Source organism: Pseudomonas sp. NPDC077408, assembly GCF_050269105.1.
GTDB lineage: Bacteria > Pseudomonadota > Gammaproteobacteria > Pseudomonadales > Pseudomonadaceae > Stutzerimonas.
Map to the genome: position 1 here is coordinate 1 of NZ_JBNNHS010000003.1, position 55,040 is coordinate 55,040.

Here is a 55,040-nt window from a genome sequence, read left to right on the forward strand (position 1 = left end):
AGCGCAGAGGCTGTCGCTGAGCTGTACCTGGAGCGCTGGGAGATCGAGTTGGGCTTTCGAGACATCAAAAGCTCGATGCAACAAAACGCAGTGACACTACGCAGCAAGAAGATTGACCTGATTTATCAGGAGGTTTGGGGCCTGCTACTGGCTTACAACATCATTCGCAGGGAAGCGAGCCAGGCCGCAGTAGCCTTCGGTCGGGAGCCTTCAGATATAAGGTTCAAATCCGCCTGCCAGTACATCGCGGTGCAATTGATCGTCATGGCGGCGGCCAATCCGGTTTCGGTAACGGGAAGAAGGCTGGCTGAATTGCGGGGAGGTGTCGCAGGGCTGTTTCTGGATCACCGCCCAAGGCCTGGGAGGCCAAGGACGGTGAAGATTTCCAAAACCCGGTATCCGGTGGATCGTAAGGCTGCTCCGCTTAAGTGAACAGCATTACGGCCTAGCGCCGGGGTTTCTTTTTTTCATGCAGCAGTACCACCAACGAAGATCAAGCCAGGGCGGCGAGCGCGGCGTTGAATGTTGCGCTAGGACGCATCGCTTTGCTGGTCAGCTCAGGATTGGAGCGGTAGTAGCCGCCAATCTCCACGGGTTTGCCCTGAACCTCGGCCAGTTCAGCGAGAATGGCTTGCTCGTTGTCCTGCAGCTGCTTCGCCAGGGGCGCGAAATGGGCCTGCAGTTGAGCATCTTCGGTTTGTGCTGCAAGCTCCTGCGCCCAGTACAGCGCCAGGTAGAAGTGGCTGCCGCGGTTGTCCAGCTCACCGGTACGACGAGAGGGCGACTTGTTGTTGTCGAGCAGCTTGCCAGTGGCAGCATCCAGCGTTCTACCCAGCAGTTTGGCTTTGACGTTGTCGGTCTTGATGCCCGTCTCTTCCAGCGACACGGCCAACGCCAGGAACTCACCGAGCGAGTCCCAGCGGAGGTGGTTTTCTTCGATCAACTGCTGGACATGCTTGGGTGCGGACCCACCCGCGCCGGTCTCGTACATGCCACCGCCTGCCATCAAGGGAACGATCGACAGCATTTTTGCCGAGGTGCCGAGTTCCATGATCGGGAACAGGTCGGTCAGGTAATCGCGCAGCACGTTACCGGTCACGGAAATGGTGTCCTGGCCACGAATCAGGCGTTCCATGCTCACGCGGATGGCTTCGTTGTAGCCCATGATGCGAATGTCTAGCCCGCTCAGGTCATGCTCCTGCAGATAGGCTTCAACCTTCTTCTGCAGTTCACGATCGTGCGCGCGCTCTGGGTCAAGCCAGAAGATGGCCGGCGTGCCCGATTGGCGCGCGCGGGTAACGGCCAGCTTGACCCAGTCGCGAATCGGCGCATCCTTGGTTTGGCATGCGCGCCAGATGTCACCTTTCTCCACTTCGTGCTGCATCAGCACGGTGCCATCGGCCAGCACGACGCGCATGGTGCCGTCAGCTTGCATTTCGAAGGTCTTGTCATGGGAGCCGTACTCTTCGGCCTTCTGCGCCATCAGGCCGACGTTCGGTACGCTGCCCATGGTTACCGGATCGAAGGCGCCGTTGGTCTTGCAGAAGTTGATCATCTCCTGATAGATGCGGGCATAGGTGCTCTCTGGCATCACCGCCTTGGTGTCTTTCTGCTTTCCGTCTTTGCCCCACATCTGACCCGAGTTGCGGATCATGGCGGGCATGGACGCATCAACGATCACATCGCTCGGAATGTGCAGGTTTGTAATCCCTTTGACAGAATCCACCATCGCCATCTCAGGGCGCTCGGCATAGCAGGCGTGGATGTCGTGAAGGATCTCTTCCTGCTGGGAGTCGGGCAGCGACTTGATCTTGTCGTAGACGCTGCTGATGCCATTGTTTGGATTGACGCCCAGTTCTTTGAACAGCTCGCCGTACTTGTCAAAGACGTCCTTGTAGTAAACGCTAACGGCGTGGCCGAAGACGATCGGGTGCGAGATTTTCATCATGGTCGCCTTGACATGCAGGGACCACATAACGCCGGTTTCCTTGCAGTCCTGCAGCGTTTGCTCGAAAAACTCACGCAGCTTGTTGCAGCTCATGAACATGCCGTCGAGCACTTCGCCTTCCTGCAAGGCTAACTGCTTTTTGACTTCAACCTTGCCATCCTTGCCGACAAACTCGATCCGCACATCGCCGGCTGCTGCCATGGTGATGGACTGTTCGCTGGAGAAGAAATCGCCGCCGCGCATGTAGTCCGCATGCGACTGCGACGCCTTGCTCCACTTGCCCATTGAGTGCGGATGCTTGCGAGCAAAGGCTTTTACCGCTGCGGGGGCGCGTCGGTCCGAGTTGCCTTCGCGCAGAACCGGGTTGACGGCGCTACCGAGCACCTTGCTGTAACGCGCACGCACTTCTTTGTCGGCTTCCGTCTGCGGGTCTTCTGGAAAATTGGGAATGCCATAACCCAATGCTTGCAGTTCAGCGATGGCCGCCTTGAGTTGAGGCACGGAGGCGCTGATGTTGGGGAGCTTGATGATGTTGGCGTCCGGCTGATTAGTCAGCTCGGCAAGCTTGGCCAGGTCATCTTCAGCCGCTTTGTCGGCACCCAGTTGATCGGCAAAGCTTGCAAGGATGCGCCCTGCGAGAGAGATGTCACGTGTTTCGACGGCAATATCAGCGGAGGCGGCAAAGGCTTCTACAATGGGCAGAAGCGAATAGGTGGCCAGCGCCGGGGCTTCGTCGGTGAAGGTATAGATAATCTTCGAGCGGGTGGACATGTAGAGTTGACTCTCTCTTGCTGAGCGTGCACAGAACTTCGATTTGCGCAGGTAGGCGCCCTGGCTGCGTTAGCCGTGCCAGTTTCGAGGTTCGCCGCGATGATGTTGGATGCAGCACCACTGGAGTGTTGAGTATTTGACCGACCGGCTGCGGTTGGCAGCCTGGCGGTTCAGGGGCGAGGATCTCGTCGGAGATTAGCTGCCTCTCATGACTCGTTAGTCACCTAAGCAGTATATCACTGCCGCCCGTTGTCAAAGAATGCCCTGGCCATACGACGAACGAACATATGGTTTAGGCCGATTCAACTGGGTTACTCTTCGAAGATGACCACTGTTTAATGTTTAACCACAAAAACGGAGTCCAGCATGGGATACCAAAAGATCCAGGTGCCTGCCAGCGGTGACAAAATCACCGTCAATACCGATAACACCCTTAACGTACCCAACAATCCGATCATTCCTTATATAGAAGGTGACGGTATTGGCGTGGACATCAGCCCAGTGATGATCAAGGTAGTCGATGCTGCCGTAGAGAAGGCTTACGGCGGTGAGCGCAAGATCGCTTGGATGGAAATCTATGCAGGCGAGAAGGCTACGCAGGTGTATGACCAGGATACCTGGCTGCCCAAGGAGACGCTGGAGGTCGTGCGCGATTTTGTGGTGTCTATCAAGGGCCCTCTGACCACCCCGGTCGGCGGTGGCATTCGCTCGCTGAACGTTGCGCTGCGTCAAGAGCTTGATTTGTATGTCTGTCAGCGGCCGGTACGCTGGTTCACGGGCGTACCCAGTCCGGTGAAGAAGCCGGCAGATGTCGATATGGTTATCTTCCGCGAAAACTCCGAAGACATTTACGCGGGCGTCGAGTGGAAAGCCGGCTCGCCAGAGTGCGAAAAAGTCATCAAATTCCTCACTGAAGAGATGGGCGTCAAGAAGATCCGCTTCACTGAAAACTGCGGTATAGGCATCAAGCCGGTGTCGTTGGAAGGGACGAAGCGGTTGGTGCGCAAGGCGCTGCAGTATGCTGTAGATAATGATCGGCGCTCAGTCACCATTGTCCACAAAGGCAATATCATGAAGTTCACCGAGGGCGCATTCAAGGAATGGGGCTACGAGGTGGCGCGTGATGAATTCGGCGCCGAGCTACTGGACGGCGGTCCATGGATGCAATTCAAAAACCCTAATACGGGCAAGAACATCGTCGTCAAAGACGCCATCGCCGATGCGATGCTGCAGCAGATTCTGCTGCGTCCAGCCGAATATGATGTGATCGCCACACTTAATTTGAACGGCGACTACCTGTCAGATGCTCTGGCGGCTGAAGTGGGCGGCATCGGTATTGCTCCCGGGGCGAATCTCTCGGACACAATTGCCATGTTCGAGGCCACGCACGGCACGGCGCCGAAGTATGCGGGGCAGGACAAGGTCAACCCAGGGTCGTTGATCCTTTCGGCGGAAATGATGTTGCGTCACATGGGTTGGGTGGAAGCAGCCGACCTGATCATCAAATCGACCGAAAGCGCTATCGCCGCCAAGACGGTGACATACGATTTCGAGCGTCTGATGGACGGCGCCAAGCTGATGTCCTGCTCGGAGTTTGGTGATGCCATGATCTCCCACATGTAGTTTTTGAGGGAGCAACACAAAAAGGCCGATCAATGATCGGCCTTTTTGTTGCCTGGCATCAGGCGTCTACGGTCGAGCCCTGTGAGGCAGGTGCAACCGCCTCCGCAGTGGTCTGCAGCGACCGAATGTTGGTTGCGTGCAGGCCCTTGGGACCTTGCAGTATGTCGAACATGACCGCTTGCCCAGCTTTCAGAGTTCTGTACCCTTCCATTTGAATGGCAGAGTAATGGGCGAACAGGTCCTCATCGCCGCCGTCTGCTACGATAAATCCATAGCCTTTAGCGTTGTTGAACCACTTGACCTTACCGCTTAGCATGCTGTTATCCCTCTGCAAAGGAGTCCATCACTGGAGTAACATCCATTTCATTCCGCGCTGATGCAGCACATGGCCCACATGCGCAGCCCGTTGCCGTTGTGGCACATACTGTTTGTATCATCGTTTTGCCGATAGTCAAGGCGACTCGTCAGGTGGCTGTGAAGCCCTTCTATTTACCCGGCCTCGGCGCCCCGATCTAGAACTGTTATACGCATGCGTGCATTTCCAGAGATTCGACTAATATTCAATCAAGATCGTCCGAAGACATCGGACGACGACTCCTCTGGCCTGGCGGTCGAAGAAGCCAAGCCGCAGCTGAAGGCACCACCGATGTTCAAAGTTGTCATGTTTAATGATGACTACACGCCGATGGATTTCGTCGTGGAGGTGCTGGAAGGAATTTTCAATCACAATCGGGAGCTAGCCACCAAGATCATGCTGGCGGTTCATACCGAAGGGCGAGCCGTTTGTGGCGTCTACACTCGCGACGTCGCTGAAACCAAAGCAATGCAGGTCAATCAATATGCAAGGGAATGCCAGCATCCTTTGCTTTGTGAGATCGAGAAGGACGGTTAACCCGACTGCTGGGTAAGAGGTGAAAGCTATGTTGAACCGTGAGCTCGAAGTCACTCTGAATCTGGCTTTCAAGGAGGCACGTACCAAGCGTCATGAGTTCATGACGGTTGAGCACCTTCTGCTAGCCCTGCTGGACAATGAAGCGGCCGCAACGGTGTTGCGCGCCTGCGGAGCCAGCCTCGATAAACTGCGTCATGACCTACAGGAGTTCATCGACTCCACTACGCCTCTGATTCCGCAGCACGATGACGAGCGTGAAACACAGCCGACCCTAGGCTTCCAGCGCGTATTGCAGCGGGCGGTGTTCCACGTTCAGAGCTCGGGCAAGCGTGAGGTCACTGGCGCCAATGTGCTGGTTGCGATTTTCAGTGAGCAGGAAAGCCAAGCGGTGTTTTTGCTCAAGCAGCAGAATGTTGCTCGCATCGACGTCGTCAATTACATCGCGCACGGCATATCGAAAGTGCCGGGTAATGGCGGCAATGCCGAAAGCGATTCGGAAATGCAGGACGAGGAGGGCGGTGAGTCCTCCGCAGCCGGAAATCCACTCGACGCCTATGCAAGCAATTTGAATGATCTGGCGCGTCAAGGCCGTATCGACCCATTGGTTGGGCGTGAACATGAGGTCGAGCGGGTCGCGCAAATTTTGGCGCGCCGTCGCAAGAACAACCCATTGCTGGTCGGAGAGGCGGGTGTTGGCAAAACGGCCATTGCCGAGGGTCTGGCTAAGCGCATCGTCGACAATCAAGTGCCTGAGCTGCTGGCCGATAGCGTGGTTTATTCGCTTGATCTTGGCGCTCTATTGGCCGGTACTAAATACCGCGGGGATTTCGAAAAAAGATTCAAGGCGCTCCTGAATGAGCTTCGTAAGCGCCCCCAGGCTGTTCTCTTTATTGACGAGATCCATACGATCATCGGCGCGGGGGCGGCGTCTGGCGGAGTGATGGATGCTTCCAATCTACTCAAGCCGCTGCTGTCGTCTGGCGAAATTCGGTGTATTGGTTCGACTACCTTTCAGGAGTTTCGCGGCATCTTCGAAAAGGATCGTGCACTGGCGCGCCGCTTCCAGAAGGTCGATGTCTCAGAGCCGTCGGTTGAAGACACCATCGGTATCCTGCGCGGGTTGAAGGGACGTTTCGAGCAGCATCACAAGATCGAATATAGCGATGAGTCGCTGCGCGCTGCGGCAGAGCTGGCATCCCGCTACATCAATGACCGTCATATGCCGGACAAGGCTATCGATGTAATCGATGAAGCCGGTGCATATCAACGGTTGCAGCCCGAAGATAAGCGCGTCGCTCGTATTGAGGTCGAGCAGGTCGAAGATATCGTAGCGAAAATCGCGCGCATTCCTCCTAAGCACGTCAGCACCTCAGACAAGGAGCTGCTTCGTAATTTGGAGCGAGACCTGAAGCTGACGGTGTTCGGTCAGGATGATGCTATCGATTCACTTGCTACTGCGATCAAGCTGTCTCGTGCAGGGCTCAAGGCTCCGGACAAGCCTGTGGGCTCATTCCTCTTCGCCGGTCCGACAGGGGTTGGTAAAACAGAAGCTGCTCGCCAGCTAGCGCGGGCTCTGGGTATCGAATTGATACGCTTCGACATGTCCGAGTACATGGAGCGTCACACTGTGTCTCGGCTCATTGGTGCACCGCCAGGCTACGTTGGCTTTGATCAGGGTGGCTTGCTGACCGAGGCGATAACCAAGCAGCCACACTGCGTTCTGCTTCTGGATGAAATCGAGAAGGCGCATCCAGAGGTCTTTAACCTGCTATTGCAGGTCATGGATCATGGGACGCTGACTGATAACAATGGCCGCAAGGCCGACTTCCGTAATGTCATCATCATCATGACGACGAACGCCGGTGCAGAAACCGCAGCGCGGGCTTCGATTGGGTTCACCCACCAGGATCATGCGTCAGACGCGATGGAGGTGATCAAGAAGAGCTTCACGCCTGAGTTCCGCAACCGCCTGGATACGATCATCCAGTTCGGCCGTCTTAGCCATGAGGTTATCAAGAGCATCGTTGACAAGTTCCTCATCGAGCTACAGACGCAGCTCGAGGACAAGCATGTCACGCTCGAAGTGTCCGATGCTGCACGCGGCTGGTTGGCTGAGCGCGGCTACGACGTGCAAATGGGTGCGCGACCAATGGCTCGGCTTATTCAAGACAAGATCAAGCGGCCACTGGCTGAGGAGATCCTGTTCGGTGAACTGGCCGAACACGGCGGTGTAGTGCACATCGATATTCGAGATGGCGAGCCCTACTTTGACTTTGAGACGTCTGTCGAGTTGGCTTAACGCATTGAGGATGGAGCAAAAACGCCCGGCATCGCCGGGCGTTTTTGTCTGATCAGGCTGGCGAAGCGCAAAGCTGCACTACCCAGCGCTTTGCATCTTGCCGATTGAGACGATCAAGGTCGTGGCATGAGCGCAAACAAAAAAGCCCGGACTATGCCGGGCGTTCATGCTCGCGTCCTGTCAGCGGGCGCGGTAGGTGATGCGGCCTTTGCTCAGGTCGTAAGGCGTAAGTTCCACACGAACCTTGTCACCGGTAAGAATCCGGATGTAGTTCTTGCGCATCTTTCCGGAGATGTGCGCAGTAACGACGTGCCCATTTTCCAACTCCACACGAAACATGGTGTTAGGCAGGGTGTCGACGACAGTACCTTCCATTTCGAAGCTGTCTTCTTTCGACATTCAGTAAAACCCTCGGCGTCCAATGATAGACCCGGTACGAAGAATGCCCGGGTAAAAGCGGCAAGTATTGTGCCTGAAAGGGCCCCGAGAGCCAAGGGCTCAGGTTAGAGTTATCCAGCGCTGGTTAACCAACAGCTCAATCGGTCTATATTCGGTTTTGTAGTTCATTTTGCGGCAGTTTTTGATCCAGTAGCCTAGGTAGATTGCTTTCAGCCCGAGTCGGGCCGCTTCACCAACCTGCCAGAGAATCGCAAAGCGACCAAGGCTACGGCGTTCCTCGCTGGGATCGTAAAAGGTGTAGACGGCGGACAGTCCATTGGGCAGCAGGTCGGTCACTGCCAGAGCGAGCAGGCGGTCCTCCAGGCGGAACTCGTAGAAGCGAGAAAAGGGCAGATCACGGACCAGGAAAGTATGGAACTGATCTCTGCTTGGCGGATACATGTCCCCGTCAGCATGGCGCTGTTCGATATAGTTCGCGTAGAGCGCATAGTACTCTTCGCTGAACGACGGACGGACGTCGGTCACGGTTAGGTCGGCGTTGCGCTTGAGGATGCGTTTCTGCTGCCGATTGAGCTGTAACCCGTCGGCCGGTATCCGCGCGGGAATGCAAGCTGTGCAACGTTGACAATGCGGGCGGTAGAGGTGGTCCCCGCTGCGGCGGAAGCCCATTTCGGACAGCTCTGCGTACACCTGTACGTCCATCGGCTGGCTGGGGTCGAGGAAGAGCGTGGTGGCCTGTTCGTCGGGCAGGTAGCTGCAGGCGTGAGGCTGGGTGGCGTAGAACTTGAGACGAGCCAGTGAAGTCATGGTCAGCTCTCGAAAATCTTGAAGTCAGTGTAGGTCAGCTTGGCTTCGTCGACTAGGACTCCCATCGGGCAGTACTGGGTTCATCCAGATAGCTGGCGAGCGTATTGGCGAAGGTTTGCCTGGGGACGGGTCTCGCACCAAAACTGGCCAGGTGTTGCGTGTGCATCTGGCAGTCAATCAGTTTGAATCCCCAGTCTCTGAGACGTTCCACTAGTGCCACGAATCCCGCCTTGGATGCGTCCGTCGTACGGCTGAACATCGATTCGCCGAAGAATAGTCGACCGATTGCGAGGCCATAGAGGCCACCGACCAACCGCTCGTCCTGCCAGACTTCGACTGAGTGAGCGATGCCGAGCCGATGCAGCTCCAGATAAGCGTCTTGCATCGGCATGGTGATCCATGTGCCGTCGGTGTAGTTGCGCGGTCCGGCACAACCTTCGATGACGTCTCGAAACGCTTGGTCGAAAGTAATGCTGAATGTTCCCTGCCGTAACTTCTTGCGCAGGCTACGTGCGACATGCAGCTCTTCGGGATAGAGCACGGTGCGCGGGTCGGGTGACCACCAGAGCAGCGGTTGCCCGTCCTGATACCAAGGGAAGCAGCCATGACGGTAGGCCGCCAGCAAGCGTTCAGGCGATAGATCGCCTCCTGCAGCGAGAAGCCCGTCGGGCTCGCGCATGGCTTTTTCGAGCGGGGGGAACGACAAGTTGTCGCGCTGCAGCCAGGTCAGCATATCGATAGCCACTGGGCGGATGGGGGCATCCGCCCTGAGAAGGGTTACAGGTCCAGAAACTTTTCGGCATCGAGCGCGGCCATGCAGCCGGCGCCGGCCGAAGTGATGGCCTGGCGATAAACGTGATCGGCCACATCGCCTGCAGCAAATACGCCTGGGATGGTGGTGCTGGTAGCATCTCCCTCGTTGCCGCCCTTGATGACGAGGTAGCCGTCTCTCATCTCAAGCTGGCCTTGGAAAAGATCTGTGTTGGGCTTGTGCCCGATAGCAATGAAGACACCTGCCAGTTCAAGGTTCTGCTCCTCGCCGGATTCGGTGCTCTTCAGTCTTACGCCCGTTACGCCACTCGCATCACCAAGCACTTCTTCCAGGGTGTGGTTCCAATGCAGGCGAATATTGCCGTTGGCTGCCTTCTCCATGATCTTGTCCTGCAAGATCTTCTCGGAGCGAAGCTTGTCGCGGCGGTGGATCAAGTGAACTTCCTTGGCGATATTCGAGAGGTACAGCGCTTCTTCCACAGCGGTATTGCCGCCACCGATCACCGCCACAACCTGGTTGCGGTAAAAGAACCCGTCACAGGTGGCGCATGCCGACACGCCACGTCCGGCGAACGCTTCCTCTGAGGGCAAGCCGAGGTACTGGGCAGATGCTCCGGTGGCGATGATCAACGCATCGCAGCTGTAGGTTGCGCTATCGCCCTTGAGAATAAAGGGCCGCTGCTGCAGTTCAGCTGTGTGGATATGGTCGAACACGACTTCGGTGTCGAAGCGCTCTGCGTGTTTCTGCATCCGCTCCATCAGCGCTGGGCCAGTCAAACCTTCGACGTCTCCCGGCCAGTTGTCGACCTCAGTGGTGGTGGTCAGCTGGCCGCCGGGCTGAATGCCGGTGATCACCACCGGTTTCAGGTTGGCCCGGGCTGCGTATACGGCCGCGGTATAACCGGCCGGGCCCGAGCCGAGGATGATCAGACGTGAATGCTTGACTTCATTCATAAAAAGCCCTCATAAGCCTTTGTTGCCAATAGAGAAGCGTGCTCCAGTCGAGTCACGCTTTAAAAACTGGCGTTTATGCTACACCGAAGCACGGACAAAAGCCCAAGCCGGTACGGAACCGGCATGCCATGGAATCGACAAACCCGTACAATGTCCAGGTTCAGGCTGACTACGGTTCATAGAGCGCGCCGCGGGCGCAGGAAATAAAGCGTTTTGAAGAATACCTCCTCTACCGCGCCAGCTTCCGTCTGGCGACAGCAGTTGCATTACCGCCTCAAAGAAGGGGCATTGATCGCGCTCGGCGCGCTTTGTGCCTACCTCTGGATGGCGCTGCTTACCTACGATCCCTCCGATCCTGGTTGGACCCATACCAGCAACGTCCAGCAGGTCCAGAATGCCGCCGGCCGCGCCGGCGCCTGGTTTGCCGATGTGCTGTTCATGGCACTCGGCTACTTTGCTTTCCTGTTTCCGTTGTTGCTAGGCGTCAAGACCTGGCAGGTCTTTCGCGCACGGCACCAACCCTGGAGCTGGAACGGGTGGCTGTTTTCCTGGCGGCTTATCGGGCTCGTCTTCCTGATTCTTTCCGGATCTGCGCTCGCCTATATTCATTTTCAGTTTGCGGACGGTTTGCCTGCTTCAGCGGGCGGCGCTTTGGGCGAAAGCCTGGGACAGCTCGCCGAGGCAGCGCTGAATGTTCAGGGCAGTACGCTGCTGCTGTTGGCATTCTTCCTGTTCGGTTTGACGGTGTTTACGGACCTTTCATGGTTCAAGGTGATGGACCTGACCGGCAAGATTACGCTCGACCTGGTAGAGCTGATTCAGAGTTTCTTTAGTCGCTGGTGGTCCGCGCGTAACGAGCGTAAGCAGGTCGTTGCGCAGCTGCGCGAAGCCGATGATGTGGTAAACGACGTCGCCGGCTCGCTCCCGGATCACCGAGAGCGCGCCAAGGTCAAGGAACGGCTGCTTGAGCGCGAGGAGTCGTTGAGCAAACACATGAGCGAGCGCGATAAGCGCCCGCCTCCAGTGATTCCTGCAGCTGCACCGCCCAAGCCGGTCGAGCAGAGCAAGCGAGTGCTGAAGGAAAAGCAGGCCAATCTATTCGTCGATCCGCTGATCGAAGGCAGCGTCCCGCCATTGTCGTTGCTGGACGTGGCGGAAAAGCAGCAGAAGCAGTACTCGCCAGAATCGCTCGAAGCCATGTCGCGGTTGCTGGAAATCAAGCTGAAGGAGTTTGGCGTTGAGGTCATCGTCGAGTCGGTTCATCCGGGCCCGGTGATCACTCGTTTCGAAATCCAGCCGGCCGCCGGGGTCAAGGTCAGCCGCATCTCCAACCTGGCGAAGGATCTGGCCCGCTCGCTAGCGGTTATCAGCGTGCGCGTCGTTGAGGTGATCCCCGGCAAGACTACCGTCGGTATCGAGATCCCCAACGAGGACCGGCAGATTGTTCGGTTCTCGGAGGTACTGTCGTCCGCGCCGTACGATGATGCCAAGTCGCCAGTCACCATTGCGCTTGGCCACGACATCGGCGGCAAGCCGGTGATTGCTGACCTGGCAAAGATGCCGCACCTCCTGGTTGCCGGTACCACCGGTTCGGGTAAGTCGGTCGGCGTGAATGCGATGATCCTGTCGATTCTTTTCAAGTCCACGCCGGAAGACGCGCGGTTGATCATGATCGACCCGAAGATGCTTGAATTGTCGATCTATGAAGGCATCCCGCACCTCTTATGTCCGGTCGTGACCGACATGAAGGAAGCGGCCAACGCGCTGCGCTGGAGCGTCGCCGAAATGGAGCGGCGATATAAACTGATGGCGGCCATGGGTGTACGTAACCTGGCCGGCTTCAACCGTAAGGTGAAGGAAGCGGAGGAGGCCGGTACGCCACTGACCGACCCGCTGTATCGCCGCGAAAGCATGGAAGACGAAGCGCCGCTGCTGAAGAAGCTGCCGACAATCGTGGTCGTGGTGGACGAATTCGCCGACATGATGATGATCGTCGGCAAGAAGGTCGAAGAGCTGATTGCACGTATTGCCCAAAAGGCCCGGGCGGCAGGTATCCATCTAATCCTGGCGACCCAGCGGCCGTCGGTGGATGTGATCACCGGCCTGATCAAGGCCAACATTCCGACCCGAATGGCGTTTCAGGTATCAAGCAAAATCGACTCGCGGACCATTCTCGACCAGGGCGGTGCCGAGCAACTGCTTGGCCACGGCGACATGCTTTACTTGCCGCCGGGCACTGGGCTGCCAATTCGGGTCCATGGTGCGTTCGTTTCCGATGAAGAGGTGCATCGTGTTGTCGAGGCCTGGAAGGCTCGCGGTGCCCCGGACTACATCGAAGAGATCCTGGTCGGCGTGGAAGACTCGGGAAGCGGCTTCGATGGTGGAGGCGAGGGTGGCAGCGGTGAGGACAGTGAAGACGATCCGCTTTACGATGAGGCGGTACGCTTCGTCACTGAAAGTCGCCGGGCTTCCATCTCTGCCGTCCAGCGCAAGCTCAAGATCGGCTACAACCGCGCCGCACGGATGATCGAATCCATGGAAATGTCGGGCGTCGTGACCTCTATGAACACCAACGGCTCGCGCGAAGTGCTCGCGCCGCCTCCTACCCGCGACTAGGTCGCCGAGGGCTTCATGCAATTGATTCGTGCGTTGTTTGCATCCGCTCTGCTGTTCACACTGGTTCCGGCTTACGCTGACCAGGCTGCCTCTGTGCAACGCCTGACCGGCCTGCTGCAGAGGGCTGAAACCTTGACCGGCCGCTTTTCCCAGCTGTCTCTGGATGGCACCGGAACCCAGCTGCAAGAGACCTCCGGTGAGATGGCGCTCAAGCGTCCGGGCCAGTTTCGTTGGCATACCGATGAACCGATGGAGCAGTTGCTGGTTTCTAACGGTAAGAAAGTCTGGTTGTACGATCCGGATCTTGAGCAAGTCACCATCCAGACACTCGACCAGCGCTTGACCCATACCCCGGCATTGCTGTTGTCGGGCGATGTATCGGCAATCAACGAGAATTTTGAGGTGTCGCACCAGGAGGCGGGGGAAGTGGTCGATTTCACGCTCAAGCCGAAAGCCAAGGACACGCTGTTCGACAGCCTTCGTCTGTCGTTTCGTGGTGGCGTGATCAACGACATGCAAATGGTTGACGGCGTTGGCCAACGCACCAACATCCTGTTCCAAGGCGTCAAGTTGAACCAGCCACTCAAGGCCGAGCTGTTCACCTTCGAAGTGCCCGATGGGGCCGACGTCATCTCCGAGTAACAGGCATTCGCTTTTCCGTTTACCCACACGGCTTGCTTTCCCGCAGGCCGTTTGCATCAGAGGCTTCCGTCGCCGATGGACCTGTTCAGCCGTGAACCTGTCGCTCAACCTCTAGCCGCACGCCTGCGCGCCGCCAGCCTTGACGAATATGTTGGGCAGGAGCACCTGTTGGCGCGTGGCAAACCGTTGCGTGAGGCGCTGGAGCAGGGTGCGTTGCACTCGATGGTCTTCTGGGGGCCGCCGGGAGTCGGCAAGACCACCCTAGCGCGCCTGTTGGCCAAAGTATCTGATGCGCACTTCGAGACCGTCTCGGCGGTGCTGGCTGGCGTCAAGGAGATTCGCCAGGCCGTGGAGATTGCAAAGCAGCAAGCGGCCCAATACGGACGGCGTACGATCTTGTTCGTTGACGAGGTGCATCGCTTCAACAAGTCTCAGCAGGACGCTTTTTTACCCTACGTTGAAGATGGCACGCTGATTTTCATCGGTGCCACCACCGAAAACCCGTCGTTCGAGCTTAATAATGCCTTGTTGTCGCGTGCCCGGGTCTATGTGCTAAAGAGCCTCGACGAGGCTGCGCTACGCAGGCTGGTCACGCGCGCATTGACCGAGTCTAAGGGATTGGGCGACCTTCATCTGAGTCTGCCGGATGAGAGTTTTCAGATCCTCATGGCAGCCGCTGATGGTGATGGACGACGGCTATTGAACCTGCTGGAAAACGCCTCGGACCTGGCCGAAGAGGGCGGCGAGATCAGCGTCGAGCTGCTGCAGGATCTGCTGGGCGACAGCCGGCGGCGCTTCGACAAGGGGGGGGAGGCCTTTTACGACCAGATATCGGCTTTGCATAAGTCGGTCCGCGGTTCGAATCCGGATGCCTCGTTGTACTGGTTTGCCCGAATGATCGACGGTGGTTGCGATCCGCTGTACATCGCCAGACGTGTGGTCCGCATGGCCAGTGAAGAAGTTGGCAATGCCGACCCTCGGGCGCTGAGCCTGTGTCTGTCGGCTTGGGATGTGCAGGAGCGGCTGGGAAGTCCGGAGGGCGAATTGGCCGTCGCCCAGGCCATCGTCTACCTTGCTTGTGCGCCGAAGAGCAACGCGGTTTACAGCGCCTTCAATGCAGCGATGCGGGACGTTCGGGAGAACGGCTCGGCGGAGGTTCCGTTGCACCTGCGTAATGCGCCGACCCGGCTGATGAAAGAGCTGGGTTACGGCAACGAATATCGCTACGCCCATGATGAGCCTGACGCCTACGCTGCGGGTGAGGACTATTTTCCAGAAGCAATAGAGCCGCGCCACTATTACGACCCCGTACCGCGTGGTCTGGAGAGCAAAATCCGCGACAAACTTGAGCATCTGGCACGTCTCGATCAGCAAAGCCCGCGGCAGCGGAGAAAAACATGATTCGCATGGTTCTGGCCGTGGCCGCCGGCGGTGTTGTAGGTACGCTGATCAGATTCGGCGTCTCGACATGGGTCTCCGCTCAGTGGCCGAGACACTTTTTCTTCGCAACCCTCGCAGTGAACCTGCTTGGCTGCCTGCTTATTGGCTATCTGTACGCCTCTTTCCTGCACCGCCCCGAACTGTCCCCGGAGATGCGCAGCGGATTGATCGTTGGCTTTCTCGGTGCGTTAACGACGTTTTCCAGCTTCTCGCTGGACGGTTTGCGCCTGCTGGAAAGCGGCCAACCCGCGACAGCTTTCGGTTACATAGGCGTGAGTGTGCTCGGCGGTCTGTTGGCCGCTTGGCTCGGACTTACGCTTGGCAGGTTATGAACCTGGCCTGGATCACAGTAAACTTCGCTTCTTGGCCTTTCCTCAAAGCTTCCATAGACGAGACCCACCATGCTTGATTCGAAACTGGTACGCACACAGCTGCAAGACGTGGCCGACCGCCTCGCGACCCGCGGCTACCAGCTGGATGTGGCGCGTATCGAGGCGCTTGAAGCCCAGCGCAAGACCGTGCAGACCCGTACCGAGCAACTTCAGGCCGAGCGCAACGCCCGCTCCAAATCCATCGGTCAGGCCAAACAGCGCGGTGAAGACATTGCGCCGTTGCTCGCTGATGTCGACCGTATGGGCTCAGAACTCGAAGCCGGAAAGGTCGAGCTGGAAGGCATCCAGAGCGAGCTGGATCAGTTGATGCTGAGCCTGCCGAACCTGCCGCACGAATCGGTTCCAGTGGGCAAAGATGAAGATGAGAACGTCGAAGTTCGTCGCTGGGGTGCGCCCAAGACCTTCGACTTCGAAGTGAAAGACCACGTCGCATTGGGCGAGCAGCACGGCTGGCTCGACTTCGAGACCGCGGCCAAGCTATCCGGTGCGCGCTTTGCGCTGATGCGCGGGCCGATCGCCCGTCTGCATCGCGCCCTGGCGCAGTTCATGCTGGATCTGCACACCCGCGAGCACGGATACGAAGAGGCGTACACGCCGTATCTGGTCCAGGCCCCGGCGCTGCAGGGTACCGGCCAGCTTCCGAAGTTCGAAGAGGACCTGTTCAAGATCAGCCGTGAGAACGAAGCTGACCTTTATCTGATTCCAACCGCCGAGGTCTCGCTGACCAACATCGTGGCTGGCGAGATTCTGGATGCCAAGCAGCTGCCGATGAAATTCGTCGCGCATACGCCGTGTTTCCGCAGCGAAGCGGGCGCTTCTGGCCGTGACACCCGCGGAATGATCCGTCAGCACCAGTTCGACAAGGTCGAGATGGTTCAGATCGTCGAGCCGAGTCAGTCGTTCGAAGCGTTGGAAGGCTTGACGGCGAACGCGGAGAAGGTACTGCAGCTGCTGGAATTGCCGTATCGCGTTTTGGCGCTGTGCACGGGTGACATGGGCTTCGGTGCGACTAAGACCTACGATCTCGAAGTCTGGGTGCCGAGTCAGGACAAGTATCGTGAAATCTCTTCCTGCTCTAACTGCGGCGACTTTCAGGCGCGCCGCATGCAGGCACGCTACCGCAACCCGGAAACGGGCAAGCCCGAACTGGTCCATACACTGAATGGCTCCGGGCTGGCCGTAGGTCGTACGCTGGTCGCAGTGCTGGAGAATTACCAGCAGGCCGATGGCAGCATCCGTGTGCCGGCAGCACTCAAGCCCTACATGGGCGGTATCGAAGTGATCGGTTGATCCTGCGATAGCGTGCCGACGCAGTGCAGAGAGACGGGTGATGTGCTTCGCAGGGAAAAGGCCGAACGAGCATCCGGACTCTCTTGATTCTCGACAAGGGCCATCACAGACATAAGGTTTGAGATGGCTCTATCTCATATTGTCACCAGGACGGGTCCATGGATTTTTTGCCGCTTTTCCACAATCTGAAGGGCCGTCCGGTACTGGTCGTCGGCGGTGGGGAGATTGCACTGCGCAAGGCTCGCTTGTTGTCAGAAGCGGGCGCCGTGCTGCGCGTTGTCGCTCCGGAAGTAGAGGCGCAGTTGAGCGAGCTGGTAGCGCAAGGCGGCGGACAGACAATCATCCGAGGTTATCTCGCTGGCGACCTGTCAGGCTGCGTGTTAGCGATCGCTGCGACCGATGACGAGCCACTGAATGAGCAGGTATCCAAAGACGCCCAGGCGCTTGGCATGCCGGTCAACGTGGTGGATTCGCCGCAGCTGTGTACGGTGATTTTTCCGGCCATTGTTGACCGCTCGCCGCTGATGATCGCTGTTTCCAGCGGTGGTGATGCTCCCGTGCTGGCGCGCCTCATGCGCGCGCGCATCGAGACCTGGGTGCCCGCGGTCTATGGCGAATTGGCAGGCCTAGCGAAGAAATTCCGCAGTCAGGTCAAGGCCAAATTTGCAGACGTACAGCAGCGTCGTGTGTTCTGGGAAGAAGTCTTCCAGGGCAGCGTGGCGGAGCGTGCGCTCGCTGGTCAGGCGCAAGAGGCCGAGCGGCTCTTGGAGGAAAAACTGTCCGGTGCGGAGCCGAAAACCCTGGGCGAGGTCTATTTGGTCGGTGCCGGACCGGGCGATCCTGATCTGCTGACCTTCCGTGCCCTGCGCCTGATGCAGCAGGCCGACGTGGTCCTCTACGACCGCTTGGTAGCGCCCGCTATCCTCGACCTGTGCCGGCGCGATGCCGATCGCATTTATGTCGGTAAACAGCGCGCAGCGCATGCGGTGCCGCAGGATCAGATTAACCAGTTGCTGGTAACCCTGGCCAAAGAAGGCAAGCGCGTGTTGCGGCTCAAAGGCGGAGATCCGTTCATATTCGGGCGAGGCGGCGAAGAGATCGAAGAACTGGCGGCGCACGACGTGCCGTTCCAGGTCGTCCCCGGGATCACCGCGGCCAGTGGCTGCGCGGCCTATGCCGGTATTCCGCTGACCCATCGGGATCATGCACAGTCGGTACGCTTCGTGACGGGGCATTTGAAGGATGGCAGCTGCGATTTGCCGTGGTCAGAACTGGTCGCGCCCAGCCAGACGCTGGTGTTCTACATGGGGCTGGTCGGTCTGCCGGTTATCTGCCAACAGCTGATCGCACACGGTCGCGCTGCCGATACCCCCGCTGCCTTGGTCCAGCAGGGAACGACGATCAATCAACGAGTGTTTACCGGAACGCTCGCCAACCTGGCCGAGCGAGTGGCCAACGAACAGGTGCAGGCGCCAACGCTGGTCATCATTGGCGAGGTAGTGCAGTTACGCGAAAAACTTGCCTGGTTCGAAGGCGCTCAGAACCGCGACAGGTAACTATCGCGGCCGTCCGAGACGGTCGCGGCCTTAACGCGACCAGATCCCTTTCCCGGCCAGGCGATCCCGATCATGCGCGCGGTCCAGTGACAGCTCTGGGCCTTTGGGTACGATGCCGTTGCCGTTGATATGCCGGTGACTGGCGTAGTAGTGGTGCTTGATGTGGGTGAAGTCGACGGTCTCGGCAATCCCCGGCCACTGGTACAGTTCTCGTAGCCAGCTCGAAAGGCTGGGATAGTCCGCGATCCGTCGCAAGTTGCATTTGAAGTGACCGTGGTAGACGGCATCGAAGCGAACGATGGTGGTGAACAGACGCCAATCCGCCTCCGTCAGGTATTCGCCGGTCAGGTAACGATGCTCGTTGAGACGCTGTTCGAGCCAATCGAGTTCGGCGAACAATTCATCGAATGCTGCTTCGTAGGCCTTCTGCGTTGACGCAAACCCGGCCCGGTAGACGCCATTGTTGACGCGTGGATAGATGCGTTCGTTGAGGGAGTCGATCTCGGCACGTAGCGGCTCTGGGTAGAGATCCAGCCTCGAGCCAGTCAGATCATCGAAAGCGCCGTTGAAGATGCGAATGAGCTCGGCCGATTCGTTGTTGACGATGCGTTGCTCCTGCTTATCCCAAAGCACCGGAACCGTCACACGGCCGGTGTACTGAGCGTCAACAGTGGTATAGCGTTGATGCAGATAGCTTAGGCCATCCAGCGCATCGCCAGTCGAGCCCCGTTGCTTGTCGAACGTCCAGCCGTGCTCCGCCATCAGCCAGCTGACCACCGAAACGTCGATCAACGGCTCGAGCTGTTTCAGTTTGCGATAAATCAGGGTGCGATGAGCCCAAGGGCAGGCCAGCGATACATAGAGATGATAGCGACCAGCTTGTGCCTGAACGGCGGGGCGGCTATCTGGCCCTGGCGAACCGTCCGTGGTGACCCAGTCTCGCCGTTGGGCCTGCTCTCGCTGGAATTCCCCATCGTTACTGTTTTCGTACCAGCGGTCTTGCCACTGGCCGTCGACCAGAAGTCCCATGCTTACCTCCACGGTTTCGAATTAAAAACAGTGTAGGTGTCATGGCTCGATTGATGAGTCGTAAAGCCCGGTCAAACCAATCGTTCAGGTCGATAGATTCCGATGCGCCCAGAACTCACGAGCCTGATCGAACGCTGCTTCACGCGGGTGGCCAAGGCCTCGGAGTGCCAAGGCCATCGTCGCAACGACTGCAAGCTCGCCGTAGGCATCTTCGGCACCTTGCCAGACAGCAGCCAGATGCTGCGGATCGAGCTGCGCAGGTTTGACGTGACGTTGCGGAGACAGCGCCGGCCAGTCTTCGTCCCAAGACTCGCCCGCCTGGGTACCGTACAGGTGCGCAACGCCATCGGGGTTGACCTCGATCTCGCCCCCTTCGCCCTTGATCACGATTGAGGTATCGCCAAGTAGCCGACTGGCTTCCCTGTGATTTGCCTGATAGCCCGGGTGGAAAATGCTCTGCAGTCCGCAGCGGGCACACAGTGGATTGAGGATGCGAGCCAGCGAATGGATAGGGGAGCGCAGGCCGAGAATGTTGCGCTGATCGATCATGCGCTGAAGCCCAGGCATCCACGCACCGAGTGGCATGAAAGCGAGGTTGTCTTTATCCAAAGCATTGGCAGTTTCAGTCCAGTCGCGGCAACTAGCGATACCTATTAGTTCGAGCTGCTGCTCGGTATACATCCGCCCTGCGGTGTGCGCGCCACCGCCATGCATCAGAATCCGAATACCGTTTTGTGCCAGGCATTTCGCAGCAAGCAAATACCAGGGCAGATGACGCTTCTTGCCGGCATAGCTTGGCCAGTCAATATCCACCGCGATTGCTGGCGCTTGCAGGCGCTCGCGCACGGCTTCGGTGAATCCTGCCAGTTCTTCGGCACTTTCTTCCTTGTGCCGTAACAGCATGAGAAAGGCGCCGAGCTGCGTGTCTTCCGCTTTCCCGTCAAGCAGCATGCCCATGGCTTCGCGCGCTTCTTCGCGGGTCAAGTCACGGGCGCCGCGCTTGCCTTTGCCGAGAATGCGGACGAAGACGGCGAAAGGATGTTCGGCAGGGGTGACCAGGCTCATATGCAATTGCTCGGTTTCGGCAGGCCTGCCAGCTTTGCAGCCAGCTTGGCAGGGGTGCCTTTGAATAGGCGGTTCAGATGCATGCTGTTGCCCTTTTCCGGGCCAAGTTTCAATGCGGTGTACTTGATCAGCGGACGCGTTGCGGGCGACAGCTGAAACTCCTGATAAAACTCGCGCAGCACCCGGAGGATTTCCCAGTGTTCGGCTTGGAGAGTGATTCCTTCAGCGTTCGCCAGTGCTTCTGCGACCGGCTCGCTCCAATCGTCGAGATCAACCAGGAAGCCTTCCTGATCCACAGCAACGCTTATGCCGTTGATGATCACCCCGTTCATAGCCAAGAATTGGTCCGGTCATAATGACAGCAGAGCTCGACGAAGCCGTCATAGTCGATCTGCTGCAGGCGCGACGGCAGGGAGTTGATGCCACGGGCGGCCACGTCTTCGTCCAGCGCGAACAGTGCGATGCTCTCGGGCATCAGATCCAACGCTTTCCGCTGGGCGGTGCCGCCCTTCAGCGCATACACCGCATCCCCACAAAGCAACAGCGCATCGTCGGCATTGACTAGATGCAAGCAGCTGGCCAGGCGGCTATCTGCAAACGGGGAGTGTGAAAGCAGGTGGAGAGTTGCCATCAGAGCGTGATCACATGGTCGTAGCGGTTAATAAGGGCGCGCAGCCCGGCATCGTCCAATAACTCTACCGGCAGCGACAGCGTGGCCTCATCCAGCCCGCGCTCGCTGAGGCTGCGCTTGGCCGCGTACAGCGCGTCGATGTCAAACATGGGAAGCGCCTGCAGGTTGGCGGTCAGGTCCTTTTGCTGCAGCCGAGTGGCCTGCTGAGCAGGCACCAGCTGAAACACCCCGTCATCGAGAAACAACAGCCCGAGCGGCAATTCGAACGCGCCGCCGGCCAGAACGATATCCAGTGCCTCGCGTGCGGAAGGACCGGACCACGGCGACTGCCGCGTGATGATGAGCATCGAGCGCGCCATCAGTGACCTCCAAAGCAGACCAGGCGGTCGGCATGCTGGCTGGCTTCGTGCAGCTGCCCCAGACCGGACAGCTCCCAACCCGCTGCAAGGTTCGCTGCAGGGCGCTGGTGGCGTTTGGCTTCCTGTTCATCCAGTACGCCACGACGCAGACCCGCGGCGATGCAGACCACACCGTCGAGCCCGTGGAGGCTGATGAGTTGACGCCATTGCTCTGCGATATCCAGTTCGTCTTGCGCGGTCACCGTGTTGGCCGACGCGCTGTGTACACCATCCTGATAAAGGAACAGCCGGACAACCTCGTGACCGCCCGTCAGCGCCGCCTCGGTGAAACGCAAGGCGCGGCGTGAGGCGGGGGAGTGGGCGGGGGAAAACAGAGCAATTGCGAATTTCATGGGCCACCGTTGCATGACTGCCTGACATGATACGCCAGCTTTAGAAACGAAAAAGCCCGCCGAAGCGGGCTGATTCGATGGGTACTGATCAGTCGTCGCCACCCATGATGCCCATCAGCTGCAGCAGGCTGATGAACAGGTTGTACAGCGAAACGTACAGGCCGATGGTGGCCATGATGTAGTTACGCTCGCCGCCATGGATGATCGCGCTGGTCTGGTAGAGGATGCACACCGAAGAGAACAGCACGAAGCCGGCGCTGATCGCCAGTTGCAAGCCGCTAATCTCGAAGAAGAAACCAGCAACCATTGCGCCCAGCAGGACAAAGAAACCAGCGGTGATAAAGCCGCTAAGGAAGCTCATGTCCTTACGGGTGATCAGCACGAATGCCGACAGACCAAAGAACACCAGAGCGGTCATCGACAGCGCCGAGGCAATGAGCTCACCACCGTTGGCAGTGCCTAGGTACATGTTGAGGATCGGCCCCAGCGTGTAACCCATGAAGCCGGTCAAGGCGAAAGTCGAAAGCAGACCCCACGCGGAATTGCGTAGCTTCACGGTCAGGAAGAACAGGCCGTAGAAGCCAATCAGCACCACGAAGATGTTCGGGTAGGCTGCGTTGGCTTGCATCGCCATGTAGGCGACGAAGGCGCTGAAGCCCAGGGTGATGGCCAGAAGGCCGTAGGTGTTGCGCAAAACGCGGCTGACTTCCTTCTGTTCAACCTGCGTATGCGTAGGTGCGTACTGTTGCTTGAGCATGGCGACACTCCTGTAGATGTATTCAGCCTAAGGTGAATTGCCCCGGATCATAGCAGAGCTTTTGTTTCCGCCTAACGACAGTGTTTGACAGACTGTTTCGTTCGGGTACTATTGCGCCCGCTCTCTGCGGAGGAGTGGCAGAGCGGTTGAATGCAACGGTCTTGAAAACCGTCGAAGGGGAAACTCTTCCGTGAGTTCGAATCTCACCTCCTCCGCCATATCGCAAGCTGAAGGCCCCGTATTCCGGGGCTTTCGCGTTTCTCGCGTTCCGGTTTTTCGTCCGACCTACAATCTGACCCACAGCGCGGTAGGCGCTTCCTCGACGGCTGAGCAAGTCAGCAGCACTTTATCTGTGGTATCAGCTTGATATGACCAATGCTCGGTCGATCAAGGAAGGCGACAATGAAAACTGACGAAGAGCCGATCTGGTGGGTTTTGTACATCTACGCGGTGTTTAACGTCCTAGTCTGCGTTGTACGCCTAGTGTGCTATGGCGTGGCGTTATGGACTGCATTCAAAACCGACGGCAGCATCCTTGCCGGAATTTTCGTTGCCGTAATCGCCAGCATGATGAAGCCCATCAGCTATGGTGCGGACATGGCCGCTCATCACCGAAGAAACAGATAGCCCCGGCAACCGGGACGGGCTCCATGTCACTTTGGCAGCGGAATATCCGGGTCCGGCGGGAACGGCCCCAGCTTCTGACCGGACGGCAGCCATAGCAGATAGGCGCGCCAGCTATCCGTTACGCCGCCCTGGCAGTAAACAAGATATTCGCCCGACGCTCCGTGTTTGGTGCGGAATGCATAGCGTCCGCAGCCTAGGACCTGGTTGGCGATCAAGGCCCGGGTTATTTCCAAATGAAACCCTTCCCGCCAAGGCCCTGGATACCGTTCCGTCATGGTCAATTTGCGCGGTGACTCCGGCTCACTTTCGTCGCCGTGGTTCCATCAGAAGATCGCCCCGCCGATGAGCAGAACCCACGTCATTGCCGCCACCAGCATCTCTAGCCGGCTTAGCGGTTTGGCTACCGGAACGTTTATTCCTTCGTCGGTTGCAGCTTGCCCAGATTCGCCCGCTAACTGCCGCTGCCGACTTGCCGATAACGCCTCCGATATGAGCCGCCATATGACATACGCCAATACGGCGCCTATGCCGCCGAATGTAAAGATGAACAACCCCAGCAGTTTGCTATCCATTGCGCCCTTCCTATCCATGATGGCCGAACGATAGCCCCGCTGGTTGGTAACCGTCCAGCTCGTTGGCCACGGGGTAAGCCGTCTGGGTCGCTCTGGGTCCCATCTAGGCCATAGGCTCAACCGAGGGGACGCCGAGTCCCGGATTCCGAGAAGTTTGAATCGGCGCTATAGGCACCTTCCTCGAATGCCAATTCCGCTTTTTCCACTTTCGTATGGAAGAAAGTGCGCTAGTGCGCCAGTCGTGCGCCAGTCATCCCATATATCAACTAGCGCAGCGCCCCCGAGCGCGCTAGTAGTGCTGGGGGTATGGGGGGTAATAGCAGCGCAGAAAAACAGGATTTTCGGCGGGATTTCAGGTGGTCAGATCGTCCAGGTAGTCAGTCAGCTGGCGCACATCAGCGAGTGTCAGACGCTCTTTCGCTTGCCGTTGGTTGTTTTTATACGGCTCGACGATGACTAGCCCTTTCTGCTTCAGTCGCATCATTGCCGCATCGAAACGGCTTTTGCCTGGTCGCTTCCCCCATTCTGCTGGCGCCCCTTGAAGCCTCATCAGCAGATGACGGGCGGTATGACTCCCGCTTTGTGCTGCAGGGATGTTCTCCCCGGCATCGATCGCCGCGCGCATCAATTGCAGAATGGTTTCCTCCTCCCGCTCGGCAGCAAAGCCGGCGTTTTCGGCAAACCCCTCGATTTGCTCGCACGGCATTGGGACCCCCTCTACAAAGGCCAGCCGGATTTCCCTTTGCAGCTTCAGCCCGAGGTTCATTTTTTCCTGCACCAACGTCAGAACGCCTTCTGCATCCGCAGACATGGCAAGGCGGGAGCGAACAGAGTTGTGCCAGGCCGTGCTTCCGCTGTATCGACTACCTGTCGCACCCGTGCGGACGGATGCCTTATCGACATGCGCAAGCATCAGCAGTGCGGCATCGCACCCCCGAGCCAGGCGCCTTAGTTCGCCGATGAACGCCACCACTTCCTGCCGGTCGTTTTCGTTGCCTGAAAAGGCGTTTGAGGCGTTATCGATCACAATCAAATCGAACGGTTCGGCTCGCGCCTTGCCTTGCAGTGCTGCCAGTACGCTGGTCGGGTATAGCTTGCCGTCCCTGTTTGTCAGCAGGGCGCCCGTTCCGTCCGTTCCGTCGCCAATCAGCACGTTTCTAGTGACCCTCCCGTCCAGGCCGTACGCATGCATCACGCCACGTAATCGCAGGCGGCAAAGGTTGGCGGGGTCTTCCAGGCTGAGAAACAGCACTCGACCGGGTTCGGTCTTGAGTCCGGCCCATTCCCGGCCACATGCCACATGCGCGGCTAGGGTCAGCCCCAGCACCGATTTTCCCGTCCCCCCATCGGCGGCGAAGAGGGTTACTTCGGCCCTTGGTAGTAGCGGCTCGAAGATGAATCGAACCGGGGGAATCTCCGCATCCATTAGGTCCGATAAGTCGACCCATTCCACAGCACAGCCGTCTGCCTTAATCGGCGCGAACCCCTTCGCCCTTGCACCGGCCAGCATCCGTTCCAGTTCGTCGCCGGTAAGCTCATACGCGCGATCGTCACCCCGTGCCGCGGCCACGGCCGGCGCGATAAACTGCCTGAACAGCTCCCGGATGTTGCCCTCTGACATTCCGTCATGCAGCCATTTCCCAACCAGCCCCAAGGCGCTAGCGTGAACATCCACACCGGAACTCAGATTGCCGATGGCGGTTGCCAGGTCCACACGCGAAGGCAGCAGCGCCAGCAGCTCGTCTGTGTCGTCGTCCGTGTCGTCCGCGCTGGTACTAGCACTAGAGCTACCGCCGTAACGGTTTGCCAACTCCCTACCGTAGCGGCGCCCGCTCACCTCAATGATGCGCGTACGCTGGGGATTGTCGGAATCTTTCAAATGTAGGAAGCCCGGCAGCCGTAGGACACGCGTAGCGTCACTACATGCTGGATCTGCACCCCATTCAGCGATAAGCCGGCGCTGTAATGTTGTGAATTCGCTTTTCTCGATACTTCCCGTCAGCCAATAGGCATGTAGCTTACCGGCGCTGCTTTCCACAATCATTGAAGGGGGCATATCGCAGCCGCGCAGCCGCTCAAGGGTGCCAGGTGCCGGCTTGTCGATATCTACGAACAGGGCACGAATGCCGGTTATGTTTTCAGCTTTCCGGCCTTTCCCGTCCGTTGCGTTCACGGTCACGAACACTCCCGCGCCTTGCTGCTGGCGCCGCTGCAACCAATCTGCGTGTTGGGCGAGGTTGCCATGCCGCCAGCCAGCCAGCGCCCGGTCTGTCCCTTTGTCGTCGAACGTTTGGAACGTCACCTGCTCGCCTGGCGCCAGCAAATCTAAAAAGCGTTGGGTGTCGTCCAGGTCGATAGCTGGTGCTGCTGAGCCGATCAGGTCATCGTAAAGTTGTTCGTCAAAGGCCACGGGCGCCCCCTTTTTCTAGACGGCGTGCGGCTTGGAGTGGTCCCCAGCCCGCTTCCATCAAGGCCGCGCCAGCAGCTGTGGAGGTGGCATGGCCGAATATATAACGCGCCAATCTGACGCCTTCTCGCCAGCAGAGTTCTTGTGTGGAAAGCCAAGCTGCAAGTTGCTCCAGAGTTAATGCGTTTCTACCTGCCTGCCGCCGAAAATCTGCCCACGATGCTCGACGTTCCGCACGGGTTTCGGAGCGCTGCTGGCCTATCTGGTGTGGCGCCGCCCCTCTGATTACGCGCCGGCTCATGCAGTCGCCTCCATCTGCTCAGCGATAAGCGCACGGATGGCGGCCAGCTCGGCACGTACAACGCCGATTGCCTCACTGTTCACTTCGGCAGAATGGCTGCCGCCGTCTGGGGCATCGAATTGGGCGGCGAGCAGTAGCAGAACGGCGTCAGCGCGGGCGACGGATATCGAAAGGGCGTCAATGGGGAAACCATGTGGATTCATGCGCGGTCCCCCATCTTTTCAGCGATCCAGGCGTCTACCTCCGCACTGTCCCAGCCGACAGCCCGAAGGCCGATTTTGTGGCCCTTGGGGAACTCGCCTTTTGCAATCAGCCGATAAATCCAGGCGCGGGTAAATCCCGTCATCTGCGTGATTTGCTGGATGCGGTAGATAACCCGCTGGGGGCGTGGTGCGAACCGTGGGGTATTCATTGGGTGCCTTCCTGTTATGCCGGTACTCGGCGGACGACACGCATTTGATACCTCGGTATGGCTTAAAACGAGGGAGCTTTTAGGGCGGGAAAATTCCCCCTTCGCTCTAAGACATCATTCGGGCGCGCATTGCGCGTGCCCAATCCGAGATGTTTTCGGCAGCGTAGGCGCGCAGGGGGGAAAGGTCGATCATCAGGTTTCGAGCCAGGATGGCCAATGTATCGCCGATCCAATCAACGCTCTCACAGCGGGGGCAGCCTTTCGCGCAATGGGGATGAATGGCGTCACGCATTACGTGTTCCGGGATATGCGAGTCAGTTTCCTCACACCAGATTTGAAGATCGATATAGGGAAGTAGTCCATATTCCGCCCATCGGTCTACGGCAGGTCGGTTTCGGGTTGCCGCCGTGGGCGGGGTTATCTCGCGGGCTTTCTCTAGCCATGCGCTGAATGCGGCTTTCAGGGTCTTGTCCGTGGCGCTAAGGTCCACGATGGCGACCGCGGCGGTCCCTTCATCAAGCCAAGCAGGAACCATAATATCGCCAGTCGGTTGTTCCCCGTCCTCGTTTTGCGTAAATGCGCGACCCAGCGCGTCCCATTTCACCGCCTGTTCGTTATCTCTAAGTCGATCCAGTCGCGCCGTCCGCGCCATCGCTTCCCATGTTGCCGACCGCACGGCAGGGCGTGACGCCAGCGTATTGATGATATCCACCGTGCGTCGCGCGGCCTGCAATGGGGCAGCGCGCATGCGTGCAAGCACCTCGCGAGTATGCGCAGGCTCTCCAAGTGGTAGATATGGGACGATATTCACAACGCCCTTGCGTTCTTTAAGGCAGGCCCACCACTCAACGGGGCCAAATTCAGCACAGCCCCGGTATTTCTCCAGAGAGAACCATTCTGGCAGGTCGGCAACGCTGTTGACCTTCACGACTGTACCCCCGCACCAGCGCGCTTGAAGGGCAATATCTTCCCTGCTGGTGCCGTGGTCGCATAGCTGCTCCAGTCATCCATCAAGGCGCGGCGCTTCTCGAATACGTCACCACGCCAATAAGCGGCCTCGGCACCCGATGCAACGGTATGTGCCAGCGCCATTTCGCAGACCTCGCGCGGGTAGTGGGTGCATTCCGCGGCCCAATCACGAAAGGTTGAGCGGAAGCCATGCATGGTCAGATCATCGCGACCCATTCGCCGCAGGCCCATCAGCATGGCCATGTTGGATAAGGGCCGGCCCTTGCGGGCACCTGGGAAGATGAATGGGTTCCCCGGCACACGCGGGAGGCTGTCCAGGAGGCTCAGAGCTGCGTCTGTCAGCGGCACCCGATGTTCACGCCCGGCTTTCATCCGTTCGGCCCGTATGGTCCATGCGCGGGCCTCTTTGTCTATTTCATCCCATGTGGCGCCAAGCACCTCGGACGTACGGCACGCTGTCAGGATGGTCAGCCGCATGGCCTTATGGGTCAGCTCGTCAAAGCTGCTCAGCTCCCGCATGAACTCCGGCAGCTCACCCCACGGCAAAGCCGCGTGATGCTTGCGCGGCTGAACCTTCGACCTATTCGGCAATAGCTTGTCCAAGTGGCCACGCCAGCGTGCCGGGTTCTCGCCATCGCGCAAGCCCCTTGCCTTCGCAGCATCCAGCACCAGCTCGATTCGGTTGCGCAGTCGGCTTGCCGTTTCGGTCTTCTCCGACCAGATCGGTTGCAGGATTTCCAGCACATGCGCGGTGGTGATTTCTTCGGAGGGCAGGTGGCCGATGATCGGTTCAGCGTATGTCTTCAGGGTCTTCTCCCATTGCTGGGCATGCTTGGCGTTCTTCCAGCCGGCCCGGTGCGCCTGGATGTAATCGGCGGCCACTGTGGAGAAGGTCACGGCGCGTGTTGTTGCTCGCTTCAGGGCGGCACGTTCGGCCTCGATACGCCTGCGCTCGCGTTCCTGATCGGCAGCGCGTGCGGCCAGGGGATCAATTCCGACCTTCGTCATCGTCCGAGCCTGGGCAGCCTTCGCGCGGGCATCAGCCAGCCCTGTCTCCGGGTAGCGTCCGAGCCCCATCGTCCGTGCCTTGCGGGCCACGGTGTAGCGGAAGACCCAACTGGTGCCCCCGGTTTTGCTGATCTGGAAGTACAGCCCGTCGCCGTCGCCGGTCAATCCGGGTATTGCAGCTTTCACCAGACTTTCCACCAGTCGAACCGTTAATTTCGCCATGTCTCCCCCGACCCACACCGTTCTGACCCACAAGCTGACCCACAAGGCGGCTTGACGCTCTCCGTAGAGTGTCAGTTGCTTTAGGTTTACAATGGTACGCTGTAAGCCCCGCGACATATAGGCTTCGGCCAATCTTTGGTTTATTTCAGGGGGCGGCGGGAAACTTAGAAAATGCGGACACCTCCTCCGCCATATCGAAAGCTGAAGGCCCCGTATTCCGGGGCCTTCAGCGTTTCTGGACTAAGGACGTGCGGGCATGAGCGTTCCCATATTGTTCCCAAGGGAGCGAGTGCGGCAGCGCGAAGTCGTCCTCAGACGCCAGTTCCGCGATTTTCGCCGGTCCCAGCTAGGTTGTTTGGAGATGGCGAGCGATGATGCGCTGGGTGACTCCAGCACGTGGGCTGATTGGAGCGAGCTTGTGGCTTCTACCCAGCGATGGACGTAACTCCGTGCTTAAAGGTGAGGTAGTTGGCGTTTCTTTAGCGTGCGGTGGGTGCGCTTGGTAACTAAAATCTCCGCTCGGACAAAAGGAATTGTCAGATGATCCGGATTAGGCTGCCCGAGGCTTTGGCACTCGTGCGGGAACACTTCAGGCCGCTGTTGTTCACGGCCACAATGGATTCTCCTCAGACCATCCAGGCGATGCTGCTGGATGAGGTGACCGGGGAGTCGTTGGTCTTGACCGGGCTCCCGTGTGGCGTATCGGTTACGCGAGCGCAATTGGCAGGGTTGATTAGCGTGATCGAACTCGACGTCAGTGCACTACGGCCGGCTCTGCTCGAGCGCTTGAGAGAACGACAGATCGCCATTTAGCTGAACGTTTGCCTATGCGCGAATTTCACCGGCTCTGCCACTTTTCAAGTAAAAGGCCCCATGTTTTGGGGCCTTTTTTCGTTTGAGTTCATGAAGCAACCCGCGGGCCTGACTCGCCTCAGGCTACCGAAGCGGTCTGGGGGGCCGAGCCCACCTCCTCGGCGTAGTGGCAGGCCACCAGCCTGTCGTCCAAAGGGCGGAATGCCGGGACTTCTGAACTGCAGCGTTCGGTGGCGTGAGGGCAGCGGGTGTGGAAAACGCAGCCGGTAGGTGGGTCGAGCGGGTTGGGCAATTCGCCGCTGACCTTGATTTTCGGCTTCGTCGAGTCAGGCCGAATGCTTGGCGTCGCGGCCAGCAGCACCTGAGTGTAAGGGTGTAGCGGGCGGGTGTAGATCAGCTCGGCTGGCCCCATTTCCATCGGGCTGCCGAAATACATCACCAGTACCTTATCGGCCACATGACGGACTACAGCCAGGTCATGGGAAATGAAGACGTAGCCGGCGTTGAACTGCTCCTGCAGATCCATGAAGAGGTTCAGTACCTGCGCCTGAATCGACACATCCAGCGCCGAAGTCGGCTCATCGGCAATCAGCACCTTCGGATTGAGCATCATGGCCCGCGCAAGGGCGATGCGCTGGCGCTGGCCGCCGGAGAACATATGCGGATAGCGCTGGTAGTGCTCGGGACGCAGCCCGACCTGCTGCATCATCGCCTGCACGCGCTCCCGGCGTTCGCTGCGTGACAGCCCGGTATTGATAACAAGCGGTTCAGCCAACTGGTCGCCGATCTTCTGTCTTGGGTTCAACGAGGCGTAGGGATTCTGGAACACCATCTGCACGTCGCGGCGTAGCTGTTTGCGTTGAGCCTTGTCTGCGCCTGCCACTTCCTGCCCGGCAATCTGCAGCGATCCGGACGTCGGCTCCTCGATGAGTGTCAAAGCCCGTGCAAGCGTGGACTTGCCGCAGCCGGATTCGCCCACCACCGCAAGCGTTTCGCCGGACGCCAGTTCGAAGGACACGCCGTTGAGCGCGCGTACGGTGGCGTGTGGTTTGAACAGCCCACGTGAGATTTGGTAGTGGCGGGTCAGCTCGCGTGCGGACAGCACGCTGCCTGTCGACGGCTCAGTAGACATGGTGTTCTCCGGGTGGCTGGCTAGGACGTTGCGACTCCGGCAGCACTTCAGGTGCTTCGCCAGGTGTCATGTTGCGCGGGTAAAAGCAGCGCACCTCGCCGCGGTCGTAGGGTTCCAGTGCCGGTCGTTCTCCGCAGCGTGGTTGAGCGTAAGGGCAACGTGGCGAGAGCAGGCAGCCCGCCGGGCGGTCGTATCGACCCGGAACGATGCCCGGCAAGGTCGCAAGACGCCGGCTGTTCGAATGTTCTGGTATGGAGGCGAGCAACGCTTCGGTGTACGGATGAGCGGGTGCGTCGAACAGCTCTGGTACGCGCCCGGTCTCGACCGCTTGGCCCGCATACATCACACAGACGCGCTGAGCGGTTTCGGCTACCACGGCCAGGTCGTGAGTGATCAGGATGAGTGCCATGTTCTGGTCGCGCTGCAAGCTCAGCAGCAGATCCATGATTTGTGCCTGGATGGTCACGTCCAGCGCTGTGGTCGGCTCGTCGGCGATCAGCAGCTGTGGCTCGCCTGCGATAGCCATGGCGATAGCCACCCGCTGGCTCATGCCGCCGGACAGCTGATGGGGGTAGGCGTCCAGACGGCTGGCGGCGCCTGGGATTTCAACCCGCTCGAGCAGCTCGAGCGCGCGCTGCCGAGCGGCTTTGCCCTTGAGGCCCAGATGCTGTCGCAGCACCTCTTCAATCTGGAAACCCACGGTATAGCTTGGATTGAGCGCGGTCATCGGGTCCTGAAAGACCATGGCCAAATCCTTACCGATCACTCGACGGCGCTGGCGCCCCTTGAGAGTCAACAAATCCTGGCCGGCGAATTGGAGGCGATCAGCCGCCACTTTGCCCGGCGCATCGACCAGCCCCATCAAGGCCATCATCGTGACTGACTTGCCAGAGCCGGACTCACCGACGATGGCCAGCACTTCACCTTTGTCGACGCTGAGGTCTAGCCCGTCCACCACAGGTGGCGCGCCGTCGTCTCCAAAGCGCACAGACAGGTTTTGAATCTCGAGGAGGCTCATCGGCGGTTGTCCCTTGTGTTCGTAAGTTCTGAACGAAGCATCTGTGGACTCCTCATGCGGCATTCTTGAGCTTGGGATCAAGCGCATCGCGCAGGCCGTCGCCGAACAGGTTGATCGCCAGAACGCTGAGCAGAATCGCCAAGCCAGGAAGGGATACGACCCACCAGGCGCGCTCGATGTAATCGCGTGCCGAGGCCAGCATCGTGCCCCACTCGGGTGTAGGCGGCTGAACGCCAAGGCCGAGAAAGCCCAGCGCGGCGGCGTCGAGAATCGCCGAGGAAAAGCTCAGCGTGGCCTGGACGATCAGCGGCGCCATACAGTTCGGCAGTACGCTGATGAACATCAGCCGCAAGGTGCCGGCGCCAGCGAGTTTCGAGGCTGTCACGTAGTCGCGGTTGAGCTCGGTCATCACCGCCGCCCGGGTCAGGCGCACGTAAGAGGGCAGGGACACGATGGCGATGGCGAAGATGGTATTGATCAGACCTGGGCCGAGGATCGCCACGATCGCTACCGCCAGCAGTAGCGAGGGCAGGGCCAGCATGATGTCCATCAAGCGCATGATGAACGGCCCCAGCCGAGTAGGCGAAAAGCCTGCCAGCAGGCCGAGCAGGATGCCGGGCAGCAGTGAAAAGACGACCGAAGCGAGGCCGATCAGCAGCGACAGCCGCGCCCCGTGGATCAGCCGCGAAAGCATGTCCCGCCCGAGCTCGTCGGTGCCAAGTATGAATTGCGCCGTCCCGCCTTCCTGCCATGCCGGCGGGGTGAGCAAAAAGTCGCGGAATTGTTCGCTGGGGTTATAGGGTGCCAAAGCCGGTGCGAACAGGGCGCAGGCAACCAGCAACACCATGTAGATCAGGCCGCCGAGTGCGCCCTTGTTGCGGCGAAAGGCACTCCAGAACTCCCGAAGGGGTGACGGGTAATAAGCAGTCGGTTCGGCGGCCGGTAGGGTCTCAATGCTGTTCATGCTTCGGCCTCCTCAGCGCTGGTGGCGAATACGGGGGTTGGCCAGGCCGTAGAGGATGTCCACGGTGAAATTGACCAGGATGACGAGGCAGGCGACCAGCAAGATGCCGTTCTGCACTACTGGGTAGTCGCGAGCGCCGATGGATTCGATCAGCCACTTGCCGATGCCCGGCCAGGAGAAAATCGTCTCGGTCAGTACGGCTCCGGCCAGCAGGGTGCCGATCTGCAAGCCGAACACGGTCAGGACGGGGATCAGCGCGTTGCGCAGCCCATGAACGAACACCACTCGGTTCGGCGATAAACCTTTCGCCCGAGCCGTGCGGACATAATCTTCGCGCAGCACTTCCAGCATCGCGGAGCGCGTCATGCGGGCGATGACCGCCAGGGGAATCGTCGCCAGCACCACAGCCGGGAGAATCATGTGGTGAAGAGCATCCAGAAATGCGCCTTCTTCTTCGCTGAGCAGGGTGTCGATCAGCATGAAGCCGGTGACGGGCGGTACGTCGTAGAGCAGGTCGATTCGTCCGGAAACGGGCGTCCAGCCAAGGCCTACGGAGAAAAACATGATGAGAATCAGCCCCCACCAGAAGATCGGCATTGAGTAACCCACCAGCGAAACGCCCATGACGCCATGGTCGAACAGCGAGCCGCGTTTAAGTGCTGCGACCACGCCAGCCAGCAGGCCCAGGGTGCCGGCGATGATCAGTGCCGCGAAGGCAAGCTCAAGGGTGGCGGGAAACAGGGTAGTGAACTCTTTCCAGACGCTGGTGCGTGTACGCAGCGACTCGCCGAGATCGCCCTGCGCCAGATTGCCGATGTAATCGAAATACTGCAGGTAGAGCGGCTTGTTCAGACCCAGCCGCTCCATGGCCTGGGCATGCATCTCCGGATCGACTTTCCGCTCTCCCATCATCACTTCCACCGGATCCCCGGGGATCATGCGAATCAGGGCAAAGGTGAGTAGCGTGATGCCGAAAAAGGTGGGTATCAGCAGACCCACGCGGCGGGCTATGAAGCTGAACATTGCAGAACTCCTGGTAAAACTATGGCTACGCAACAGCACAGCCTCGATCGCCGTACTCAAGTTCGCGACTATCGTTGGGCTGATGACGCTTGGCTGTGCGGACCGGCAGTCAAAAAGCGTGCAAAGGAGGTCAGCCAGACCTGCCCGAGAGCAGGCCTGGCTTCGCTACTATCAACGCTTGTTTTCTACGCCATAGAAGGAGTTGCGCCCGAAGGGGCTGATTTCGAAGCCCTCGACGCTGTTGCGCATCGGTTGGTAGACAGTGGAGTGGGCGATCGGCGTGATGGGCACCTGCTCCTGAATGATCTGCTGCGCCTGCTCATACAGCTTGGTACGTTCAGCCTGATCCGTAATGCGCTTGGCATCCTTGACCACTTTGTCGTATGTCGCGTCGCACCATCTGGACCAGTTGTTGCCATTCACCGCATCACAGCCGTACAGCGTGTTCATCCAGTTGTCTGGGTCACCATTGTCCCCAGTCCAGCCTATCAGCATGGCGTCATGCTCCCCCGCATGGCCGCGCTTGATGTATTCGCCCCACTCGTAGCTCACGATGCGTGCCTTGATCCCGATCTTGGCCCAGTCAGCCTGGATCATTTGCGCCATCAGCTTGGCGTTGGGGTTGTAGGGGCGCTGCACCGGCATTGCCCACAGGGTGATTTCGGTGCCTTCCTTGACGCCTGCCTGTTTAAGCAATTCGCGCGCTTTTTCCGGGTTGTATTCGGTGCCCCTGATGCTCTCGTCGTAAGACCACTGAGTGGGCGGAAGGGCGTTCACAGCCAATTGGCCGGCCCCCTGATAGACGGCCTCGATGATGGATTTCTTGTCGACGGCCATGTCCAACGCCTTGCGCACCTCAAGCTTGCCGAGTGGCTCGTGCTCAACGTTGTAGGCGATGTAACCGAGGTTAAAGCCCGGTTGGCTCGGTACCTTGATGTTGGTATCTTTCTGCAACGCTTCGATGTCCGCCGGGCGAGGGTTGAGCGTGACCTGGCATTCCCCGGCACGAAGCTTCTGCGCACGGACCGAGGCGTCGGTAGTGATCGCGAAAATCAAGTTATCGATCTTCACGTCTTCGGGTTTCCAGTATTCCTTGTTGCCCTTGAAGCGGATCTGAGCGTCTTTCTGGTAGCGGCTGAATACGAACGGCCCAGTGCCAATCGGCTTCTGGTTGATCTGTTCACTGTTGCCGGCTTGGAGCAACTGATCGGCATATTCAGCTGAATGGATCGCGGCAAAGTTCATCGCGAGGTTCTGTATGAAGGCGGCATCTACTTTGTCGAGGGTAAAGCGGACCGTCATGTCGTCGAGCTTCTCGACCTTGGTGATGTTCTTGTCCATGCCCATGTCGACGAAATAGGGGAACTCGCTGGCGTACGCCTTGCGGAACGGATGCTCCTTGTCGAGCATGCGCTGGAAAGTAAAGAGGACGTCGTCGGCATTGAACTCGCGGCTGGGCTTGAAGTAGTCAGTGGTATGAAACTTGACCCCGGGACGCAGATGGAACGTATAGGTGAGGCCGTCATCGCTGACCTCCCATTTGGTCGCCAGCGCGGGGAGGGCGCGAGTGCCGCCTCGTTCGAATTGGGCGAGACGGTTGAATACAGTTTCCGAGGCGGCGTCGAAGTCAGTACCGGTGGTGTACTGACCAGGATCGAAACCGGCGGGGCTGCCCTCGGAGCAGTACACCAGGCTGCTGGCGGCGTAGCTGAGGGGCGAGCCGAGGATCAGTCCCGCGGCGAGCAATGCTCGGATGGAGAGAGTGTTTCGCATGCAAACCTCATTCTTTTTTATGTTCATCGAGGGTTGGTCTCGTGGACCGAACAGTGGCTCACTGCACGCCGGTGTCGCCGTGGGGGGTCGCCCGCTCGGCGCAGAACACTGTTGGCGGCTGCGTCTTAAGATCACAGCCTAGCCTGCCTCGAAATTAAGTCATGCTGAAAACCCGGTCAACAGAAATTAAGCGCTGCTAAATTTCGTTGGCGAGCTTCAGGTATCGAGATCAAGCAATAGCGGTGCCAGCTAGCGGGTGGTCAAATCGTCGAACAGGCCCATGGTCGTTACGGTGAGCACTTCGGCCGGTTGATCGCCTACGTTGGCTAGGTGGTGAGGCTTGCCCGCATCGAAATGTATGGAGTCGCCGCTGGCCAACGGATAGTCGCGGCCATCGACGGTGTAGACGATCCGTCCGGAGAGGACATAGGCGAATTCGGCGCCTTCGTGGGCAATGAGTTCGGACTGGTAACCCACTGGCATGCTGACCTTGACGGCGTTAAGCAGATTGCCTGGAAAGCTTGTAGACAGGCGCTCGTACGCCAGCGGCTGGCCTTCGATGGTGTAACGAACTCGTTCGCCCTGGTGGGAATCGGGCTGCGGTTGGCTGGGCTGATCAAACAGCGAATTGAGCGGCACGCCGAGCGATTTTGCGATGTTCGCCAGCGACGAAATCGAGACACCCGTAAGGTTACGTTCGGCCTGGGACAGGAAGCTCGCCGTCAGCCCCGACTCCTTGGCTACCTGGTTCAGGGTCTTGTTCGCGGCACGCCTGTGACGACGCAATCGCTCGCCGATACGGTCGACTGTCATGAAATTCGCCTTGTGAAAGTGGCCAGTATACGGCCAGCGGGACAGGCTCGCGCCAGCCTTGATTTTGGCTTTTTCACGGCACAGCAGAAAAAAGCTTTGCCAGAAAAATTAAGCTGTACTTAAATTCGGCCAACATTTTCGGTTGGTTTCGGAGAACAGGCATGACCATCGGTGTCGGCGGCAGCACGCAGGAAGAGGCGCTTGGGCGCTTGCGCAACATGCTGGATGGCGTCGAGCCGATAGTGCAAGACGAGTACCTGGACCGTATCGACAAGGCACAGCGGCGCATGAGGCAGCTTGGCATCGACGCCGTTTTTCTCAGCGCGGGCGCCAACCTTGAATACTTCACCGGCGTGCGCTGGAGCCCGAGCGAGCGCATGGTTGGTGCAGTGCTGCCCGCGAGTGGTGCGTTGCAGTACCTGGCACCTGCGTTTGAAGAAGGTACGATTCGCGACTTCATGGTGGTAGATGGTGCAGTCAACGGGTGGCAGGAGCATGAAAGCCCCTATCGTTTGTTGCTCGACTGTTTGCAGCGCATGGGCATCCAGCCAAACACCAGTCTTCGCCCATGCATTGGTCTTTGCCCGTCTTTGCCGTTCTTCATGTTCGACGGCCTGCGCTTGCTGGATCCAGGCTACGCCTTCACCGATGCGAGTGTCGTGACAAGCTATTGCCGGCAGCGTAAATCGAGTGCTGAGATCGCCTTGATGCAACGGGCCAAGGACATGACGCTGGAAGTGCACAAAGCGGCGGCGAGCATCCTGCACGAGGGCATCAGCACCACCGAAATGGTCCGGTTCATCGAGCTGGCGCACCGGGCAGTCGGTGCGCCAGGGTCAACCTTCTGCATCGTGCTGTTCGGCGAAGCGAGTGCATTTCCCCATGGTGTGAAGTATCCGCAGACGCTCAAGCACGGTGACATGGTCCTGATCGACACGGGCTGTCGTGTGCACAGTTACCTGTCGGACATCACGCGCAGTTACGTCTTCGGCGAGCCGAGCGAACACCAGCGAGCATTGTGGACCTTCGAAAAGGACGCACAGTTGGCCGCGTTTGCGGCGGCCCGCCTGGGTGCGCGCTGTGAAGAAGTGGACGAGGCGGCGCGAGGCGCGCTCGAAGCCTGCGGCCTCGGTCCCGATTACCAATTGCCGGGGCTCCCTCATCGCACCGGTCACGGAATCGGGCTGGAAATCCATGAAAGCCCCTATCTGGTCCGCGGCGACCAGACACCCATCGATGTCGGCATGTGTTTCAGCAATGAACCGATGATCTGCGTGCCCGGTGAGTTCGGCATTCGCCTGGAGGACCACTTCTACATGAGCGAGAGCGGACCGCGCTGGTTCACCGAGCCGAGCCACAGCATTGATGATCCCTTCGGCCTCAATAATGGCTAAGCGGTGAGGCGGTGCGCCTAACTGCACCGCTAAACAAATGGCTGACTGTGCTTATTCTTGGCTAAGCGGGCTATCTAGAATGGTCGATCCCACCACCCGCTTGGGCCTCACGTCATGTCTTCGCGCCGCTTTCCGCTGCTGCTCGTGGGCGCTTTTGCCGCCCTGTATCTGATCTGGGGCTCAACCTATTTCGTGATTCGCATCGGCGTTCAGTCCTGGCCGCCAATGTTGTTGGCCGGGCTGCGTTTCGTGATTGCCGGCAGTCTGATGTTCGTCTGGTTGCGCTGGCGCGGCGTACCTCTTCCGACGGCGAAGGAGTGGCGCTCGTGCGCAATCGTCGGCGTTCTTCTGCTCAGTTGCGGGAATGGCGGTGTGACAGTTGCCGAGCATCTCGGTGTTGCATCGGCGGTGGCGGCGCTCGCAATCGCAACGGTACCCCTGTTCGCACTGCTGTTCGGCTTGATCTGGGGCCAACGAACCACGGGTCTGGAGTGGGGCGGGATCCTGCTGGGGCTGATCGGCATCGGCTTGCTCAATCTTGGACACAACCTTCAGGCCAGCCCTCTGGGCGCGGTGATCGTGTTGCTCGCAGCGGCGAGCTGGGCGTTCGGTTCGATGTGGAGTCGCCACCTCAGCCTGCCGAACGGTGCAATGGCGAGTGCAGCACAGATGCTCGTCGGTGGCGCTGTGTTGTTGTTCGGCAGCCTGGTAAGCGGCGAACGCCTGCAGCAGATGCCAGACATGGGCGGCTGGCTTGCGTTGATCTACTTGACGTTTCTCGGGTCCATCGTCGCGTTCAGCGCCTACCTGTATCTGCTCAAGCATGTGCGACCGGCAGCGGCGACCAGTTACGCCTATGTAAATCCGGTGGTGGCGGTACTGCTGGGTATCACGTTTGCCGGTGAGCGCATCGGGCCTGAAGAGTGGTTGGCGATGACGGTTATCGTCAGCGCGGTAATCCTGATCGGTTTGCCCCAATGGCGCCGGCCGAAGGCCATAGCTGTGGCGAGCGAGACCTGAATCGAGCACGCCGTCGGCCTGACGGTGGTTGTATGATGACTTGCGCTTGGGCAAGATCGGACCAATCATCCAGCGGTCCTAACCCCGGACGACCGGCGCGCTACCTCGGCGCTCCATAGGCGCCGGGGTCGGTTTGGCCCGCCGTGTCATCTTCCTTCAGCTCATCCCAACAGGCGATCCGATGCCCGCTGCGAAACCTTCTGCCAACGACACCTTCTTCATCCTGTCTCTGGTGGTGTTCAACTTCATCTCGTTCATTTCCATCGGCATCCCGTTGGCGTCGCTGCCGGGCTACATCCATGAAAATCTCGGCTTCAGCACTGCTATCGCCGGCATCGTGATCGGTGCGCAGTACCTGACCACCTTGCTTTGCCGCCCGCTTGCCGGACGGTTGGCGGACGAGCGCGGGGCGAAGAAAACCGTATTGATCGGCATGGCGTCCGGGTTGCTGAGTGGTCTGTTGCTGCTCGCCTCGGCGTTGCTGGAATCCTGGCCGATGGCAAGCATCGCCGTGATGGTCGGCAGCCGGTTGATTCTCGGGTTTGCGCAGAGCCTGATCGGCATATCGGCGATCAGCTGGGGCATCAGCCGACTGGGCGCGGAAAGCACAGCGCGAATGATCTCCTGGAATGGCGTGGCGGCTTACGGCGGCGTCGGGATCGGCGCACCGCTTGGTGTCTTTCTCACTCAATCCTTGGGTCTGTGGAGCCTGGGTGTCGTGACGATGGCGCTTGCCTCGACGGGCCTCGCATTGGCTTGGCGGCGTGGTGATGCACCGCTGAACCCGGGCAAGCGCTTGCCGTTCGGCAAAGTCCTGTGGAAGGTCGCACCGCCTGGTATCAGCCTGGCGTTGGCCACCATTGGCTACGGCACGCTGACCGCTTTCATCGCGCTGTATTACAACGCCCGCGGTTGGGATGGCGCGGCCTGGTGCCTCACGGCCTTTGCGTTTGCCTTTATCGGGACGCGGTTGTTGTGTCCGAACCTCATCAACCGCGTCGGCGGTTATTCGGTGGCGATGGTGTGCCTGGTGGTGGAGATTTTCGGGCTCTTGTTGCTCTGGCTTGCGGAGGCGCCCAGCTTTGCCCTGGCAGGCTCCGCGCTAACGGGCTGCGGGCTGTCCTTGCTCTATCCCGCGCTGGGGGTTGGCGTAGTGTCACGCGTGGGAACGGCCAATCGCAGCTCGGGCCTCAGCGTGTTCGCCATGTTCTTCGACCTGTCGCTGGGGCTGTCCGGCGCGATCATGGGCGTGCTAGCGGCTTACATCGGCATGCAGAGCATCTTTCTTGGCGCTGCGGTGGTGGCAGTCGGGGCGCTCGGGATCGTCTGGCTTTTGCTCCGTCAGGAGCGCGCCACTCAGTCGTGAGTGATGACCAAACCGCTGCAGAAGCTTTCTGCTCGCTTCGGCGGTACAGGCTCGATTGAGGGTTCTGGTCGCGTCGTATCTGAACGAGGGAGCAAATAGCTTTCGACCTCACCCGTCATCTGAGAGGGCGGGCGTACTGTTAAACCTGCGCGCCTGCGGGCTCAAGGCTGAGCCCGGTTCTGTTTGTTCTGTTGCGACGTGAGGGCGACGTACGGGGCATGCCGGCTAGACGATGCTTATCGGCCGGCCGTGCAGAACTCGAGGTCCATTGACGCACGCCTCGCCAGTGCCGCCGCGCTCGGGCGATAGTCTGTCTTACAGCGCCGCAGCTGCCTCCAGAACTCAAGCGGCTGCTTGGGGTTGAGGTCGGATCGCTTGACCAGGGTTTCCAGAGTTTTGCTGCTCATGTGGCCTCCAATGTCTCGGTCGAGTGGTTGGTGGTCCTGAAAAAGGTCGCATCCTTGCGCCAGCCGTCGCGGCTTTCCATGGCTCCGAGACTGCCCGGATTCGGTTACAGGTTGTTGACAAATCCCGCCCGTTTCGCCGCGCCGATGAACGGCGTTTTCGGATCGCATGCCTTGATCGCTGGTGATCGTAAAGTGTGGAAAAGTATATATAGCGGTGTAACTGGCGCGGATGGGGCATTTAGCGTTTCGTTGCTATCTAAATGCAATTATGTATTGTCCATCTGTTGCGCTTGTAATGGCAGTTTGAACTGTGCGCCGTTCATCGAGATATGGTTTTTTTTTAGAACTCTTGGGCCGCTCTTGTCCTCCGAGATAGTGAGGCGGCTGCAGAGCGGTCGCCATTTTAAGTACCACCAAGTAACTGGAGTAATCTCATGTCGAACGATAAGAGCGGAAATCCGGGTAACTTTGCAAACGACCGCGAAAAGGCCTCCGAAGCTGGGCAAAAAGGCGGTCACAACAGCGGCGGCAACTTTGCCAACGATCCGCAGCGCGCCTCCGAAGCCGGCCAGAAGGGCGGCCAGAACAGCGGCGGCAACTTCGCTAACGACCGCGAGAAAGCTTCTGAAGCCGGCCAGAAAGGCGGCCAGAACAGCGGTGGCAACTTTGCCAACGACCGTGAGAAGGCCTCTGAAGCCGGTAAGAAAGGCGGCGAGAACAGCCACGGCGGCGGCCGCAATTCGTAATACGTTAATGCATTATTGCTAACGTAAGCGAACATAAGCGGAACTTGCTTAGCAAGTTCCGCTTTTTTATGCCGTTTGATTGAGCAGCACGGTAATGATGGTATAGGTCGCATGGTTGTAAGTTGTACAAGTTTGGTGCAACAAAGCTGTGACTGTTATTTGCTGTTTCGTGATCACGAATAACTTGCTGTAGCTCATCAGAGGATTATGTCAGCGGAACAGTGCTTTAGGTGTCGCAGCGGCATTCTGCCGTATCCACAGCCCTACTGCGACGAGGAGGACCGCATGACTGAGACTAACAAGCGCGAACACGAACATGACTGTCTTGAACAAGTGATCGACGGTGTCGTCGAGTTAGGCGATAACCAATCTAAGGTATCGGTTGGTGACATTCAGAACAAAATCGGTCAGCGCAGTTTCGGGCCGTTCCTGTTCGTTCCTGCAATCATCGAGATCAGCCCGGTCGGCGGTATCCCCGGCGTGCCGAGCATGCTCGCACTGATCGTCGCGTTGTTCGCCATCCAGATGTTGTTTGGTCGGCATCATTTCTGGATGCCCGGATTTCTCGCGCATCGCTCGGTCAGCGGTCAGAAGCTTGAGAAGGGTCTGAACAAAATCCGTCCGGTTGTGCGCTGGCTGGACAAAGTGAGCAACAAGCGTTTGGACTGGGCCACCAGCAACAGCTTTCTACGAGTGATTGCGGTGCTCTGCGTCGTGCTTGCGACCTCGGTGCCTCCGCTTGAACTGTTGCCCTTCGCCAGCACCGCGCCGTTCTCGGCCATCTGCCTGTTCGGTCTGGGTATCACCACCCGAGACGGAGCAGCCATCGTTCTCGGGCTGACAGTGGCTGTCGGCGCCTTCGTGCTTGCGGGAATGGGGCTGATTGGCTGATTGCCTCGCCCCAACGCGGTCCGCCCGTTTCCGAACTATTGGCTCAGCCAGACTACTCGTCCAGGTGAGCGCTGCCTCGCGGCGCTGCGCCGGGATGGCGTGAATACAGGCGCGACAGCGGTGCCGCGGACACGCCGTGAATCATTATCGATGCGAAGATCAACGCGCTCGCCGCATGCCAATAGAGCGGATCGTGCAGATGGCTATGGGCGAGCGCGGCGTAGTAGATCGCGGCGATACCCAGCGGGCCGAACCAGCCGAGGTAGAGCGAGTCGCGGGAATTGAGCGAATGGCGCCAGGTGCTGGACATCACCATTACCACCGGAGGCCTGCGCAACAGCAGAACCAGCCACGCAAGCGCCACCAGCGGCCATCCCAGCGCTACCCACTCGTGCAAGGGAAGGGCGATGCCGAAGATCACAAACATCGGTAGCGTGAATAGCTTTGCCACTGCTTCCTGGATGTTTTCTTCTTCCTGCTCTTCGTGCTTCTCGCTGAAGAGGTTAAACGCCAGCCCCGCTGCGAATACCGCCAGCACGCCATCTGTCTGCAGTAGCTTGGCGAGTCCCAGCGTCAATAGCGAGAACGCCACGGTGTAGCCCAGCAGAGAGGAACTGGCTACCAGCTTCTTGCGCTCTGCAAAGGCCAGCAGTTTGGCTGCTGCGAAACCCACGATTGAGCCCATCAGCGCGGCACCGCCGATGCCGATCAGTACCGACTCGATGAGCCAGCGCGACCAGGCCTGATCAGGCGAATGGCTGAGCATAAGAATTGGCAGCATGACGAAGGCGTAGGCCAGGCCGTCATTGGCTCCGGATTCCGCCGACAGGGTGTCGCGCAGCCGCAAGGGGAGGTGCTGTTTTGCGAACTTGCCGGTCACGATCGAGCTGGCGACTACCGGGTCGGTGGGTGTGACCACTGCACCCAGCAGCAGGGCTGCCCATAGCGACAACCCCAGCAGCCAACCGGCCAACAAGGATGACACCAGCCACATACCGAGCATGACGAAGATCAGCAAGAGCATGACGGGCTTGAGGATGGCCTTGAGCGCCGCACGCTGCAGGCGCAGTGCAACGCCCATCAGCCCGATTGCCAGCGTCAGCCGCGCCGCTTGCTCGAGAATGCTGAACGTCTCGCCCCAGCGTGCAAGATCGAGCCAACTCAAGCCATATGGACCGACAGCAAGGCCGACCAGCACGGCGAGCGCCGGCTCGGATACAGGGCTACGCTTGATCAGCGCCGACAGCAAGGCAATACAGACGGCAACGCCGCCCATGATGGCAAGTGCAATGTTCAGCTGGGACATGAAGGCTCCGAGTTCGCAGTACTTCTACTGCGAGGGGGGCCGGTCACAAAATGTTCCCGCTAGTTGCCGGCGCGTTTCATACACGCTAAATGTCGGTCATTGACCCGATTGGCAAACCAGGCGGTCGTCAGGTTGCGCGTGATTTTCGGACTTTCCAGCCGAATACCAGGCAGCACCGCGCGGGGCAGAGGCTTTCCTGCACGCTTCTCAGCCAAGGCGAACACGCGCTCATACAGCGTGGTTTTCTCGAATCCGTGCGTATCGCCGCGCTCCAGGGCGTTGCGAATCGCTGTCTCGCTCATGTCGAGCTTGCCCGCCAGCGAGCGAACCGCACGTTCGGTCTGGCCGGCTTTGCTGCTGCCATGAATGATCAGATCGCCATCGAGGGTCAGCTTGATTCCGCTCGCGCGGCTGACCGCGGCCTGAAACGCAGCGTTGCGGCTGGCATACCAGCCGGCGTTGAAGTCTGCGAAGCGGTACAGAGGCTGGGTGTAACTAGCGGGGTAGTCCAGCAGATGTGCAATGCCGAAGTACATACCGCCGCGGCGAGTGAACACCTCATCCCGGATAGAGCCTTCCCGGCGATAGGGATAGTCGCGTGCGCGGTCTTCGGCGAAGGCGATACTGACTTGCATGGGACCACCGGTCTTGACCGGGTTGAGCGTGCCGAACAGCTGTTTGCCGAGCGGCATGATGCCGAGGAAGTCGTCGAAGATTGCGCTCAGTTGTTCTTCAGTGCGCACCGCCGCGAGGCGCTGGCTGTAGGTCTTGCCGTTGGGTGATTGAACGTCCAAGGCCGCATCTACGATGAAGCGTGGGACATGCAGTCGGGACGCGCGCCGGTAGATCTCATCGCGGGCAATTTTCGCCAGGCCTGGGACCGGAGGGGTCGCTTGGAAAGTGGATTCCTGCACCGTGACGGCCAGGACGGCGCAGAGGTTCTCGTTGGTCGGCGGGATCGCCAGCGCATCGAAGGCGGCGTAGATGTCGGTGGCCCAGCCCTGTCGATTCGGGATGTTGCTGGGGATCAGCCGGACGATCTTGGCGCGGACTTCGTCCGGCCGGGGCGCAGGCACCTCCGGTTTTTGCGTGCCGCAGCCGGCCAGGCCGAGCATCAGGGCGCTGGTGAGCGTAACGGCGAGTCGGCGCGCAGCTCTGCTGGAGCGAGTCGGCATTGGCGCGTGCGAGTCGACAGTCAAACGCTGTCGATTTGAGAACTGAAAAATCATGCGGTCCCATCTGGATACGTGGTTCAGGTTCCGACAGTAAAACAGACGCAGCCGTTCTGCAGGCGCTGAGGTGCTGATGCGACTGCCGGTGAACTTGCGAGGTTCTCGCTGTCCGAAACCTGACAAGCCACCGGGCGTGCCGGTGGCGCCAAACACCGACGAGCACCTGACCTCATGAGCGAATCGCACTTCGACGTTCGGCGACTCGAACGCTACGACAGCACCACCCGCGAATACCTGCTGGCCATCATCACAGATGAAGACCACGCGTCCCAGGTTGAACTGGACAGCGGCCAAATCGCCTGGCAATCAACCCTGCGCCATGATCGACTGCACCGTGACGTCGACCCGCAAACGGGCAAGCCAAACTTCCGTTTCGAGGACATCCCTGAGCATGAGGGTGGCGAGTTTCAGCTAGTCAGCCTGATCGCCGAGGGCGGGCGCGGCGCTGAATTCTCCGAGCTGGCCATGTTCGGCAAGCGCCTGGTGACCTTCGACGATCGCACCGGCTTGGTCTGTGAAATCCGCGACCAGAACCAGCTGGTGCCTCGAAACATTCTCATGACCGGCAGCGGCGACGAAGCCTTCAAGGGTTTCAAAGCGGAGTGGGCAACACTCTATAACGACCAATTGGTAGTCGGCAGCCACGGCAAGAAGGCCCCTGAGGAGTGGGTGAAGCTGCTCGACCGCCACTACGCCGTACAGAGCGTGGACTGGTCGGAGCGCTATCAACGCATCCGCGACGCGCTAGGCGTCGGGCCGGACGGCTATGTGATCCACGAGGCGGCCGAGTGGCACCCGTATCGCCGTGAATGGCTTTTCTTTCCGCGCAAGATCTCGACCGAGCCATTCGACGAGGCGATCGATGAGCGGGAGCGTGGTGCCAACACCTTGATTATTGCCAACGAAGACTTCAGCCAGATCCGAACCCTTGAGATCGGCCAGCGTGTTCCTGAGCGGGGCATTTCATCGTTCAAGATCCTGCCGGGCCATCCCAACGAGTGCGTTGGCCTGAAAAGCGTCGAGATCGGCTCTCGAACCGAGAGCTACCTGTTCTGCTTCAACCTCGACGGCGAGGTGCTGCAGGACGATATCTTCATCGGTGATTACAAGTGCGAAGGGCTGGAAATTCTCTGATGGTCGTTCCCGTTTCCCCGAAGGCCAATGCTCGCCATGCCGAAACACCGCAGGCTACCAATCAATCGCCCCGTTTTCGGCTACGCTGAGGTTCTCAACTGCCGTTACAGATTCGACTATGCATCAGCAAGTCCTCGCCCAGCCTCGTTCAGCTTCGAGCTCCAGCTTCTGGCGCGACGAGGCGCTGCCGTTCATTGAGTCGCGCAGTGTGGAAGATGGCCGCCGCGTCTGTTATGCGCGGCACAGCCACGAAACCTTCTCCATCGGGTTGATCGACAGCGGTGCCAGTATCTACATCAACGGCGACCATCAGTGTCGCGTTGAAGCCGGCACCCTGGTGCTGATGAACCCCGGCGATGTACATGCCTGCAATCCGATCCAGAACCAGCCATGGGCGTATCGCATGCTGTATGTCGATGCTGGCTGGTTGAGCCAGTTGCAGGACGACCTGGGGATGGAGGGCGGCGGTTTTCGGTGCTTCGCCCCGATAATGACCCGCGATCCGCTGCTGCAGTCGGGCTTTCGCCGCTTTCATGCAGTGCTCGTCGACGACAACGCCGACTTGCTGCAAAAGGAAACCGCCGCCGTATCTTTCTTCTCTTTGCTGCACGAGCGATTGTGGCTCGAAGTCGGCGTCCCGGTGAGTGACCTGAAACTGCATCGCGCCGCCGAGTTCATCGCCGACAATTATCAGCGCTCCCTCAAGCTGGGCGAGATCAGCCTCGTGGCAGGCGTCTCACCGTCGAGCCTCATCCGCGCCTTCAAAAAACAGTTCGGGATGACCCCGCATGCTTACCTGACCAATCGGCGCGTGCAGTTTGCGCGCGCCGAGCTGCGGCGTGGCCGGCCTATTGCAGATGTGGCGCTGGATGCGGGTTTTGCTGATCAGGCGCACCTGCAGCGCGCCTTCAAGCAATTGCTGGCCGCCACGCCCGGACACTATCGAACAGGAAGCCGAAACGTGCGCCACGACACCCGTCAGGTCAGCAGCAGGTAAGCCGCGCTGGCAACCAGCAGCGCTGCCATCAACCGATTGAACAGCCGTACCCGTGCGGGCTTGTTGAGATGTTGCCGCAGAAAGGTGCCCGCATACGCCCAGCACGCCAGTGAGGCATAGCAGATCACGAAGTAGATCGCTGCGAAGCGCCAGACTGACGGGGCGTCTCCCGCGGCAGCGAACAAGCCCATGCCCGCGACCGAGGCCAGCCAGGCCTTGGGATTGAGCCACTGCATCGCGGCGCCATACAGCATCGTTGGCCGCATCGCAGGTTTGTCAGCATTCAAACGACCATCGTCTGCGGCCAGCCGAAACGCCATGTACAGCAGAAATGCCACGCCAGCCAGCTTGATCGACTCGGCCAGCCAGGGCCACTGACCGAGAAGTTCGTTCAGGCCCAGCCCGATCAGCAACAGTAACAGCGTGAAGCCAATGGTTGCGCCGCTAACGTGGCGCATGGCTGGCCGCAAACCGAACTGCGCGCCAGCGCTGAGCGCGACGATGTTGACCGGGCCGGGCGATATGGAAGAAGCCAGCGCGAAGGCGGCCATGGACAGCAAAAGACTCATCGAAAGCTCCTGAAAGTTCGCATGAACATCAGCGCGACGATAGGAGCGGGAACTGCCGCGGTATTGAAGAAAATGCGCGTATGCGGCTTACCAACGCAACAGCCGTGGGCCGAGGAGGGCGCCAACGGCGGTGGGGATGAGCATGCCGAGCACATACCAGACGGCCCAGAAGGCGACACTCATCTCAGGACAATGCAGGCTGTAGGCTAGGGTTGCCATCGAACCGGCCAACAACCCCCCGGCTGCGCCGGCAAGACGCAGCCGGGTCGGCGCAAAGCCGCGGATTGCCCAGAACACGCAGACGAACGCTGGAATCGACAGTAGCGCAATGTTCACCGGGCAGACTCGCCAGGTTTCCCCGAAAATCAGTGCCCAACGGTTATTGGCCGAAACGCTGAGCAACAGGCCCAACGCCGCCAGCCAAACCGCTACCACCGGCGCTGCAACAGTGACCCAGCCGCTACCCACAGGCGCTCCCGGTCTGGCCAGCCGCGTGGTTACCAGCAGAGCGCCCGCAAGCAGGCTCGCCGGCAGCGCCAGCTTGGCCCAGAACAGCGGGGTCGCCGCGACTTGCCCAATGTCCGGGCGAATGCCGAAGACCGTCAGTAACACCAGCAATGCCAGCGCCAGACCGATGACCAGGGCTGTACCAAAGCGGCGCGTGACGATCTGCCGATCCACGGGCGGTGCGTGGTTGGCGAGCATGTTGATCAGCTCATCGGTCTTCATCGATGACCTCCAATCAGGGCGGCCAGCGCTTTCAGTCCGCGGTGAACGCCCACCTTGACTGCTGAAGCCGAAAGTCCGGTTCGTCGAGCGGTTTCTTCCACCGAAAGCCCCTGTAATTTGACGTGAAAAATGGGCAAGCGTTGCTTGTCCGGCAGTTGTTCGAGCAGCCGGGCCAGGTCCCGCTGCGCCTGTTGGGCCTGGTGATCTTCGTCGGCCAGCAGCTCTGCTTGGTCGCTAAGGGGATCATTCAAGGCGTCGTGCCTTGCATGGGCTCGAAAATGATCCATCAATTTGTAGCGGGCGATCGCCTGTACCCAGGCTGTCACCGGTTGCTCGGACCGATAGGTATGCCGCGCGTTGTGCACCGCAAGCAAAGCTTCCTGGAGCAGGTCTTCGACCTCGGGCGATTGCAGCCTACGCCTGAGAAAACTGCGCAGATGTGCGCTGAGCAGCGTCAAGAATTGCCGGTACGCCGCCTCGTCGCCGTCCAGCCCCTGCAATAACAGCTGTTGCAGATGGGCTTCGCGTGCCTTCAACGCCTCGTGACTGGTAGTTCGTTGCATCGGTCGCTCTGGTTACACGCAATGAAGAAATCGATGCTGCCCGTCCTTTGCCTCCAGCCAACGGCAGGGCGGGGCGCGCCGCTACGGTAGGTCGAGACGGAAGAATTCTCAAAAATATATTTCTTGCTCCTGCTGTAACCGATCGACCGAGCAGGGCGAACTACTGGTCGAGCTGCCGGTAAAACCGCTGGCAGCAACACCGCATGGAGAAACAACCGATGAACAATCTCGCCCTTGCTGCTGCAGCCGTTGCCCTTGCATCCATCGCCGCCGGTGCCACGGCTGCGGAAAAGACCGAAGGCGCCATGGAGAAATGCTACGGCGTCGCGCTCGCCGGTCAGAACGATTGCAAGGCTGGTGCGGGCACCAGCTGCGCCGGCACGTCGAAGGTGGATTACCAGGGCAATGCCTGGAAGAACGTACCCGCAGGGACCTGCACCTCGATCAAGACGCCCGAAGGCATGGGTTCGCTGACGCCGATCGAATCCTGATAGGAGGTTCCGCATGAGCGTGTTGGCTCTGGGAGCAGGCCTGGGACTCAAGCCCGAGCACTATGAGGCGGCGCACGACTGTGCAGCGCCGGGGCTCTGGTTCGAAGTGCACCCGGAGAACTACATGCTCGGCGGCGGTCCTCGTCTGGCCTGGCTAGACGCTATCGGCGAGCGCCATCCGCTTTCACTGCATGGCGTATCGCTGTCGCTGGCGGCTGATTGCTTGCCGGACGAGGCCCATCTGCAACGCCTCAGGACGCTGGTCGAGCGCGTTCAGCCGGCTCTGGTTTCCGAACACCTTGCCTGGTCCGCCTGGCGAGGTCAGTACAATCCCGATCTGCTGCCGTTTCCACGTACCGGAGGGGCCTTGAACCGTATCGTCGACAACGTTCAGCGCACCCAGGAACGGCTCGGACGACAGATTGCGGTGGAAAATCCCAGCCACTACCTGCGCCTCGACGGGCATGAGTGGGATGAAATCGAGTTTCTCGCCGAGCTGTCGCGCCGCAGTGGCTGCGGCGTGTTGCTGGACGTCAACAACGTACACGTCAGCGCCCACAATCTCGGCTTCGATGCCGCCGCCTATATCGATGGTTTTCCCGCTGAAGCCTTACTGGAAGTGCATCTGGCCGGACATAGGCAGGACAGCTCGGAGCACTCAGGGCTATTGATCGACTCCCACGACGCGCCGATAGCTGACGCCGTCTGGTCGCTTTATGAGCGGTTGATCGAGCGCATCGGCCCGCGCCCAACACTGATCGAACGTGACGACCAGTTGCCAACCTTCGCCGAACTGTTGGTCGAGCGCGACCACGCGCAGCGGCTGCTGGAAAGGGGGAGGCGGCATGACGCGCTCGCTTGCTGAGTTTCAGGATGGCTTGATCGAAGCGCTATGGGCCAGCGAACCCATGGCGACTAAGTCGACCGCTGTCGCCCCTCCAGCTGATTGGCTGGCGAGGCTTATCGCGCAGCCGGGGTTCGCGGTGTACCGCAACACCGTGATGAAAGGGTGTGTAGATGCCTTGCGCGCGAACTTTCCGACGGTCGAGCGGCTGGTAGGCGCCGATTGGATGAGCGCAGCGGCCTGCGTTTTCGCGCAGCAGTGCCCTCCGACCCAGCCACAGTTGATCAGCTATGGAGATGGCTTTGCAGAATTTCTGCAGCGTTTCGAACCTGCCCGCGACTTACCGTACCTCGCCGAGATCGCGCGCCTCGATCGCCTGTGGCTTGAGGCGTTTGCCGCCGCGGAGGAACCTCGACTGGAACTGCATACGCTGAGCTCGATGACGCCGATCCAGCTGGCCGAACTGCATTTGAGGCCCCATGCAGCGGCGCGCTGGCATTGGTCCGTTTTGCCGGCGTTCAGCCTATGGCGTTGCAACCGCGAAGGCATCGAACTGCCCGATCCGCTGCTCTGGCAGGGCGAGGGCGCGTTGCTCTGCCGGCGAGAGAACCGTGTCGTCTGGCAGCCCTTGAGCGTTGGCGGCTGTGCCTTTCTCGAAGCCTGCGCCGATGGCCATACGCTTGCCAGCGCATCGAATCTCGCGCTCGAGGCCCAGCCCGCGCTGGATTTCAATGCGCTGCTGGCGGGCCTGTTTGCCGCTCGGGTCTTCGCCATCGATTGATCAGCAACTGGAGTGACCGACATGCACACCCTGCACAGGAGCCCCGCCAGCCCGACAACGAGTCCGTTGCAGCACTGGAATCGACTCGCCGTATGGCTACAACACCACATCAGCGACTCGATGTTGGGCCTGGTGGCGCGCTTGGCCATTGCCGCAGTGTTCTTTTATTCCGGGCGAACCAAGGTCAGCGGCTTTCTTACAATCAAACCCAGCACCTTCAGCCTGTTCGAAACCGAATATGCACTGCCGCTATTGTCGCCTTACCTTGCAGCGCATCTGGCCACCTATGCCGAGCATCTGTTCCCACTGCTGCTGGTGCTCGGCCTGTTGGCGCGGCTATCGGCCTTGGCCTTGCTGGGCATGACGCTGGTGATCCAGCTCTTCGTTTACCCCGATGCCTGGCCTACGCACCTGACCTGGAGCGGCCTGATGCTGGTCGTTATCGGCCGTGGCGCTGGGCGTTGGTCGGCTGACCGGATGTTGGGCATTCGCTGAGGCGGCATGATTGGGCGGGTGCTGTACCGTCGCAGGCTAAACTCAACGCACCGTTTGCAGTCCAAGGCGCTGTCTCCAAACCGGAGTCGTCGCGCCGTTCTGCGCATTCACAACGGGAGATTCGATGGCCTCTATCGACTTGCTGATCAGCGACTGCGACGGTGTGATCGTCGACAGTGAAATCATCAGCCACCGCGTCCTGTTCGAGGCCCTGAGCCTGCATGTACCCGCCGAGCAGCTGCATGCCGCGCTGGAAGGCACCTTCGGTCTGACCGTTCCGAGCATCATCGATCTGATCGAAAAACGCTTCGACCTGACCATGCCGGAGACTTTCGATGCCGATCTACGTCGGCAGAGCGAGAAGGTCGTGGCGGAAGAAGTCCAGGCGATCCCAGGCGTGCGCGAAGCGCTGCTGGCCATCAAGCTGCCGCTGGCGGTGGCATCCAATAGCCGTTTGCACAACGTTCAAGCATCGCTGCAGCGTGCCGGCCTGACCGAACGGGTGGCCGGCAATATCTTCTGCGCCGAAATGGTCCGCTCACCGAAACCGGCGCCCGACGTTTACTTGCTGGCTGCCGAGCGCATGGGCGTCGCGCCTGGTCATTGTCTGGTCGTTGAAGACAGCCCGACCGGCGTGCTGGCGGCGCGCACCGCGGGCATGCAGGTGATCGGCTTTACCGGCGCCAGCCACATTCCAGCTGGGCATGACCAAGCGTTGCGTGAGCTGGGGGTGGCCGCCGTGATCAACGACATGCGGGACCTGCCCGCAACGGTCGAGGCGCTGGCCCGCTAAGCGCTGGCGGCCGAGGCGGGAAGAAACCGCCAAGCCTACGCAACAGTCCCTCAGCGCGCTTGTCTGTAGTGAAACGGACGTATTGCGAGCAACAGATGATTGAGCGTTGGAAGTGGTTTGTCATCCGCATCAGTAAGCGGCCCTGGTTCCGGGCCAGCTTGTATTCGGTGTTGGGGATTGCTACCGCACTGGTCGCGCTGGTGGCGGCGCCTTACATCCCGGACGACGTGCCGACCAAGATCGGTTCCGATGCGGTCGACAATATTCTTGGCGTGCTGGCGTCCAGCATGCTCGCGGTCACCACCTTCTCGCTGAGCATCATGGTGGCCGCCTATGGCTCGGCAACGAACAATGTCACACCGCGCGCCATTTCCCTGTTGGTCGAAGACCCGACTACACAGAACACGCTCTCGACCTTTGTTGGCTCGTTCATCTTCAGCCTGGTCGGCATCATCGCGTTGAGCACAGGGCTTTACGGCGACAATGGCCGCGTGGTGCTGTTTGCGGCGACCATCATCGTGGTCATTCTGGTGCTCTACGCGTTGTTGCGCTGGATCGATCAATTGTCCGGGCTTGGCCGCGTTGCCGAAACGACGGCCAGAGTCGAGAAGGCCGCCACCCAAGCGCTGTGCCAGCGAATGGAGCAACCCTTTCTGGGCGGTCGGCCGCTGGAGGTTGATCCTAAAGCCCTGCCGGGCGCACGCCCGCTGTACCCCAGGAAGATCGGCTTCGTGCAGCATATCGATATGCCTGCGCTGGGCGAACTGACCCAGGCGGAGGATCGCGCGGTTTATATATGCGTACTTCCCGGGATATTTGTGGAGCCGTCGCAGCCGATCGCCTGGTCGGTGGGGATCGGTGAAGACTGCGACGACGCCCTGCGCGATGCTTTTGTCATCGGCGCGCAGCGGACCTTCGACCGAGACCCCCGGTACGGCATCATCGTCATGGCCGAGGTCGCTTCGCGTGCGCTGTCGCCCGGGATCAACGACCAAGGCACCGCAGTTGATGTGATTGGCCGGGGCGTTCGCGTGCTGTCGCACCTGTCCAGGCCGACGCCGCCGGAAGATCCGAAGTTCGACCGCGTATTCGCGCCGGGGCTGAGCGTAGCGGACATGCTCGACGATTTCTTTACACCCATCGCGCGGGACGGCGCTGCGATCATCGAGGTGTGCATACGCTTGCAGCAAGCGCTGGCGTCATTGGGGCGGCTCGGCGATGCGGCGGTTGCTCTTGCAGCGAACCGACATGCCTCGATGGCACTCAGACGTGCAGAGGCGGCACTGACAATGCCGGACGACTATCAGCGGGTGTGTCAGGCTGCAGACGCCGCCGGACTGTTGGACACCTCAAACCAGCAGGGGAAATAGAGCTTTGTGACGCCGAATGCGAGGGCGCTGCTGTTGAAACCTTACTTTTCCTTTACGCCCGCTACACACGAAGCTGACTGTCTTCGGCGTAAAGTCTGGTTCAGGCTGACGGAACAGCCAGCTCCCTTGGGTGGGTTTGCCGCAAACCGGCTGTCAGCTTAGAGTCAGCCATTGTGCATGCGGCAACCCGCTGCTTTTTTTGACCAGGAATCGGCTGTGGCGCGAGACCGGTCGTTGTTAACCCCATTTTTTCATCGTGGAGAGACCAGTCCCTATGATTCTTCGTAGAAATTTCCTGGCTGCCGTGGCCGGTGTAGCGCTGTTTGGACAGACGCTCATTGCCCACGCTGACCTGCCGGACTTCACGCCTCTGGTGGAGGATGCTTCGCCCGCAGTGGTGAACATCAGCACCAAGCAGAAGCAGCCGATGCGCGGCCACGCGCAGGCACAAATGCCAGATCTTGAGGGCATTCCGCCCATGTTCCGCGAGTTTTTCGAGCGCGGAATGCCTCAGCAGCCCGAGCGTCGCCGCGAAGCTCAGTCGCTAGGTTCGGGTTTCATCATTTCTGAGGACGGCTATGTCCTGACCAATAACCACGTCGTGGCCGACGCTGATGAGATCATGGTGCGTTTGCCGGATCGTAGCGAGATGCAGGCCAAGCTCGTAGGAGCCGACCCGCGCAGCGACGTGGCCTTGCTGAAAATCGAAGGGGACGGCCTGCCGACCGTGAAGATTGGCAGCTCCGAAGCGTTGAAAGCAGGCGAGTGGGTGGTCGCGATCGGTTCGCCGTTTGGTTTCGATCATACGGTGACAGCAGGCGTGGTCAGCGCCAAAGGTCGCAGCTTGCCGAACGAAAGCTATGTTCCGTTCATTCAAACCGACGTGGCGATCAATCCGGGTAACTCGGGCGGCCCACTGTTCAATCTCGACGGCGAGGTCGTTGGCATCAACTCGCAGATCTTCACCCGTTCCGGTGGGTTCATGGGCCTGTCGTTCGCGATCCCGATTGACGTCGCAATGGACGTCGCCAATCAGCTGCGTGAAGACGGCAAGGTCAGCCGCGGTTGGCTTGGTGTCGTCATTCAGGAAGTGAACAAGGACCTCGCCGAATCCTTCGGCCTGGAGCGTCCTGCTGGTGCGCTCGTCGCCCAGGTGATGGATGGCGGTCCGGCTGCCAAGGGCGGCCTGAAAGTTGGCGACGTGATCTTGAGCGTTAATGGCAAG

At 59.5% G+C, this 55,040-nt stretch carries 57 protein-coding genes and 1 tRNA gene (1 of these 58 running past the window's edge); 27 read left to right on the forward strand and 31 right to left on the reverse strand.

Going from position 1 to position 55,040, the window contains the following annotated elements:
* On the forward strand, positions 1-432 hold a 432-nt coding region (locus ACQKEK_RS09375; protein WP_499167598.1), incomplete at its 5' end, for a transposase.
* A 61-nt stretch (positions 433-493) separates the two neighbouring features.
* On the opposite strand, the gene ACQKEK_RS09380 is transcribed toward ACQKEK_RS09375, so the two are convergent.
* Positions 494-2,719, reverse strand: a complete 2,226-nt coding sequence (locus tag ACQKEK_RS09380; protein WP_499142261.1) for an NADP-dependent isocitrate dehydrogenase — start codon at positions 2,717-2,719, stop codon at positions 494-496.
* Positions 2,720-3,085: 366 nt separating this feature from the next.
* Between ACQKEK_RS09380 and icd the strand changes: the two genes are divergently transcribed.
* The gene (gene icd / locus ACQKEK_RS09385; protein ID WP_064482494.1) at positions 3,086-4,342 is read left to right on the forward strand and encodes an NADP-dependent isocitrate dehydrogenase; all 1,257 of its coding nucleotides are present in this window, start codon (positions 3,086-3,088) and stop codon (positions 4,340-4,342) included.
* A gap of 58 nt (positions 4,343-4,400) precedes the next feature.
* Here the strand turns inward: icd and cspD are convergent, their stop codons facing one another.
* Positions 4,401-4,658, reverse strand: coding sequence for a cold shock domain-containing protein CspD (cspD, locus tag ACQKEK_RS09390; protein ID WP_045426519.1), 258 nt, complete (start codon positions 4,656-4,658; stop codon positions 4,401-4,403).
* 213 nt (positions 4,659-4,871) lie between these two features.
* On the opposite strand from cspD, the gene clpS reads away from it, so the two are divergent.
* Complete coding sequence (gene clpS, locus ACQKEK_RS09395) at positions 4,872-5,234, forward strand: ATP-dependent Clp protease adapter ClpS (protein WP_499142263.1); 363 nt, start codon at positions 4,872-4,874, stop codon at positions 5,232-5,234.
* A gap of 28 nt (positions 5,235-5,262) precedes the next feature.
* Entirely contained in the window at positions 5,263-7,533 is a 2,271-nt protein-coding gene (gene clpA / locus ACQKEK_RS09400; protein ID WP_128121200.1) for an ATP-dependent Clp protease ATP-binding subunit ClpA, read from the forward strand.
* 180 nt (positions 7,534-7,713) lie between these two features.
* On the opposite strand, the gene infA is transcribed toward clpA, so the two are convergent.
* The 4 genes from infA to trxB all read right to left on the reverse strand — a co-directional run bounded on the left by infA (position 7,714) and on the right by trxB (position 10,464).
* Positions 7,714-7,932, reverse strand: coding sequence for a translation initiation factor IF-1 (infA, locus tag ACQKEK_RS09405; RefSeq protein WP_002553999.1), 219 nt, complete (start codon positions 7,930-7,932; stop codon positions 7,714-7,716).
* Positions 7,933-8,031: 99 nt separating this feature from the next.
* Entirely contained in the window at positions 8,032-8,739 is a 708-nt protein-coding gene (locus tag ACQKEK_RS09410) for an arginyltransferase (protein WP_128121201.1), read from the reverse strand.
* A 52-nt stretch (positions 8,740-8,791) separates the two neighbouring features.
* Positions 8,792-9,472 (reverse strand): leucyl/phenylalanyl-tRNA--protein transferase, encoded by a 681-nt coding sequence (gene aat, locus ACQKEK_RS09415; RefSeq protein WP_499142266.1) that lies wholly within the window; start codon positions 9,470-9,472, stop codon positions 8,792-8,794.
* 44 nt (positions 9,473-9,516) lie between these two features.
* Entirely contained in the window at positions 9,517-10,464 is a 948-nt protein-coding gene (gene trxB / locus ACQKEK_RS09420; RefSeq protein ID WP_499142268.1) for a thioredoxin-disulfide reductase, read from the reverse strand.
* Between the two features lie 213 nt (positions 10,465-10,677).
* Between trxB and ftsK the strand changes: the two genes are divergently transcribed.
* From ftsK to cysG, 6 genes are all read left to right on the forward strand, one after another.
* Positions 10,678-13,080 carry a DNA translocase FtsK gene (ftsK, locus tag ACQKEK_RS09425; protein WP_499142269.1) on the forward strand — a complete coding sequence of 801 codons (2,403 nt, stop codon included), beginning with the start codon at positions 10,678-10,680 and terminating at the stop codon, positions 13,078-13,080.
* 15 nt (positions 13,081-13,095) lie between these two features.
* On the forward strand, positions 13,096-13,722 hold the full coding sequence (lolA, locus tag ACQKEK_RS09430) for an outer membrane lipoprotein periplasmic chaperone LolA (RefSeq protein ID WP_499142271.1): 627 nt from the start codon (positions 13,096-13,098) through the stop codon (positions 13,720-13,722).
* A gap of 75 nt (positions 13,723-13,797) precedes the next feature.
* Entirely contained in the window at positions 13,798-15,123 is a 1,326-nt protein-coding gene (locus ACQKEK_RS09435; protein ID WP_127839505.1) for a replication-associated recombination protein A, read from the forward strand.
* Complete coding sequence (crcB, locus tag ACQKEK_RS09440; RefSeq protein WP_499142272.1) at positions 15,120-15,494, forward strand: fluoride efflux transporter CrcB; 375 nt, start codon at positions 15,120-15,122, stop codon at positions 15,492-15,494. The genes ACQKEK_RS09435 and crcB overlap by 4 nt, the downstream gene beginning before the upstream one ends.
* 69 nt (positions 15,495-15,563) lie before the next feature.
* Positions 15,564-16,844 (forward strand): serine--tRNA ligase, encoded by a 1,281-nt coding sequence (serS, locus tag ACQKEK_RS09445; RefSeq protein WP_128121205.1) that lies wholly within the window; start codon positions 15,564-15,566, stop codon positions 16,842-16,844.
* Positions 16,845-17,002: 158 nt separating this feature from the next.
* Complete coding sequence (cysG, locus tag ACQKEK_RS09450) at positions 17,003-18,400, forward strand: siroheme synthase CysG (RefSeq protein WP_499142273.1); 1,398 nt, start codon at positions 17,003-17,005, stop codon at positions 18,398-18,400.
* Positions 18,401-18,430: 30 nt separating this feature from the next.
* On the opposite strand, the gene ACQKEK_RS09455 is transcribed toward cysG, so the two are convergent.
* The 7 genes from ACQKEK_RS09455 to ACQKEK_RS09485 all read right to left on the reverse strand — a co-directional run bounded on the left by ACQKEK_RS09455 (position 18,431) and on the right by ACQKEK_RS09485 (position 22,633).
* On the reverse strand, positions 18,431-19,429 hold the full coding sequence (locus ACQKEK_RS09455; protein WP_499142275.1) for a glutathione S-transferase family protein: 999 nt from the start codon (positions 19,427-19,429) through the stop codon (positions 18,431-18,433).
* A gap of 84 nt (positions 19,430-19,513) precedes the next feature.
* Entirely contained in the window at positions 19,514-20,494 is a 981-nt protein-coding gene (locus tag ACQKEK_RS09460; RefSeq protein WP_499142276.1) for a glycosyl transferase family protein, read from the reverse strand.
* Complete coding sequence (locus ACQKEK_RS09465; RefSeq protein ID WP_499142916.1) at positions 20,491-20,826, reverse strand: TusE/DsrC/DsvC family sulfur relay protein; 336 nt, start codon at positions 20,824-20,826, stop codon at positions 20,491-20,493. The genes ACQKEK_RS09460 and ACQKEK_RS09465 overlap by 4 nt, the downstream gene beginning before the upstream one ends.
* Positions 20,823-21,125, reverse strand: coding sequence for a sulfurtransferase complex subunit TusB (gene tusB / locus ACQKEK_RS09470; protein WP_499142278.1), 303 nt, complete (start codon positions 21,123-21,125; stop codon positions 20,823-20,825). The genes ACQKEK_RS09465 and tusB overlap by 4 nt, the downstream gene beginning before the upstream one ends.
* Complete coding sequence (gene tusC / locus ACQKEK_RS09475) at positions 21,125-21,484, reverse strand: sulfurtransferase complex subunit TusC (protein ID WP_499142280.1); 360 nt, start codon at positions 21,482-21,484, stop codon at positions 21,125-21,127. Before tusC ends, tusB begins: the two co-directional genes overlap by 1 nt.
* Positions 21,484-21,876, reverse strand: coding sequence for a sulfurtransferase complex subunit TusD (tusD, locus tag ACQKEK_RS09480; RefSeq protein ID WP_499142281.1), 393 nt, complete (start codon positions 21,874-21,876; stop codon positions 21,484-21,486). The genes tusC and tusD overlap by 1 nt, the downstream gene beginning before the upstream one ends.
* A gap of 88 nt (positions 21,877-21,964) precedes the next feature.
* Positions 21,965-22,633: a Bax inhibitor-1/YccA family protein gene (locus tag ACQKEK_RS09485; protein WP_045426571.1), complete on the reverse strand. Its 669-nt coding sequence runs from the start codon at positions 22,631-22,633 to the stop codon at positions 21,965-21,967.
* 128 nt (positions 22,634-22,761) lie between these two features.
* Between ACQKEK_RS09485 and ACQKEK_RS09490 the strand changes: the two genes are divergently transcribed.
* A tRNA-Ser gene (locus ACQKEK_RS09490) sits at positions 22,762-22,851 on the forward strand.
* A 184-nt stretch (positions 22,852-23,035) separates the two neighbouring features.
* Positions 23,036-23,260 carry a hypothetical protein gene (locus ACQKEK_RS09495; RefSeq protein WP_499142282.1) on the forward strand — a complete coding sequence of 75 codons (225 nt, stop codon included), beginning with the start codon at positions 23,036-23,038 and terminating at the stop codon, positions 23,258-23,260.
* A gap of 323 nt (positions 23,261-23,583) precedes the next feature.
* Here the strand turns inward: ACQKEK_RS09495 and ACQKEK_RS09500 are convergent, their stop codons facing one another.
* From ACQKEK_RS09500 to ACQKEK_RS09525, 6 genes are all read right to left on the reverse strand, one after another.
* Positions 23,584-23,832, reverse strand: a complete 249-nt coding sequence (locus ACQKEK_RS09500) for a hypothetical protein (RefSeq protein ID WP_499142283.1) — start codon at positions 23,830-23,832, stop codon at positions 23,584-23,586.
* Positions 23,833-24,184: 352 nt separating this feature from the next.
* Complete coding sequence (locus tag ACQKEK_RS09505; RefSeq protein WP_499142284.1) at positions 24,185-26,242, reverse strand: AAA family ATPase; 2,058 nt, start codon at positions 26,240-26,242, stop codon at positions 24,185-24,187.
* Between the two features lie 294 nt (positions 26,243-26,536).
* Complete coding sequence (locus ACQKEK_RS09510; protein ID WP_499142285.1) at positions 26,537-26,743, reverse strand: hypothetical protein; 207 nt, start codon at positions 26,741-26,743, stop codon at positions 26,537-26,539.
* Positions 26,740-26,952: a helix-turn-helix transcriptional regulator gene (locus ACQKEK_RS09515; protein ID WP_499142287.1), complete on the reverse strand. Its 213-nt coding sequence runs from the start codon at positions 26,950-26,952 to the stop codon at positions 26,740-26,742. Before ACQKEK_RS09515 ends, ACQKEK_RS09510 begins: the two co-directional genes overlap by 4 nt.
* Positions 26,953-27,058: 106 nt before the next feature.
* Positions 27,059-27,880 carry a DUF6387 family protein gene (locus ACQKEK_RS09520; protein ID WP_499142288.1) on the reverse strand — a complete coding sequence of 274 codons (822 nt, stop codon included), beginning with the start codon at positions 27,878-27,880 and terminating at the stop codon, positions 27,059-27,061.
* Positions 27,877-29,283, reverse strand: a complete 1,407-nt coding sequence (locus ACQKEK_RS09525) for a tyrosine-type recombinase/integrase (RefSeq protein WP_499142290.1) — start codon at positions 29,281-29,283, stop codon at positions 27,877-27,879. Before ACQKEK_RS09525 ends, ACQKEK_RS09520 begins: the two co-directional genes overlap by 4 nt.
* A 408-nt stretch (positions 29,284-29,691) precedes the next feature.
* Between ACQKEK_RS09525 and ACQKEK_RS09530 the strand changes: the two genes are divergently transcribed.
* A complete protein-coding gene (locus ACQKEK_RS09530) occupies positions 29,692-29,964 on the forward strand; it encodes a DUF1652 domain-containing protein (RefSeq protein WP_499142292.1) in 273 nt (90 codons plus the stop codon).
* A gap of 118 nt (positions 29,965-30,082) precedes the next feature.
* Here ACQKEK_RS09530 and ACQKEK_RS09535 read toward each other — a convergent pair whose 3' ends face one another.
* The 6 genes from ACQKEK_RS09535 to ACQKEK_RS09560 all read right to left on the reverse strand — a co-directional run bounded on the left by ACQKEK_RS09535 (position 30,083) and on the right by ACQKEK_RS09560 (position 36,687).
* Positions 30,083-31,096, reverse strand: coding sequence for a peptide ABC transporter ATP-binding protein (locus tag ACQKEK_RS09535; protein ID WP_499142293.1), 1,014 nt, complete (start codon positions 31,094-31,096; stop codon positions 30,083-30,085).
* Positions 31,086-32,114 (reverse strand): ABC transporter ATP-binding protein, encoded by a 1,029-nt coding sequence (locus tag ACQKEK_RS09540; RefSeq protein WP_045426578.1) that lies wholly within the window; start codon positions 32,112-32,114, stop codon positions 31,086-31,088. The genes ACQKEK_RS09535 and ACQKEK_RS09540 overlap by 11 nt, the downstream gene beginning before the upstream one ends.
* 52 nt (positions 32,115-32,166) lie before the next feature.
* Positions 32,167-33,078 carry an ABC transporter permease subunit gene (locus ACQKEK_RS09545; protein WP_127839497.1) on the reverse strand — a complete coding sequence of 304 codons (912 nt, stop codon included), beginning with the start codon at positions 33,076-33,078 and terminating at the stop codon, positions 32,167-32,169.
* Between the two features lie 12 nt (positions 33,079-33,090).
* Positions 33,091-34,101 carry an ABC transporter permease subunit gene (locus ACQKEK_RS09550; RefSeq protein ID WP_045426583.1) on the reverse strand — a complete coding sequence of 337 codons (1,011 nt, stop codon included), beginning with the start codon at positions 34,099-34,101 and terminating at the stop codon, positions 33,091-33,093.
* Between the two features lie 171 nt (positions 34,102-34,272).
* Positions 34,273-35,874: an ABC transporter substrate-binding protein gene (locus tag ACQKEK_RS09555; RefSeq protein WP_499142294.1), complete on the reverse strand. Its 1,602-nt coding sequence runs from the start codon at positions 35,872-35,874 to the stop codon at positions 34,273-34,275.
* Between the two features lie 249 nt (positions 35,875-36,123).
* Entirely contained in the window at positions 36,124-36,687 is a 564-nt protein-coding gene (locus tag ACQKEK_RS09560) for a cupin domain-containing protein (protein ID WP_499142296.1), read from the reverse strand.
* Between the two features lie 161 nt (positions 36,688-36,848).
* Between ACQKEK_RS09560 and ACQKEK_RS09565 the strand changes: the two genes are divergently transcribed.
* The 3 genes from ACQKEK_RS09565 (at position 36,849) to ACQKEK_RS09575 (ending at position 40,467) form a co-directional block, all read left to right on the forward strand.
* Complete coding sequence (locus ACQKEK_RS09565) at positions 36,849-38,081, forward strand: M24 family metallopeptidase (protein WP_499142298.1); 1,233 nt, start codon at positions 36,849-36,851, stop codon at positions 38,079-38,081.
* A 114-nt stretch (positions 38,082-38,195) separates the two neighbouring features.
* Positions 38,196-39,101 (forward strand): drug/metabolite exporter YedA, encoded by a 906-nt coding sequence (gene yedA, locus ACQKEK_RS09570; protein ID WP_499142300.1) that lies wholly within the window; start codon positions 38,196-38,198, stop codon positions 39,099-39,101.
* A gap of 181 nt (positions 39,102-39,282) precedes the next feature.
* Positions 39,283-40,467, forward strand: coding sequence for an MFS transporter (locus tag ACQKEK_RS09575; protein ID WP_128121221.1), 1,185 nt, complete (start codon positions 39,283-39,285; stop codon positions 40,465-40,467).
* 236 nt (positions 40,468-40,703) lie between these two features.
* Here ACQKEK_RS09575 and ACQKEK_RS09580 read toward each other — a convergent pair whose 3' ends face one another.
* Positions 40,704-40,874 (reverse strand): hypothetical protein, encoded by a 171-nt coding sequence (locus ACQKEK_RS09580; RefSeq protein WP_499142302.1) that lies wholly within the window; start codon positions 40,872-40,874, stop codon positions 40,704-40,706.
* Positions 40,875-41,308: 434 nt separating this feature from the next.
* On the opposite strand from ACQKEK_RS09580, the gene ACQKEK_RS09585 reads away from it, so the two are divergent.
* Positions 41,309-41,620 (forward strand): con-10 family general stress protein, encoded by a 312-nt coding sequence (locus ACQKEK_RS09585; protein WP_499142304.1) that lies wholly within the window; start codon positions 41,309-41,311, stop codon positions 41,618-41,620.
* Positions 41,621-41,905: 285 nt separating this feature from the next.
* Complete coding sequence (locus ACQKEK_RS09590; RefSeq protein ID WP_499142305.1) at positions 41,906-42,511, forward strand: exopolysaccharide biosynthesis protein; 606 nt, start codon at positions 41,906-41,908, stop codon at positions 42,509-42,511.
* Positions 42,512-42,563: 52 nt separating this feature from the next.
* Here ACQKEK_RS09590 and ACQKEK_RS09595 read toward each other — a convergent pair whose 3' ends face one another.
* Both ACQKEK_RS09595 and ACQKEK_RS09600 read right to left on the reverse strand, forming a co-directional pair.
* Positions 42,564-43,817 (reverse strand): cation:proton antiporter domain-containing protein, encoded by a 1,254-nt coding sequence (locus ACQKEK_RS09595; protein WP_499142307.1) that lies wholly within the window; start codon positions 43,815-43,817, stop codon positions 42,564-42,566.
* A 59-nt stretch (positions 43,818-43,876) separates the two neighbouring features.
* Entirely contained in the window at positions 43,877-44,992 is a 1,116-nt protein-coding gene (locus ACQKEK_RS09600) for a DUF1615 domain-containing protein (protein ID WP_499142918.1), read from the reverse strand.
* A 228-nt stretch (positions 44,993-45,220) separates the two neighbouring features.
* On the opposite strand from ACQKEK_RS09600, the gene ACQKEK_RS09605 reads away from it, so the two are divergent.
* The gene (locus ACQKEK_RS09605) at positions 45,221-46,183 is read left to right on the forward strand and encodes a hypothetical protein (RefSeq protein WP_499142308.1); all 963 of its coding nucleotides are present in this window, start codon (positions 45,221-45,223) and stop codon (positions 46,181-46,183) included.
* Positions 46,184-46,301: 118 nt separating this feature from the next.
* Positions 46,302-47,180, forward strand: coding sequence for a helix-turn-helix domain-containing protein (locus tag ACQKEK_RS09610; RefSeq protein ID WP_499142310.1), 879 nt, complete (start codon positions 46,302-46,304; stop codon positions 47,178-47,180).
* Here the strand turns inward: ACQKEK_RS09610 and ACQKEK_RS09615 are convergent.
* From ACQKEK_RS09615 to ACQKEK_RS09625, 3 genes are all read right to left on the reverse strand, one after another.
* The gene (locus tag ACQKEK_RS09615) at positions 47,162-47,749 is read right to left on the reverse strand and encodes a LysE family translocator (RefSeq protein WP_499142311.1); all 588 of its coding nucleotides are present in this window, start codon (positions 47,747-47,749) and stop codon (positions 47,162-47,164) included. The genes ACQKEK_RS09610 and ACQKEK_RS09615 overlap by 19 nt on opposite strands.
* An 87-nt stretch (positions 47,750-47,836) precedes the next feature.
* Complete coding sequence (locus ACQKEK_RS09620) at positions 47,837-48,478, reverse strand: DUF1109 domain-containing protein (RefSeq protein ID WP_499142312.1); 642 nt, start codon at positions 48,476-48,478, stop codon at positions 47,837-47,839.
* The gene (locus ACQKEK_RS09625; protein ID WP_499142313.1) at positions 48,475-49,041 is read right to left on the reverse strand and encodes a sigma-70 family RNA polymerase sigma factor; all 567 of its coding nucleotides are present in this window, start codon (positions 49,039-49,041) and stop codon (positions 48,475-48,477) included. Before ACQKEK_RS09625 ends, ACQKEK_RS09620 begins: the two co-directional genes overlap by 4 nt.
* A 203-nt stretch (positions 49,042-49,244) precedes the next feature.
* Here ACQKEK_RS09625 and ACQKEK_RS09630 point away from each other — a divergent pair, with 203 nt between their 5' ends.
* The 7 genes from ACQKEK_RS09630 to ACQKEK_RS09660 all read left to right on the forward strand — a co-directional run.
* Positions 49,245-49,532: a BufA1 family periplasmic bufferin-type metallophore gene (locus tag ACQKEK_RS09630; protein WP_499142315.1), complete on the forward strand. Its 288-nt coding sequence runs from the start codon at positions 49,245-49,247 to the stop codon at positions 49,530-49,532.
* A gap of 13 nt (positions 49,533-49,545) precedes the next feature.
* Complete coding sequence (bufB, locus tag ACQKEK_RS09635) at positions 49,546-50,397, forward strand: MNIO family bufferin maturase (protein WP_499142316.1); 852 nt, start codon at positions 49,546-49,548, stop codon at positions 50,395-50,397.
* Complete coding sequence (locus ACQKEK_RS09640) at positions 50,378-51,157, forward strand: HvfC/BufC family peptide modification chaperone (RefSeq protein ID WP_499142318.1); 780 nt, start codon at positions 50,378-50,380, stop codon at positions 51,155-51,157. The genes bufB and ACQKEK_RS09640 overlap by 20 nt, the downstream gene beginning before the upstream one ends.
* A 21-nt stretch (positions 51,158-51,178) precedes the next feature.
* Positions 51,179-51,652 (forward strand): DoxX family protein, encoded by a 474-nt coding sequence (locus tag ACQKEK_RS09645; RefSeq protein WP_499142320.1) that lies wholly within the window; start codon positions 51,179-51,181, stop codon positions 51,650-51,652.
* Between the two features lie 124 nt (positions 51,653-51,776).
* Complete coding sequence (locus ACQKEK_RS09650; RefSeq protein WP_499142322.1) at positions 51,777-52,445, forward strand: HAD family hydrolase; 669 nt, start codon at positions 51,777-51,779, stop codon at positions 52,443-52,445.
* 95 nt (positions 52,446-52,540) lie between these two features.
* Positions 52,541-53,815 (forward strand): DUF2254 domain-containing protein, encoded by a 1,275-nt coding sequence (locus tag ACQKEK_RS09655; protein WP_128121232.1) that lies wholly within the window; start codon positions 52,541-52,543, stop codon positions 53,813-53,815.
* A 274-nt stretch (positions 53,816-54,089) separates the two neighbouring features.
* Positions 54,090-55,040 carry the 5' portion of a DegQ family serine endoprotease gene (locus ACQKEK_RS09660; protein ID WP_499142324.1) on the forward strand. 459 nt of this gene lie beyond the right edge of the window, so the window shows 951 of its 1,410 coding nt (coding positions 1-951); it begins with the start codon at positions 54,090-54,092; its stop codon lies beyond the right edge, outside the window.

What these genes read in the sequence shown, in the direction of transcription:
- ACQKEK_RS09510 (WP_499142285.1), bottom strand. Translation starts at nt 26,743, where the DNA reads ATGAATCCACATGGTTTCCCCATTGACGCCCTTTCGATATCCGTCGCC.
- crcB (WP_499142272.1), top strand. Translation starts at nt 15,120, where the DNA reads ATGATTCGCATGGTTCTGGCCGTGGCCGCCGGCGGTGTTGTAGGTACG.
- ACQKEK_RS09455 (WP_499142275.1), bottom strand. Translation starts at nt 19,429, where the DNA reads ATGGGACTTCTGGTCGACGGCCAGTGGCAAGACCGCTGGTACGAAAAC.
- clpS (WP_499142263.1), top strand. Translation starts at nt 4,872, where the DNA reads ATGCGTGCATTTCCAGAGATTCGACTAATATTCAATCAAGATCGTCCG.
- cspD (WP_045426519.1), bottom strand. Translation starts at nt 4,658, where the DNA reads ATGCTAAGCGGTAAGGTCAAGTGGTTCAACAACGCTAAAGGCTATGGA.
- clpA (WP_128121200.1), top strand. Translation starts at nt 5,263, where the DNA reads ATGTTGAACCGTGAGCTCGAAGTCACTCTGAATCTGGCTTTCAAGGAG.
- ACQKEK_RS09610 (WP_499142310.1), top strand. Translation starts at nt 46,302, where the DNA reads ATGCATCAGCAAGTCCTCGCCCAGCCTCGTTCAGCTTCGAGCTCCAGC.
- infA (WP_002553999.1), bottom strand. Translation starts at nt 7,932, where the DNA reads ATGTCGAAAGAAGACAGCTTCGAAATGGAAGGTACTGTCGTCGACACC.
- ACQKEK_RS09605 (WP_499142308.1), top strand. Translation starts at nt 45,221, where the DNA reads ATGAGCGAATCGCACTTCGACGTTCGGCGACTCGAACGCTACGACAGC.
- trxB (WP_499142268.1), bottom strand. Translation starts at nt 10,464, where the DNA reads ATGAATGAAGTCAAGCATTCACGTCTGATCATCCTCGGCTCGGGCCCG.
- cysG (WP_499142273.1), top strand. Translation starts at nt 17,003, where the DNA reads ATGGATTTTTTGCCGCTTTTCCACAATCTGAAGGGCCGTCCGGTACTG.
- lolA (WP_499142271.1), top strand. Translation starts at nt 13,096, where the DNA reads ATGCAATTGATTCGTGCGTTGTTTGCATCCGCTCTGCTGTTCACACTG.
- serS (WP_128121205.1), top strand. Translation starts at nt 15,564, where the DNA reads ATGCTTGATTCGAAACTGGTACGCACACAGCTGCAAGACGTGGCCGAC.
- ACQKEK_RS09630 (WP_499142315.1), top strand. Translation starts at nt 49,245, where the DNA reads ATGGAGAAACAACCGATGAACAATCTCGCCCTTGCTGCTGCAGCCGTT.
- ACQKEK_RS09640 (WP_499142318.1), top strand. Translation starts at nt 50,378, where the DNA reads ATGACGCGCTCGCTTGCTGAGTTTCAGGATGGCTTGATCGAAGCGCTA.
- ACQKEK_RS09620 (WP_499142312.1), bottom strand. Translation starts at nt 48,478, where the DNA reads ATGAAGACCGATGAGCTGATCAACATGCTCGCCAACCACGCACCGCCC.
- ACQKEK_RS09580 (WP_499142302.1), bottom strand. Translation starts at nt 40,874, where the DNA reads ATGAGCAGCAAAACTCTGGAAACCCTGGTCAAGCGATCCGACCTCAAC.
- ACQKEK_RS09650 (WP_499142322.1), top strand. Translation starts at nt 51,777, where the DNA reads ATGGCCTCTATCGACTTGCTGATCAGCGACTGCGACGGTGTGATCGTC.
- ACQKEK_RS09560 (WP_499142296.1), bottom strand. Translation starts at nt 36,687, where the DNA reads ATGACAGTCGACCGTATCGGCGAGCGATTGCGTCGTCACAGGCGTGCC.
- ACQKEK_RS09485 (WP_045426571.1), bottom strand. Translation starts at nt 22,633, where the DNA reads ATGCTCAAGCAACAGTACGCACCTACGCATACGCAGGTTGAACAGAAG.
- ACQKEK_RS09435 (WP_127839505.1), top strand. Translation starts at nt 13,798, where the DNA reads ATGGACCTGTTCAGCCGTGAACCTGTCGCTCAACCTCTAGCCGCACGC.
- ACQKEK_RS09465 (WP_499142916.1), bottom strand. Translation starts at nt 20,826, where the DNA reads ATGAACGGGGTGATCATCAACGGCATAAGCGTTGCTGTGGATCAGGAA.
- ACQKEK_RS09575 (WP_128121221.1), top strand. Translation starts at nt 39,283, where the DNA reads ATGCCCGCTGCGAAACCTTCTGCCAACGACACCTTCTTCATCCTGTCT.
- ACQKEK_RS09380 (WP_499142261.1), bottom strand. Translation starts at nt 2,719, where the DNA reads ATGTCCACCCGCTCGAAGATTATCTATACCTTCACCGACGAAGCCCCG.
- tusD (WP_499142281.1), bottom strand. Translation starts at nt 21,876, where the DNA reads ATGAAATTCGCAATTGCTCTGTTTTCCCCCGCCCACTCCCCCGCCTCA.
- tusC (WP_499142280.1), bottom strand. Translation starts at nt 21,484, where the DNA reads ATGGCGCGCTCGATGCTCATCATCACGCGGCAGTCGCCGTGGTCCGGT.
- aat (WP_499142266.1), bottom strand. Translation starts at nt 9,472, where the DNA reads ATGCTGACCTGGCTGCAGCGCGACAACTTGTCGTTCCCCCCGCTCGAA.
- ACQKEK_RS09410 (WP_128121201.1), bottom strand. Translation starts at nt 8,739, where the DNA reads ATGACTTCACTGGCTCGTCTCAAGTTCTACGCCACCCAGCCTCACGCC.
- tusB (WP_499142278.1), bottom strand. Translation starts at nt 21,125, where the DNA reads ATGGCAACTCTCCACCTGCTTTCACACTCCCCGTTTGCAGATAGCCGC.
- ACQKEK_RS09565 (WP_499142298.1), top strand. Translation starts at nt 36,849, where the DNA reads ATGACCATCGGTGTCGGCGGCAGCACGCAGGAAGAGGCGCTTGGGCGC.
- ACQKEK_RS09535 (WP_499142293.1), bottom strand. Translation starts at nt 31,096, where the DNA reads ATGTCTACTGAGCCGTCGACAGGCAGCGTGCTGTCCGCACGCGAGCTG.
- ACQKEK_RS09590 (WP_499142305.1), top strand. Translation starts at nt 41,906, where the DNA reads ATGACTGAGACTAACAAGCGCGAACACGAACATGACTGTCTTGAACAA.
- icd (WP_064482494.1), top strand. Translation starts at nt 3,086, where the DNA reads ATGGGATACCAAAAGATCCAGGTGCCTGCCAGCGGTGACAAAATCACC.
- ACQKEK_RS09550 (WP_045426583.1), bottom strand. Translation starts at nt 34,101, where the DNA reads ATGTTCAGCTTCATAGCCCGCCGCGTGGGTCTGCTGATACCCACCTTT.
- yedA (WP_499142300.1), top strand. Translation starts at nt 38,196, where the DNA reads ATGTCTTCGCGCCGCTTTCCGCTGCTGCTCGTGGGCGCTTTTGCCGCC.
- ACQKEK_RS09655 (WP_128121232.1), top strand. Translation starts at nt 52,541, where the DNA reads ATGATTGAGCGTTGGAAGTGGTTTGTCATCCGCATCAGTAAGCGGCCC.
- ACQKEK_RS09615 (WP_499142311.1), bottom strand. Translation starts at nt 47,749, where the DNA reads ATGAGTCTTTTGCTGTCCATGGCCGCCTTCGCGCTGGCTTCTTCCATA.
- ACQKEK_RS09495 (WP_499142282.1), top strand. Translation starts at nt 23,036, where the DNA reads ATGAAAACTGACGAAGAGCCGATCTGGTGGGTTTTGTACATCTACGCG.
- ACQKEK_RS09530 (WP_499142292.1), top strand. Translation starts at nt 29,692, where the DNA reads ATGATCCGGATTAGGCTGCCCGAGGCTTTGGCACTCGTGCGGGAACAC.
- ACQKEK_RS09645 (WP_499142320.1), top strand. Translation starts at nt 51,179, where the DNA reads ATGCACACCCTGCACAGGAGCCCCGCCAGCCCGACAACGAGTCCGTTG.
- bufB (WP_499142316.1), top strand. Translation starts at nt 49,546, where the DNA reads ATGAGCGTGTTGGCTCTGGGAGCAGGCCTGGGACTCAAGCCCGAGCAC.
- ACQKEK_RS09585 (WP_499142304.1), top strand. Translation starts at nt 41,309, where the DNA reads ATGTCGAACGATAAGAGCGGAAATCCGGGTAACTTTGCAAACGACCGC.
- ACQKEK_RS09545 (WP_127839497.1), bottom strand. Translation starts at nt 33,078, where the DNA reads ATGAACAGCATTGAGACCCTACCGGCCGCCGAACCGACTGCTTATTAC.
- ACQKEK_RS09515 (WP_499142287.1), bottom strand. Translation starts at nt 26,952, where the DNA reads ATGAATACCCCACGGTTCGCACCACGCCCCCAGCGGGTTATCTACCGC.
- ACQKEK_RS09595 (WP_499142307.1), bottom strand. Translation starts at nt 43,817, where the DNA reads ATGTCCCAGCTGAACATTGCACTTGCCATCATGGGCGGCGTTGCCGTC.
- ACQKEK_RS09460 (WP_499142276.1), bottom strand. Translation starts at nt 20,494, where the DNA reads ATGAGCCTGGTCACCCCTGCCGAACATCCTTTCGCCGTCTTCGTCCGC.
- ACQKEK_RS09500 (WP_499142283.1), bottom strand. Translation starts at nt 23,832, where the DNA reads ATGGATAGCAAACTGCTGGGGTTGTTCATCTTTACATTCGGCGGCATA.
- ACQKEK_RS09600 (WP_499142918.1), bottom strand. Translation starts at nt 44,992, where the DNA reads ATGCCGACTCGCTCCAGCAGAGCTGCGCGCCGACTCGCCGTTACGCTC.
- ACQKEK_RS09540 (WP_045426578.1), bottom strand. Translation starts at nt 32,114, where the DNA reads ATGAGCCTCCTCGAGATTCAAAACCTGTCTGTGCGCTTTGGAGACGAC.
- ACQKEK_RS09625 (WP_499142313.1), bottom strand. Translation starts at nt 49,041, where the DNA reads ATGCAACGAACTACCAGTCACGAGGCGTTGAAGGCACGCGAAGCCCAT.
- ACQKEK_RS09555 (WP_499142294.1), bottom strand. Translation starts at nt 35,874, where the DNA reads ATGCGAAACACTCTCTCCATCCGAGCATTGCTCGCCGCGGGACTGATC.